The sequence below is a fragment of the Fictibacillus iocasae genome (genome assembly GCF_042665465.1).
GTDB classification, from domain to species: domain Bacteria; phylum Bacillota; class Bacilli; order Bacillales; family Fictibacillaceae; genus Fictibacillus; species Fictibacillus iocasae.
The window spans coordinates 1-57,671 of the sequence record NZ_JBHTCP010000012.1; the positions used below are offsets into that span (position 1 = coordinate 1).

A 57,671-nucleotide genomic window follows, 5' to 3' on the forward strand; every position below is an offset into this window, starting at 1 on the left:
TTAAAAAACCTTCAAAACCAAGCAGCCTAATTAAAAAAAGCCGAAATTTCCCTTGTGAGGATTCTTTCGGCATTTTTAAACAAAGCAATTATGAAATTGATTCATCTAAAAAATTTATTTGCACAGCGAAATTTTGTTTATTTTTCGACATGTTTTCTTGCAGAGCCATCTACTTAGTTGCACGCACGCAGGCACGAACAAACGAGCATACAAAAACCCCATCTTTAAAAGATGGGGTTGAATGATCAGTTGGGAAAGTCCCAACGATGCCGTTCTTTCCTAAGTTTTGAACCTGCTCTCGCAGGTGGGTGCTCCGTTCCGCAATTTGTAAGTCCTTATAAAAAGGCATGTACGCCAAGCAGAAACGCAAGCTCCCTCATAAAAAATGTTGGCTCAAAACATTCGGTCGTCACGAACATCTTAGGACTTTTCTGTAAGATGATAATAGCATAGAACTTCATGCGGTTCAAGCTGATAAATCGTTTTTAGCGAAATATTCTAACTTTTCGAACTATTTTCCTATTTTACACTTTCCTTGATGTTAACTTTAAGGTGGAGATCCTCCAGCTGCTGGCTGCTCACGCCAGAAGGCGCGTTCGTCAGCAGGCAGCTCGCAGACGCTGTTTTCGGGAACGCGATAGTGTCTCGAAGGTTCGTTCTACCCGCAAGAAGCATAACGATTCGGTCAAGGCCCAGGGCGATACCGCCATGCGGCGGCGTTCCATATTCAAACGCCTCCATGAGAAAGCCGAATTCTTCACGAGCCGCTTCTTCCGAAAATCCAAGTGTCTTAAACATGAGCTCTTGCACATCACGCTGGTAAATACGCTGAGATCCTCCTCCTAGTTCATATCCGTTGAGGACAAGATCATACGCTTTGGCTCTTACGCTTCCCGGGTCCGTTTTCAATAGGTGCAGATCTTCCTCTTTCGGCATCGTGAATGGATGGTGAAGCGCCACAAAGCGGTCAGCACCCTCATCGTACTCTACAAGAGGGAAATCAACGACCCATAGGAAGTTAAACTTGCTTTCGTCGATCAGCTTCAGCTCTTTTCCAAGGTGAAGACGAAGCGCACCAAGACTGTCAGACACGACAGAAGGCTTATCGGCTACGAACAGGAGAAGGTCGCCTGTTTCAGCAGCAAAAGCTTCCGTAAGTGCTGCTGCCTCCTCCTCAGAGAAGAATTTGGCGATCGGTCCTTTTAAGCCTTCTTCTTCTACTTTCAGCCAAGCAAGTCCTTTCGCACCATAACGTCCCGCGAACTCACCGAGTGTGTCGATGTCTTTTCTTGAATATGCGGCAGCCTGGCCTTTTACATTCAAGCCTTTTACGAATCCGCCATTTTGGACAGCGGAAGCAAACACCTTAAAACCGGAGTCTTTGACGAGTGCGGAAACATCCGTCAGCTCCATCGCAAACCGTGTATCCGGCTTATCAGATCCATAACGGTCCATCGCCTCTTTATACGTCATGCGCGGGAACGGCTTTGGAATCTCCATCCCTTTTACTTGCTGCACAAGTTTAGTCATCATATTTTCCATCATGTTTAAAAGCTCTTCCTGGCTCATAAACGATGTTTCAATATCGACCTGCGTGAATTCAGGCTGGCGGTCAGCACGCAAATCTTCGTCACGGAAGCATCGGACGATCTGGAAGTAGCGCTCGTAGCCGGACACCATTAAAAGCTGCTTGAAGATTTGCGGTGACTGCGGCAATGCATAAAACTCCCCAGGATGCACACGGCTTGGGACAAGGTAGTCACGTGCTCCCTCTGGCGTGCTCTTTGTGAGCATCGGTGTTTCCATTTCCATAAACGATTGCTGATCAAGGAAGTGTCTCATAAACTTTGTCACTTCATATCTCATTTTCATCGTCTCTTGCATGACAGGACGTCGAAGGTCTAAGTATCGATATTTTAACCGGATATCTTCCGTGATTTCCGATTCGTCAGCGATCAGGAATGGCGGTGTTTTAGACGCGTTAATAATTTCAAGATTGTCACCGTGAATCTCGATTTTTCCTGTCGCCAGGTTGTCGTTAACCGTGCCTTCGCTTCTTGCGACAACCGTTCCTGATACGGAAAGAACGAACTCGCTGCGCACCTTTTCAGCTGCTGCAAGCGATTCTGCTGATACATCGGGAGAGAAGACGACCTGCACAAGGCCTGAACGGTCACGAAGATCGATGAAGATCAAGCCACCCAGGTCACGGCGCTTCTGCACCCATCCGTTAATGGTCACTCTTTCGCCTATAAGTGATTCGGTTACGTTGCCGCAATGATGTGTTCTAAGCTCCATGTCCAGTTCCTCCTGAAAGTCGTGTTTTGATATAGTGTGCAGCTTCTTGAAGCGGCACCTGTTCTTGCTCGCCTGTTTGTAAATCCTTCATATTGATCACGCCGTTGCTCAGCTCATCATCACCTAGTACAGCCACAAATTTTGCGTTTTCACGGTCAGCTGCCTTAAACTGTGCTTTCATTTTACGGTCGCTGTAATCTTTTTCCGCCGTCAGTCCTGCTTTTCTTAAATCAAACAAAATGCCAGGGGCTTTTTGTTTCGCCTCGTCACCCATCGTCACAAGGTAGCAGTCCAGCGATTTCTCAACCGGCAGCTCGATGTTTTCTGCTTTTAATGCTAGAAGCAGACGCTCCAAGCTCATCGCAAAACCGATGCCCGGTGTCGATGGACCTCCCAGATCTTCAACCAAGCCATTGTATCTTCCGCCGCCACTTAACGTGGTGATTGCGCCAAAACCATCTGCATCGCTCATGATCTCAAACGCTGTGTGGTTATAATAGTCGAGTCCGCGCACGAGCGTCGGATCCACAACGTACGAAATGCCCATCGTATCAAGAGATTCCTTGACAGCTGTGAAGTACGCACTGGACTCTTCGTTTAGATAGTCGTGTATAGAAGGAGCGCTTGCCATCAATTCGTGGCCTCTGTCTTTCTTGCAGTCAAGAATTCTAAGCGGGTTCGACTCCAGCCTGTTCTGACAGTCGCCGCAGAACTCGCCGATACGCGGCTTGAAGTGGGCGATCAGCGCTTCTCTATGTGATTTTCGGCTCTCAAGATCACCGAGCGTGTTCAATACAAGTTTCAGCTTTTTCAGTCCAAGTTCCTGATACATCGTCATCGCGAGCGCCATAACCTCAGCGTCAATTGTAGGATCGTTTGAGCCCATCGCTTCAATCCCGAATTGGACGAACTGGCGGTACCTTCCCGCCTGCGGACGTTCATAGCGGAACATCGGTCCGATGTAATAGAGTTTTACCGGCTGAGACGGCTGCCCGAACATTTTGTTCTCCACATATGACCGCGCCACAGATGCCGTACCCTCTGGACGAAGTGTCAAGCTACGGTCGCCTCTATCCTGAAACGTATACATCTCTTTTTGCACGATATCCGTCGTATCCCCAACACCCCGCGCGAACAGATCCGTGTTCTCAAACACTGGCGTCCGGATCTCACTGTAACGGAACCTGGCACAGATGTCCTTCGCTTTCTGTTCAATGTATTGCCACTTTTCGGATTCACCAGGCAGGATATCCTGCGTTCCTCTTGGTATATTAATGTTCATGTGATGCCCCTCCAACTCAGTATAAAAATAAAAAAACTTCCGTCCCTTTTAAACAGACGTGCTGTTCAAAAGGGACGGAAGTTAAACCCCGCGGTGCCACCCTGGTTGAAGCAACAAGAAACATTGCTTCCTCTCGATGCAAGTAACGATTGCCCACGTTTCACTCTACAAGGTCATTATGTACCGTTCGAATTCAATCCTCGGGAGTGTCTTTCGCATAGTCATCAGGCAGGAACGCTTTCAGCCAAGGCATTCCCTCTCTAACCCTGTGGGGCTATAGTACTTTTCTCCGTCATCAGTTTTGTTGTGTAAGAATTGTTATTTATCATACTGCCGATCACAAGGAAATGTCAACCCAAATTTTTTCGGCTTATTTTTCTCCGCAATTGTCTGACATGCTGCAGTGAAAGCCCAAATTCTTCCGCGAGCTCTGCTGCAGTTGCACTTTGTTCTTTAGTTAAAAAGCGATGAAAATCAACGCTCATCATTTCTATTATTTTTTTTCGGTCCTTTTTCATATGTACCGTCCTCCGGATGCTCACTTTATCTTTCTAGTTAGTGTAGCCAGAGAACGTTTCATTATTTCATGTTTCTAAAATTAATGTGACAGGTCCTGAATTCGTAAGCGTGACGTCCATCATCGCACCAAACACACCTGTCTGAACCTCAACTCCGCACTTGCGCAGCGCTTCGTTAAAATAATGATACAAAGGCTCAGCCATATCTGGCCGTGCAGCTTCCATAAAATTGGGACGCCTTCCTTTTCTCGTATCCCCATACAAAGTAAATTGTGAGATGGAGAGAATGCTTCCATTTACATCCTTCAGAGATAAATTCATTTTCTGTGCCTCATCTTCAAAAATGCGCAAATGGACAATCTTCTCCGCTAGATAGTCGGCATCCTTTTCTGTATCACTATGCGTTACTCCGACAAGCAGCATTAGCCCATGGCCGATATGGCCGGCAACGCTGCCATCAATCGAAACAGAAGCGTCTTTAACACGCTGCAAAATCACTTTCATGAAAGACACCTCCGTCTATTATTGCATGACTCGTCTAACCGCATAAATGTCCGGAATACGTTTGATCCTCTCGACCACTTTCTGCAGATGATTAACGTTCTGGATGGAGACAGACATGTTGATCGTCGCCATCTTATTCTTATCTGAGCGGCCGGAAACCGCCGTAATGTTCGTTTTTGTTTCGGCTACGGCATGAAGGACTTCGTTCAATAAGCCTCTTCTGTCAAAGCCATTAATTTCAATGTCTACGTTGTAGCTCTTCGGCTGCTCTTCGCTTCCTTCCCACTCGACAGGGAGGAGTCTTACTTGAGCATCCTCGGTCACAACGTTCACACAGTCCTGTCTGTGCACCGAAACACCGCGACCTTTGGTAATGTAACCGACAATGTCATCACCCGGAACCGGATTGCAGCATTTTGACAAACGGATAAGCATGTTATCGATTCCTTTGACGACGATGCCTGAATCGGTTTTCTTTTTGTGGACTGGCGGCCGTGAATCCCGGATCGATTCTATAAGCGCAGACGGATCAGCTTCTTGCTCTTTTTTCTTGCGGATTTTATCCGTCAGGCGTGTTGCGACTTGCGCGGCGTTGATTCCGTTATAGCCAACGGCCGCGTACATGTCTTCTTCACCGGTAAAATTGTACTTTTGAGCGACATGCTGAAGGTTCTCCGACGTAAAGACTTCTTTTAGATCGAAGCCGCGTTCTTTTAGTTCACGTTCGATCATTTCTTTGCCTTTGGCAACATTTTCTTCGCGTCGCTCGCGCTTAAACCATTGGCGGATCTTGTTTTTCGCATGCGAGCTTTGCGTGATCTTAAGCCAGTCCTGGCTCGGACCATACGAATGCTTGCTCGTGAGAATCTCGATAATGTCTCCTGTTTTCAGCTTATAATCGAGCGTCACCATCTTGCCGTTGATCTTCGCCCCGATACATTTGTTGCCTATTTCCGTATGGATGCGGTAAGCAAAATCAAGAGGCACAGAGCCTGCCGGAAGCTCGATCACATCACCTTTTGGCGTGAACACGAACACCATATCCGAGAACAAATCGACCTTAAGAGATTCCATAAATTCCTCGGCGTTCGTCGCGTCATTCTGCCATTCGATAATTTCACGGAACCAGGAAAGCTTATCTTCAAATGTATTGACAGGCGCCTGTTTTGCGCCCTCTTTATACGCCCAGTGAGCCGCAATCCCGTACTCGGCGATATGATGCATCTCAGCTGTGCGGATTTGCACTTCAAGCGGATCGCCTTTCGGGCCGATCACGGTCGTATGAAGTGACTGATACATGTTCGCCTTAGGCATCGCGATATAATCCTTGAACCGTCCAGGCATCGGCTTGAAGCAAGTATGAATGATGCCAAGAGCCGCATAGCAGTCCTTAATGCTGCCAACGATAATCCGGACAGCGAGCAGATCATAAATTTCATTGAACTGCTTCCCTTGAATCGCCATTTTACGGTAGATGCTGTAAATGTGCTTCGGACGGCCGGAAATCTCGGCGTTAATGTGCACTTCTTCCAGCTTATCCTTGATTTCTTTCATCACTTCTTGGACGTAATCTTCTCGTTCTGCCCGCTTTTGCTGCATCAGATTGACGATTCGGTAATATTGCTGCGGATTTAAATAGCGGAGCGCGACATCTTCAAGCTCCCACTTGATCGTAGAGATCCCGAGCCTATGGGCGAGAGGAGAGAAGATCTCAAGCGTTTCGTTCGCTTTTTGGATCTGCTTTTCTTTCGGCATATGCTTCAATGTTCTCATATTATGAAGCCGGTCAGCGAGCTTGATCAGGATACAGCGAATATCCTGGGCCATCGCTACAAACATCTTGCGGTGATTTTCAGCCTGCTGTTCTTCTTTTGACTTAAATTTAATCTTCTTCAGCTTCGTCACACCGTCGACGAGCATGGCCACTTCTTCATTAAATTGATCACTAATATCTTTTAACGTTACGGCCGTATCTTCGACCACATCATGAAGAAACCCTGCCGCAACCGTTACAGGATCCATCTGCAGACCCACCAGAATGCCGGCAACTGCTACGGGGTGGTGGATGTAGGGCTCTCCAGATTTGCGGAACTGCCCTTCATGCGCGTCTCGCGCGTATTCATAAGCCTTTTTTATAAAAGCAAGGTCTTTTTCGGAAAGATAACTCTCTGCCTTTTGCAGCACTTGCTCGATCGTCAATAGAATCACCTAATGTTATCAATGTATATTGCTTCTATTATCTTTAAAAACTTCACTCCTGTAAAGCAATATAAAAAAAATGTCGAATTTCCTTTCAGATATTTCTTTTTTTAGCTTATTTCTTAGTTTTATTAAAATTCAAGATGTGGTTGTTCTCCGTTACAGGTGCACGCTTATCCAGAGGGGTGATGGCGAAAAGCAGAAAGCCTCGTCTAGCCCCGACAAGGAAGGCTTTGCAACAAGACATCAAACGCAAGAAAAAGTGAACTTCTTTTTCGAGGAGTCGGCACCTTTCACTCCGATCAACCTTCAATGAAGCATTCAAAGTTGATATATAGAAAAAAGAGATAGTAATAGCCATAATGTGACTCAGAGAGGGGTGGCTAATTTAAGCCATACTATAGCAGTAAATTCTTTAAAAGGAGTTCTATTATAAGTTGTTGTGTTTTAAAAAAAGCACTCGTGGTAGAGTGCTTCGTACAAGTGCTTCTTAGTATTGTGTTAATGTGAAGATATCATAACCGGAAAGCTTTTCGCGGCCGTCTAGGTATGTGAGTTCGATCATGAAGGCAATTCCTGCCACTACTCCGCCTAATTCTTCTACGAGTTTAATCGTGGCTTCAATCGTTCCGCCTGTTGCAAGCAAGTCGTCTGTTATAAGAACACGCTGTCCTGGCTTGATGGCGTCCTTATGCATTGTGAGAACGTCTTTGCCATATTCTAGACCGTAATCGACTTTAATGACCTCGCGCGGCAATTTCCCTGCTTTACGTACAGGAACGAAACCAAGTCCGAGCGTATAAGCGACCGGACAGCCCACGATAAAGCCGCGTGCTTCAGGACCGACAATAACGTCAATCGACTTGTCTTTCGCATATTCAGCGATATCATCCATCGCTTTTTTATACACTTCACCATCCATCATAAGAGACGTAATGTCTTTGAAACGAATGCCTTCGATCGGGAAGTCGGGCACAACTGAAATATACTTCTTATAATCCATTCTATAAATCCTCCTGAAATCTGTTAAATCAAACTTTTCTCATGTTGCTTTACGTCTGTGAACCATTCCTTCAGCTGCTGATAGGAGGAATAGACCAAGCCGCTTTCTATCTCTGCAAAATTGAGCTTTTTCCGGTAAAGCTCTGAGCTTTCCAGATCTTTTTTGACCGGTTGATGTTTAACAGTAATGACACCATTCTCTATTGTAACAAAATCAAGTTCAAAAAACACCTTTGACATAAATTCGACGGTTTCTTTTGACCAGCCTTTCCACCTAGCAAGCTCTTCTCCCTGCCTGTCCTTGTTGAACGAGCCTTTTTTCATAAGAAAACCATAGAACCATTTAAACTGGTCGCGCGATGGGATCGTCGAGAAAAAATGGTCCGCTTCGTGATGAAAGATAGCATAGATTCGCTCTGGTTTCCCAGCAGCTTCCAGCCATTCCCTGAAAAAAGAGAGCGATGGAGGCACATCAAGGAACACCGCATATTTCCCTTCAAGGACGCCTGTTTTGGGCAGCGCTTCTTCAAACACATCTATTAAATCGGCTTCTTGTGCGAGAACGGATGTATCTGGTGAAAATCTTACATATGTCGTTCTTTGCGGCGGAAGTGCCGCAAGTCTGGCGGAAACGTCTCTTAAGCCACGATAATCAAACAGCTGCCACTGGCCGACAGCGATATCATGCACCATAAGCTGCGGATTGCGGAAACCGTTCCACTCGTTGATGTTCAGCTCGCCGACGAACGATACAAGCGAGTATGGCGTCACTTCGTCCAGCAGATCGCCTTTAAAGAAGCCAATGCAATCCAGCTGTTTTGCCCCTGAATCGCCAACCTGCATTTTCAAATGGTTGCTCTGGCTGCCGATTTTCTTCATTTCACGAATGGGAACATTTCGGATGCATACTTTAGGTGCAGGATTGCCTGTCCCAAAAGGAGCAAGCTTTTCCATCGTTTCCACTGTCTCTATTGTAATTTCCTCGAGTTCAAGCTCAAGGTCGACTGCTGTGATCGGCTGAAAATCTTCAGGTGACAGCTGCTCTTTCGCTTGTGTGTTCAGTCTGTTGCGCAATTCATCCACATCATGCAGCGACAATGTCATTCCAGCTGCCATAGGGTGTCCGCCAAAGTGAGGAAGAATATCGCGCGACTGAGACAGGTTTTCAAACATATCAAAGCCGGCAATGCTTCGTGCAGACCCCTTTGCTGTACCTTTTTCCTGATCGATCGACAGCACGATCGTCGGCCTATAATATTTCTCTACGAGTCTTGAAGCCACAATCCCTATGACACCAGCATTCCAGCCTTCTTTTGCGATGACGAGCACCGATTGCTCACTTGGCGGAAACTGCTCTTCAACTAACTGGACCGCTTCTTCAGTAATCTCATTGACGATCGCCTGCCGCTCTTTGTTAATGCGGTCAATGTTTTTCGCCAGCCTTTCTCCTGTTTCACTGCTGTCTGTAATGAACAGCTCAACAGCTGGATCTGCTGAGTCCAGCCGGCCGGCAGCGTTCACCCTCGGCCCGACGGCAAAACCTATATGCTCCGCAGTCAATTCTTTATCTTGGATGTTGCAGACTTTCAGCAGTTCAATCAGACCTTTTTTTTCCGTACGGGCCAGTGCTTTAATGCCTTCTCTAGCGATGAGGCGATTTTCGTCTACAAGCGGGACGAGATCAGCTATCGTGCCGATGCACCCAATATCGAATAAGTGGGAAGGGATGCGTCCTAGCAAGGCCTCGCTCAATTTCAGTGCCACACCGACCCCGGCAAGACCTTTAAACGGATAAGGACAGCCTGGTTTTTTCGGATTAATAATGCTGTAAGCGTCCGGCAATACAGGAGGCGCCTCGTGATGGTCGGTCACGATAAAATCCAGATTCATTTCCCGTGCCGCAGCCGCCTGGCTGACGGCAGAAATCCCGGTATCCACCGTGATAACAAGAGAATAGCCATCCTCCTTTGCCCGCCTTAATGCCGGTTCGTTCGGACCATAGCCTTCCGTAAAGCGGTTGGGTATGTAATAGTCAAAGTCGGCCCCAAGCTCTTTGAGCGTATACCACATAACAGACGTGCTGCTCACACCGTCTGCATCATAATCCCCAAACACGAGAATTTTTTCCTTATTTGAAATGGCCGTTCGAATGCGATCAACACTTTCTTTCATTCCATCCATTAAAAAAGGATCATGAAAGTCATGGCTTCCGCCTTTCAAGAATTTATGAACCGATTCCTCTGTTTCCATTCCTCTGGATATAAGAAGCTGGGCAACGGATCGAGGAAGGTTCATCGCCGATGCGAGCGCAGAGACTTTCTCATCGGGCGCAGCGTTCATCAGCCAGCGAGTCTTTGGATGCAGCATATACAAAATCACCTCTTAACCCGTCTATTATACAAGAGGTGTTAAGAGGTGACAATTTGATTACGTATTAAATTTCTGTTTCGACTGTTTTCATACGCTTGTTTTTCAGCTGTTTCGCTTTTAATACGAACCAAATCTGAGAAGCGATGAAAATGGATGAATACGCACCGAACGTCAAACCGATCATGAGGGCAATCGAAAAGTTTCGGATTGTCTCGCTTCCAAACACTAAAATAGCTAAAGCAGCAAACACAACAGTCAACACGGTGTTAATAGAACGTGTCAATGTTTCGTGAATGCTGAGGTTGATGATTTCTGCAAGTTTTTCACGTGTGTTTGGCTTTTCGAGTTTCACATGTTCACGAATACGGTCAAACGTTACGATCGTATCATTGATCGAATACCCAATGATGGTGAGAACAGCCGCTATGAACGGTAGGTCTACTTCCAAGCGGAATATGCTGAAGATGGCATTGATCATGAACGCGTCATGCATGAGGGCCACAATCGCCGCAATGGCCATCAGCCATTCAAACCGTATCGTTACATAAAGGATAATCCCGATTGTCGCGATAAGAACCGCATAGATAGCGTTCTTCGCTAACTCTCTACCAACTGTCGGTGTAACCGTGCTCACACTCGGCTCTTCACCATATTTCTCTTTAAAAAGCGTCTTCACTTCTGCGATCTTTTCTTTAGAGAGCACGCCTTTAAGTGCGACGTTTGCCCCTTTATTATTATCACCAGTCAGAACGACACTACCAGGTTCGAGGTCAAGTGAGTTGAATTCCTTCTCCACAGCCTCTTCAGTAAAAGGCTTGTCTGAACTCGCCACACTGACTCGTGTTCCGCTTTCAAAATCAACCCCAAGCTTCAATCCAACCGTTAAAAGGAAAATCAGTCCGATCACGGTGATAGCTGCAGAAAAGATAAAATAAATGTTCCTGTTTTTGACGAAATCGTAATTAAAGTTCACGGATGTCACTCTCCTTCACGCCAAACAGTCCAGGTTTCTTATCAAGCATCCGGCTCTGAACGAGCAAGCCAAGGAAGATCCGCGATCCGAACACAGCTGTTACAAAGCTTGCAAGCACAGAAATGATCAGAACTAGCGCAAACCCTTTTACAGAGCTTGTACCAAAAATAAATAATACCGCTGCTGCAAGAATGGTTGTAATGTTCGCATCAAATATTGTGGTGAATGAACGTCTGTTCCCCGCTTTAAATGCACTCAATACAGACTTGCCTGACCGAAGCTCATCCTTTATTCTCTCATAGGTAATGATATTTGCATCTACTGCCATACCTACCCCAAGGATTAATGCTGCGATGCCCGGCAGAGTCAGTACTCCATTCATCAGATCGAAAATCAGAAGGATTAAATAAATATAGATGGTCAATGTAATGACTGCCACGATGCCTGGTACTCGGTAGAATAAGAGCATGAACAGAAAAATCGCTCCAACTGCAATATATCCGGCAAACACCGTTTCCTTCAATGCTTTCTCACCGAATTTCGCACCAACAGATGTTGAATACTTCTCATCCATTTTTACAGGCAGTGCTCCCGCATTTAAAATGTCCGCAAGTGCTTGTGCTTCTTCAATCGTAAACTGCCCCTGAATCATCACGTCTTTGCTGTCAATGACATTGTCAACAGACGGAGCAGAGATATACTTCTGTTTATTTGCAGCTTCTTTTGAAGCTTCCTTTTTAAAAGAATCCCCTTTTTCGAAGTCCAGCCAAATGACCAGCCTGTTATCTCCGTAAGGTTTTTTCGCGATATCTCCTGTCACTTTTCCGAATTTATCACCATCTTTAAGTGTCAGGGTCACAATCGGGTTGTTAGTTTCAGGATGGAAGGATTGCTTCGCTCCTCCTTCTTTTAGATCAGAACCATCGAGCAGAACGTTATCATCGACATCGCGGAACGTCAGCTGTGCTTCAGTTGACAGCAGTTCACGAGCTTTGTTCTGGTCCTTTACACCAGCAAGCTGCACGCGGATCCGGTCTTTACCTTCAATCTGAATCTCAGGCTCTGATACACCGAGGACATTAATGCGGTTGTTCAAAGCTTGAACGGTTGCTTTAAGTGTCTCGTTATTAATTTTCTGCCCTTCTTTCAGCGGCTTCACTTCATAAAGGACCTCAAATCCTCCCTGCAGATCCAGGCCAAGCCTCGTGTTCTTCACAATGTCTTTTGCCGTAAAAGCCATTACAAGCCCGGCGATGAGCAAAAGAACAAAAAAGAACGCGATCTTACTCTTCTTTACCATTGGTAATCCTCCTCATGCTGTGTCAAACGAAATCGGCAGCTATGTATAAGTCATCAATCTTATCTATTATAGCGATTACTGATTTTTACTGTCAATTTACCTTTAGAAATTAAGGGAAATTTTACATAATTATTGTATTAGTAAGGCTTTGAAATAAAAAACGATTAAAAAAAATCGATTCTCTTAATTAGCATTTCATAAACATCTGCTCATAAGTCACCCGCAATACGCATTATTTTATTTTTAGCTGCTTTGAGTGCTTCTGTGAAAAGGTTGAAAAGGTTGATTAGAGCGTTAGGCGCCGACTACTCTTGCTGCGTTGTCTTCCTTATCCAGCTACGGCGGCTAGCCCCTCGAGGCTTTTCGCTACTCCCCTCTGGATAAGCGTACGCCTGTAACGGAAAACAACCACTTACTAGAATTCTAAAACACCAACTTTTAAACAAAAAAATAAAGCGGCAGAGCCGCTTATAGGAGTGGGGTTGATTCTTCTGTATAGGCTTTGATGGTAAGCCAGTTCATGACGTCGTTTACTGTGAGTGAGAGAATGAGCCCGACTAGTTTGTGGAGCCTTGGCTCTTCTTTCTTTTTTTTCGCTTTTGCCATCACGCATTGCCAAATTTCTTCAATCGTCACACTTTCATAGCCCATGTAATGGAGCTCTTCCAATTTGCTTTGCAGCGCAGGCTCTGCGTCTTGCTTCCATTGTTCAAATTCGGCCTCGATCATTGGTTAACACTCCTTTTTTTAATACGAGCTGTCTCATGAAGAAGGACTTGCCAGCATATACATATTGAAAGCATGTCTACTTTAACGGCTGGTTCAGAGAAAGGACTATTTGCATGTCAAAACAAACGTTGATTCAAGGAACGATGATTCTCATTATAGCCGGACTCATTACGCGTGTCCTCGGTTTTGTGAACAAGATGGTCGTTGCCAGGATCATGGGCCAGGAAGGTGTAGGATTATACATGATGGCCGTTCCGACACTTTTACTCGCCCTCACTTTGACAAGGCTTGGGCTCCCAGTCGCCATCTCCAAACTTATCGCTGAAGCCGATTCCAGAGGAGATAAACGGAACATCCGCAAGATACTTGTTGTATCCTTGGCGATTACAGGCGTTCTGAGTATCTTGATCACCGTCGCGATGATGGCTCTTGCGCCACTCATGTCACGCTACTTTTTTACCGACCACCGTACGTTTTATCCACTGATCGCCATTGCACCCGTTATTCCCATCGTTGCCATCTCTTCTGTGCTCCGCGGTTATTTTCAAGGATTACAGAATATGAGACCGTCAGCCTATTCTCAAGTGATCGAGCAAGTAGTACGGATCACGCTTGTTGCCCTGCTGACCGGATGGCTCCTTCCGTACGGTGTGGAATATGCGGCAGCCGGTGCGATGATTTCAGTGATCATCGGCGAACTCGCATCTTTGCTGTACATGTTCTCGATGTTTAAAATGAAGAAAACGATGAAAATTCGAAACGGGTTCTTCAAACAGCTAAAAGGCGGACGCGGCACTTTAAAAGAGCTGCTGGGCATCGCATTGCCAACGACCGGAAGTCAGCTGATCGGATCGGTCTCCTACTTTTTTGAACCAATCGTTGTCGCCAGAAGCTTGGCGATTGCCGGCATCACGACGACGATGGCAACAAAACAGTACGGAGAACTGGCTGGTTATGTCATCCCGCTGCTGTTTCTTCCTACTTTTATTACCTATTCTCTTTCTGTTTCCCTCGTCCCTGCTATAAGTGAGGCGAATGCACAAAAAAAATACAATGTGATTGAACATAGGCTTAACCAAGCAATCCGTCTTTCTATGCTGTCAGGAGGATTGGCAGCGATCATCACCTTTGTTTACGCTGAGCCGATTATGGACCTTATGTATCATTCTCCAGCGTCTGCTGCCTATGTTAAGGTGATGACCCCCCTGTTCTTTTTTCTTTATTTCCAAGGTCCTCTACAAGCTGTGCTGCAGGCCTTGAACCTTGCAAAAGCAGCCATGACCAACAGTCTGATTGGTGCGGCTGTCAAGCTGGCGGCCATATTCGCCCTTGCCACACGGCCTGAATTCGGCATCATGGGCGCGGCCTTAGGCATCGTTTTAGGAATCGTGGTGGTGACGATCCTCCACTTTGCAACGGTAGCAAAAGCCATCAGCTACACCATTGTTGCAGGAGAATTTTTTCGCTGCTTTCTATGTATTCTTTTTACGGGTGCAGGGTCGGCTTACCTTTATCGTTACATCTTCCCTCAGTTTACACAAAGTACGGGCACAGCAGTATGTATCGTTTCCACAATCATTCTGTATATGTTCTTTCTTATCTTTTTCCGCCTTATTCTTAAAGAAGACATTAAGCATATTCCCTTTATCAAGAGATGGGTGAAATAAGAACAATCAATGATAAGGCGCTACCGCTCCTTATCATTGATTGTTCTCTTTTTCATCGACAAACAATGTGCCATCATCATTCAAGGAACAAAAGGCGATTTTCCTTATATCATGATAGCCGCTCTTTTTCAGCTGCTGTCTCAGCCAAAGAGACGTTTTTTCTAATTTTTCTAGATGGTCTTCTTGAACTTTGCCATCCAGTATGAGAGGCAGGATCATTTGAAGCGGACTTCCACCTGTGCATTCATCTTTTTTGATGACAGAAAGCTTTCCAGACGTTTCCAGAACACCAAACTCGACTTCAGAAACGCTTCGAATATTATTTTCTCTGAGCTGTGTGAGCAAATCATCAAAATTGTAGCGCTGCTTTTTCATTTCACGTTCATTGATCTTTCCTCTGTCTATGATTAAAGATGGCTTGCCATCGACCCAATCTCTCAGCTTTCGGCTTTTTAAAGAAACAAGGGCGAGGCCGAGCTGTATAGAAAGAAGAATGAAAATAGCCAGCAACGAATTTTTCATTGGAATTTTAGGGTCTTCAATCGAAATGACCGCAAGCTCCGCGATCATGATTGAAACGACAAAATCAATGACGGAAAGCTTCCCCATCTCCCGTTTCCCCATCACTCGAAACACAACGAGGATAAGAAAGTAAATAAACACCGTTCGCAAAAGCACGGTATACAGCTCCATCCTATCCCTCCTTTCCCGCATACTATCTCTTAGTATGAGACGAATTTGCTGATTCATGAAGGTAAGGTTTTGCCAAACAGGAAAAATATTGTCATTCTCCCGCATGTACTTCTATTTCTTTTTTTCTGGAATAAGGTGTAAGTAAAGGCTTGTTTTATCAAAGGGGGAGTAGGAATGGAAGCTAAACATATGGCTGCATCCATGTTAAAGGGATTATTTGTCATCCTCATCTTCATCATTGTCAGCAGCGTTATCCTGTCTTTAATCCTGCGTTTCACATCGGCCACGGAACAATCGTTAAAATGGGTTACATTGGCGTTATCCTTTGTTTCGATGTTTGCTGGAGGCTTTCTGACTGGTAAAAAGGCGCAGGCGAAAGGATGGGTCCTTGGCGCAGGTACGAGCATGCTGTTTTCTCTTCTTGTCTTTCTTATACAATATTTAGGTTATCAGACCACATTTAGCTCTATGCAATATTTGTACCATGGCTTATTCATGATCCTCTGCATGATCGGCGGCATCATGGGCGTGAACTTCAGCAGCCACAGCACATATAAGAATTAGAAAAACCGCCGGATTCCGGCGGTTTTCTTTACGTTATACGGATTTGATTTCACGCACTGCCTGACGGTCAAAAGTCAGAACAGAACCGTCTTTGGAACGGACAGAAACCGTGTTCTCGTCAATCGTGTCAATCGTGCCATGAAGGCCGCCGATTGTTACCACTTGATCACCCTTCTTCAAGTTCGTCTGCATCTCACGAACCGCCTTTTGTCTCTTTTGCTGAGGACGAATCAATAAGAAATAAAAAATAACGAACATCAGCAACAGAGGAAGCAATCCACCTAAATTCATTTGTTTTCACCCCTTTCTATATGGTTGACTTCGTTTACAAGAATAGAAACCACCATATCATTCAATAATAAATTCTCAAAATGAACTACCTTGTTCTTCATTGATAGTTGATTGGAGTGAAAGGTGCCGACTCCAGCAGGAAGAGCGGGACAGGTGAGACCCTCAAAGGCGAGTAGCAGCGAGGGGGCTCACTTGTCTAGCAGTATGGACTAGCCCCTCGAGGTCAAATGAGCAAGTGCCCAATAAGTCACAAACCGATTCTTTAGGTCCCTTTCTCATTTGCTTGTCGGGGCTGGACGAGTCCTTCCTGCTTTTCGCCACACCCTGCGGAAAGCGTGCACCTGTAACAGAAATCAACAGCTATTTTGATTTCTCACAAAAAGTATAAATTTTAGAAATTCCTTGCGTTCTCCTTATTAAACCCATACTGCTCGAAAAATTCTTCTTTAAAATCCAATAGCCTGTCATCCATGATGGCCTGCCTTACCTGCTTCATAAGGTTGGCTAGGAAATGAAGGTTATGGTAGCTCGTCAAACGGAAGCCGAATGTCTCGTTGGCTTTTACCAGGTGACGGATATACGCTCTCGAATAGGTCTGGCATACATGGCAGCTGCAGTTCTCATCAAGAGGTCGGAAATCACGAGCGTATTTCGCGTTTCGGACAACCAATCTTCCTTCACTCGTCATGCACGTTCCATTACGGGCAATTCGTGTCGGCAGAACGCAGTCAAACATATCAATTCCTCTTATCGCACCGTCAATCAAAGAATCCGGCGATCCTACACCCATTAAGTAACGTGGCTTATCAGCAGGCAGCCATGGTGTTGTAAAATCAAGTACACGGTTCATGACATCTTTCGGCTCGCCTACGGAAAGACCGCCTATTGCATAGCCTGGGAAATCGAGCGAAACGAGATCCTGTGCGCTCTGTTTTCTAAGGTCTTCATATTCACCGCCTTGAACTATGCCGAACAGCGCCTGATCTTCCGGGCGTTTATGAGCTGCAAGACAGCGCTCGGCCCACCGGCTCGTGCGCTCAACGGATGACTTCATATATTCAAACGATGCAGGATATGGCGGACATTCATCAAAAGCCATCATAATATCAGAACCAAGAGCGTTCTGTATCTCCATTGCTCCCTCAGGACTCAAGAACAGCTTCTCTCCGCTCATATGGTTGCGGAAATGCACCCCTTCTTCTGTGATCTTGCGCAGATCACTAAGAGAAAACACTTGGAAACCGCCAGAATCGGTAAGGATGGCACGATCCCAGTTCATGAACTTATGAAGGCCGCCCGCTTCTTTAATGATATCGTGGCCAGGTCTTAGCCAAAGGTGATAGGTGTTGCTCAGTATAATTCCAGCATCCATCTCTTTTAGCTCTTCAGGGCTTAAAGTTTTAACGGTTGCCAGCGTTCCAACAGGCATGAAAACCGGTGTTTCAAACGTGCCATGAGGTGTATGCACTTTTCCAAGTCTCGCGCCTGACTGCTTGCACGTCTTAATGTGTTCGTACGTTACGGCTGGTTTCATTTTGATGTTTGTCCTCCCTCGTGGATGAGCATGGCATCTCCAAAACTGAAGAACCTGTACTTTTCTTCCACGGCTATTCTGTATGCGTTTAGAACGTTCTCTCTTCCCGCCATTGCACTTATGAGCATGATGAGAGTCGATTTGGGCAGATGGAAATTGGTGATTAATCCATTGATGGCTTTAAATTCATAACCAGGATAGATGAAAATATCCGTCCAGCCCGACTCTTCCTGAAAACGGCCGTTATGTTTAGAAGCGACTGTCTCGAGTGTTCGTGTGCTTGTCGTGCCTACTGTATAGATTCGGCCGCCCTCTTCCTTTACCTTGTTCAATAGCGCTGCCGTCCCGGCCGTCATCTGATAGAATTCTGCGTGCATATCGTGCTCGAGAATGTTATCTACAGCAACTGGCCGGAATGTTCCGAGTCCAACATGAAGGGTGATGAACGCTATATGCACCCCTTTATCTTTAAGTTCCTGAAGCAGTTCCTCTGTAAAATGAAGGCCAGCTGTCGGTGCCGCTGCTGAGCCTTGATGACGCGCAAAAACCGTCTGATAACGGTCCTTCTCTTCTAGCTGTTCTTTAATATAGGGCGGCAGCGGCATCTCACCAAGTGCGTCGAGGTGCTCATATAAGATTCCTTCATATATTAATTTAAGCGTGCGTCCGCCGTTCTCGAGCTCACCTGTGCAGAGTGCTGAAAGACGGCCGTCGCCAAATATCACCTTCGTGCCAATTTTTACTCGTTTTGCTGGTTTTATAAGCGTTTCCCACTCATCCTCGCCATGCTCTTTTAAAAGCAGTACCTCAATCTTTGCCCCTGTTTCCTCTTTCTGGCCGTAAAGCCTAGCAGGCAAGACACGCGTGTCGTTGAGGACGAGGCAGTCACCGGCGCGCAAATAGGCTGCCATATTTGAAAATACATCGTGGCTTACCTCGCCTGAATGTTTATCAAGAACCATCAGGCGTGAGCTTGTCCTGTTTAAGAGCGGTGTTTGCGCAATCAGTTCTTCTGGCAGATCAAAATCAAATAAACTTAAATCCATGAATAAAATCTCCTGTCTATTTAAAACGGCCGATCAGCATGAAGATCAGAGACAGCACAATGCTGGCAATGATCGATGTCACGATCGGGAAGTAAATGGTTGTGTTTCCTTTTTTCCAAACGATATCACCGGGTATTTTCCCTACATATGACCATAAAAGGCCTACTACAATCAATACAATTCCTGCAATGATCAGCAGTTTGTTCATGCTCGGTTAACGTCCTCCAGACCAAAATAATCATACGCTAAAGGTGTGACCATCCGGCCGCGCGGAGTGCGCTGCAAAAGACCAACCTGAAGCAGATAAGGTTCATACACATCCTCGATCGTTTCGGCTTCTTCTCCAATGCTTGCAGCAATGGCTTCAAGGCCCACAGGACCGCCTTTATAGATGTGAATGATCCCTTGTAATAATTTATGGTCAATATGGTCTAGTCCTAAACGGTCGATCTGAAGAAGCTCCAGAGCCCTATGCGCCGTTTCAACAGAGATCGAGCTCGTTCCGTCCACTTGCGCAAAATCCCGCACACGCTTTAACAGCCTGTTGGCAATGCGCGGCGTCCCTCTTGAACGGCGGGAAATCTCCTCGGCCGATTCGTCACTGACGTGTACGCCGAAAACTTCACCTGTACGCTTGACGATTTCTTTAAGGTCACTCTCCGTATAATATTCGAGTCTCGACATGACACCGAACCTGTCACGCAGCGGAGATGAGAGCGACCCGGCGCGTGTAGTGGCACCGACGAGAGTGAAAGGAGGAAGCTCCAAACGAACAGATCTCGCCGTATCACCTTTACCGATGACAATGTCCAGACAGAAATCTTCCATAGCGGAGTATAAGATTTCTTCAATCGCTCTTGAAAGGCGATGAATTTCATCAATAAATAGCACATCTCCGGCATCAAGCGATGTTAATATTGCCGCAAGATCTCCTGGACGTTCAATCGCGGGGCCGCTCGTCGTTTTAAATCCGACGCCCATCTCTCTTGCGATAATCGCCGCAAGTGTCGTTTTCCCAAGACCAGGCGGCCCGTATAGAAGGACATGATCGAGCGGCTCATTCCTTAGCTTGGCTGCCTGAATAAATACGCTCAGGTTTTCCTTGACAGACGTCTGGCCGATGTATTCTTTTAAATGCTCCGGTCTTAGACTAAGCTCGATCCCGGCATCTTCACGGTTTTCTTCTGAAGATAACATCCGGTCCTCCATCTATGAATCCCTCCTAAACGGTCATCAGTTTGCGGAGCGCTCGTTTAACGTACTCATCTGCTGTACCGCTTTCTTTCTTTAACTCAGGGAGAATCTTCTGTATCTCCTTTTTAGCATAACCGAGAACCATTAAGGCTTCGACCGCTTCATCAAGCTGCGATGCTGCCTCTTCTTTAAAGGCATCATCAGAAAAGAGTCCGCCTGCAACCGGCATGCTGTTCGTGAAATCTGCCAGCTTCCCTTTCAGGTCAAGAATAATCTGTCTTGCCGTCTTTTTTCCGACGCCTGGAAACTTGGTTAAGAAAACTTCATCTTCCTCTTCAATGGCACACGCCACTTGATCTGGCTGTCCGAAAGCCATGATCGCCATCGCTCCCTTTGGACCGATGCCGGACACGTTCAGCAGCTTCATAAACATGTCTCTTTCTTGTCTGGAGGCAAATCCATAAAGCGCCAATATATCTTCTCTTACGTATTGATATGTATACACTGTCATTTCTGAACCTGCGCGGTACACGAAGGGGTTCGGGCAGAAAACTTTATAGCCAATTCCGTTAATCTGCACAGAGATATACCCTGCCGCTACATGGTCCACCTTGCCAGTCAAACTTTCGATCAAATCTAAACCTCTCCTTAAGCGGACATACGTTTCTATTTTTTTATTGTACCATAGAAGAAGGTAAATTTAATATGCAAAGCAATGCACAATAGAAAAAGAGAGCGAAAATCGCTCTCTTTAACGGTTGTTCTCGAAAGGACGCTTGATTGCATTACCAAGATCGCTTCCTGCTCTTCCGATATCGGACATGATGCCTTTAACGTCTCCTTCAACTTCCGTGTAATCCATCCCATCACGAAGGTCGTTGTCTACGTTTTCGATTCGCCCGAAAATAGAATCATCTGTTGTCACCTGAACATCGCGGCCAGGAACCATAGCCTGGATCTTTTCTTCGACTTTTCGATCCATCGCTTTTTTGTCACGTTCACTGGTATCTATACCGACAATGACGTTGTTATCATCTAAAATAACGTGAGCATCGTCTACGTTGTTCATGTCGTTGACTTTCTTCTGAATTCGCTCTGCAAGGCGGCCGTCATAATCAGCATCATAAGCAGCATCCTGGTCAATCATGTCACGGTTCATGTCCAACCCGTTATCACCTTCATTGGTGTTATAGCCGATCGGCCTGGCGTCATTTCCATAGTTGCGGTCCATGGCACCTTTATCACCGTTACAGCCTGTTAAACCTCCCGCGATAATAAGAGCGGCAATTCCTGCAATTTTTTTGTTCAATGCAAAAACCTCCTTTCACCGTTAGAATGGCAATCGGAGGCAATAATTATATCTGTAAAATATAGGATAGCACGTTGTTCAACCAATCCTCTTTTGCTCAAGATGATTGATAATCCTTTTAATGAACGGTTTGCGATATTGAAAATCCGTCTGCGTAAATCTTGAAACTTGCTCGATGCTGCTATGTGATTCACTTGAAAAGGCACGGTTCCACTCTCGATAGAGATCTGTAGGAAATACGAGCAGCTGAAGAAACCATCTTTTTCTAAATAACTGCAGACAGGCTTCCGGCAACGCTGGTGCAATTTTGTCATACCGCCATTTCCAAAACGGAAGGATCCGGTTCGTAAATTGAAGCCAGTCAATCATTCCCGGAGCTGCTGTGATCAGGTCATAATCGATAAGCATGGCCTCACCGTTCCGAGGGAGCAAAAAATTATGAGGTGCTACATCTCCATGACATAGCTGCTCGTTCTGTTTTTCTTTTTCAAAAAGCGCATCAATCTGCTTATGATTGTACTCATCCAAAGCCCATTCTCCCCAGAAAATCATTTCAGGCAATAGCGGCACGATTTCTTTTGGCCACGTTTCACTCTGGGCTAAACTTTTAAATTTGGAGAGCCTTCTTTTCCATTTATCATATAATTTGTATTCTGAAATTTTATGATACAGCTCTTGTGGAACAGACGCCTGATCATGAAACCTTGTAATTGCTTCTGCTGCATACCGAACATCATCCAAGTTACCGTAATGCAGATCTCTTCCTTCATAAAAAGGCATGATTACCCAATAATATTCATTCCATTTAAGGTAACGCTTTTTAGAAGGAAACGCCCCGATTGGTCCAATTGCTGGTTTTTCAAATTGTTTGAACCATTTAGACAGTTCCAGCTGCACCTTGCATTCAAACTTGCTGTCAAAGGCCTTGAGAATAAACGTGTCATTTTTTTCGCTTAACACTTTCACCACGTTTTCCCGGTAAAACCAATAGTTTTTCACGTTCACTCCATTTTTCGGAAGTTCTTTAAAAAAAAGACGATCCCAGCTGTTATCGTCTGTGTACTGTTTATTCATTATCAGTGTTCTCTTGTTCTTCGGAACGGCTTTGTGCACCTTGGTATGGGTTTGGCATCATGTTCATTCCCGGCTGCCCGCCCATCTGTGGCATTCCGCCCATTCCCGGCTGTCCGCCCATCCCTGGCATTCCGCTCATTCCCGGCTGTCCGCCCATTCCTGGCATTCCGCCCATCTGCGGCATTCCGCCCATTCCCGGCATTCCGCCCATTCCTGGCATTCCGCTCATTCCCGGCATTCCGCCCATCCCTGGCATTCCGCCCATTCCCGGCATTCCGCCCATTCCCGGCATTCCGCCCATTCCCGGCATTCCGCCCATTCCCGGCATTCCGCCCATTCCCGGCATTCCGCCCATCTGCGGCATTCCGCCCATTCCCGGCATTCCGCCCATCTGCGGCATTCCGCCCATTCCCGGCATTCCGCCCATCTGCGGCATTCCTTGCTGTTGTCCGCCCTGCTGCGGCATGCCCGATTGCTGAGGCTGCTGGCCTCCTCCAGAGCTTAACTGATCCATCATAGACTGCGGAAATTCACCATACATTTGATCTTGCTGTGCACCTGCAACAGGCTGAAGCTGGTCTGGCATATACTGCGGGCTCTGCTGCTGACCTTGCTGCTGCGTTCCTTGCTGCGACATGCCTTGGCCATAGCTTTGTCCGCCCTGCTGCGGCATATAGCCCATTTGCGGGTATTGCTGCTGTCCGCCATAGCCTTGATAAGGCATCATGCCATACCCTTGAGGCATCGCGCCATAGGGCTGAGGCTTCGGGAACATGGATGGGTAACCGCCGTACATCTGGTTCATCATTCCAGAAGATTCATCCTTTAAATAAGGATGCTTCATGCCATAATTGTCTTTACCGTAATTTGGCATATTCGGTGCATTTGGAATGTTAGCAGCGTTGTTTGGGTTCCACGGCATATAAGCTGATGATTCCATCATTGATGCGTGATCTTTATTTGAAACAGGAGCCATTGGTGCTTTCATCGCGTTATCTTTTGCAGGGTATGAAGGCATATCCATTTTAGGCGGCGATGGCTTGTAATCTGGTTTTGGCGGTGCAGGTTTCAGCTCAGGCTTCTGCGGTGCCGGCTTCATTTCAGGCTTTGCTTCTGGTTTGATCTCTGGTTTTGGCTGAGGCTTCGTTTCTTGTATTGGTGCCACGGGCGCTTCTTTCTTTTTGGGCATTTCTTTTTTCTTTCCCGGTGACATGAATGGCATCTTCATCTTTTCTGCTCTCACAGCCGTTTCTTGTGCCGGGATTTTCACTTTATCCCCGCGCTCAAGTTCTCCTGAAGAATGAGCGAGTGCAGTGTTCGCTTTTTTTAAATCGTTAAGAGGTACCTTATACTTTTCTGCGATCCGTTCTAGTGTATCCCCTTTTTGAACAATATGGATTCTCACGGTCAAAACTCCCCCTCCGCCTATTTTCCTTACAGTATATGAGCAATTGGGCATAGTGCTACTTTTGTTGGTGCATATAAGCAGCCATAGCTTCATCCTTAATACGATATGCCTAACTGTAAGAGGGTATGACAGGGAAGCTGGTTATGCGCGCTCGAGCATCCTGTTCAGTGCCAGTAATGCTGAAGCACTCACTTTTTCATCTACCTTTATTACGTTTTGCGGTGTTCCGCCTTCTACATTCTCGAGACTCCATAACAAATGGGGAAGGTCAATCCGATTCATTGTCAAACAAGGACACATGTTTGGGTTCAGTGAAACAACCTCAATTTCAGGAAATAAAGCAGATAGACGGTTCACAAGGTTCATTTCCGTTCCTACCGCCCACTTCGTACCTTTCTGTGCTTTCTTTAATGTATCAATAATGAATGTAGTCGAACCGCTGTAATCACTCGCTTCTACAACGTCATGCGTGCATTCAGGATGAACGATAATGTTCCATTTATCTTCCTTTTCACGAAATTCTTGGATCTGTTCTGTCGTGAATTTTTCATGAACGGAACAATGGCCTTTCCATAAAATAACTTTAATGTGTTCTATCGGCTCATTTGTTTCAAGCTTTTCAGTATGCGGATTCCATACCGCCATCTGTTCTAAGGGAATGCCCATCTTAAAGGCTGTGTTTCGCCCCAGATGCTGATCAGGTAAGAAAAGAATCCTTTCTTTTTCACCAAAAGCCCACTTGAGCATCTTTTCCGCGTTGGACGACGTTACAGTAGCCCCGCCATGTCTGCCGCAGAACGCTTTAATTTCAGCGGTTGAGTTGACATATGTTAGCGGCAGGATACTGTCACCAAACAGAACGCCAAGCTTTGACCAAGCTCTTTCTGTCTGATGGATATCTGCCATATCAGCCATTGAGCAGCCTGCTTTTAAATCAGGAAGGATGACAGTCTGTTCATTGCTAGACAGCATATCTGCCGTCTCAGCCATAAAATGTACGCCGCAAAACACAATATATTCCGCTTTGGTGCTTGCCGAAAGTTGTGCGAGCTGCAGAGAATCCCCTGTATCATCTGCAAAATCAATCACTTCATCCCGCTGATAATGATGGCCTGGTAAGTACAGCCGTTCGCCAAGCCGTTCTTTGATCGACTGGATGCGTGCTCTTAATTCACTGTCAGTCAGCTTATAATACTCTTCAGGTAGCACGTTCTTATTTTGATACGTTAGCAACAGTGTCATGTTTGACAGCTCCTTTCACGGTCAGGCTGATATCGAGGCTTTTCACCGAGTGCGTTAAATAACCAAGTGAGATGTAACCGACCCCCGTACTGCCAAACTGCTTCAGTCTTTCCGGTGTGATTCCTCCCGATGCCTCTGTGATAATATGATTAGGAACAACTTGCAGCCACTCGTTAATCACTTCCGGCTGGAGATTATCGAACATGATAATATCCGCGTCTGCTTGGATGGCTTCTTGCAGCTGTTCATATGTTTCAATTTCCACTTCTACTTTTGTCATATGTCCAGAAGCGGCTCTTGCCGCTTTAATAGCGTTTGCAATGCTGCCAAATGCTGCGATATGATTATCCTTGAGCATTATGCCGTCATACAGTCCGTACCTATGGCTATAGCCTCCACCGCAAGTTACCGCGTATTTGTCAAACATTCTTAGCCCTGGCGCCGTTTTGCGTGTATCCGTAATCCGGACGTTGCTTCCTGCCAGCTGGCATGCTTTTTTTGTTGCGCTCGCTATTCCTGACATGCGCTGTACAAGATTTAATAGAACACGTTCACCTGCCAAAATCGCTTGCGCCGGCCCCTTCACCTCCATCAGCACGTCTCCTGCTTTTACCGCCTCACCGTCCCGTACAAAGAATAGGAATGTTATGGATTTGTCCAACAGCAGATAGCCTTCCTTTAGTACCTCTGTTCCACAGAATACGCCATCCTCTTTCGCTTGTAGAACGGCAAGAGTCCTCTCATTTCCTATTAGCTGGGCAGATACGTCTCCCGTTCCGATATCTTCAAGAAAAAATTCTTGCAGCTTATGTAAAAGCAGCAGTTTGTTCATGTGATTCCATCCTTCTTTCTATCGTTTTTCGTTTCCATTGCTCTCTCGCTTCTGGATAATCCCTTCTGTAATGACCGCCTCTGCTTTCCCGCCTCGATAATGCTGAAGTGGTCACTAGCCAAGCCATCAAGTGAGTGTTTATACACCTCAGTTCATCGAGGGTATGGTGATAAGAAGGCGTGATGAAAGGAAACTGTTCTAGATACTCTATATAGGCTCTCATGTCGTTTCCGTCACGGACGATACCGGCACTTCGCGAAAGACCCTCCCTCATCACCACTACTGATGGCATCGCCAGACTGGTTCGCTCTATATCGGGAAGAAACGGCCTAGGACGAAGCTTTTTCAAACGATGACTCGCTATTTTCCTTGCAATCCGCAAAGCCATCCCGGTGCCTTCCAGCAAAGAATTGCTCGCTAGCCTGTTCGCTCCATGCAAGCCAGTTCTTGCACATTCTCCAGCTGCAAACAACCCAGCAACTGAGGTCTTTCCCCATTCGTCAGTCTTAATGCCACCCATCGTAAAATGAGCGCCTGGAGCGACCGGGAGGAGACCAGACAGAAGATGGATGTTTGCTTTTTGGCACATTTCAAAAATTGTGGGAAACCGTTCCCGAAAACGAGTGATGGCTGAAATATCTAAAAACACGTCTTTCCCATTATCGCGTGAGCGCTGGATCTCTCGTGCCACGATATCTCTTGGAGCGAGGTCTTTTAAAGGATGGACTCCTTCCATAATGGGATGACCTTCACAGTCTATGAGTCTCCCTCCCTCACCTCTGACAGCTTCAGACACGAGTCCATGTGTGGTCTCATTATGGATGAGCAGTGTCGGGTGGAACTGCACAAACTCTAGATCACACAACTGAGCACCGGCTCTGTATGCCATGGCCATTCCGCTGCCGTCAGCTTGACGGACATTGCTGCTTCTTTCATAAAGCCCAGCAAATCCTCCTGTACACAAAATGGTATAGGATGCAAACACCGCTTCATTTTCTCCTGTCTCATTGCGGCACCATGCTCCTGCACATCGACCGTCTTGAATAATGAGATCGGCGGCAGTTCCATAGTAAAACACGTTTCGATTGATGAGCTTTTCACGCAAAGCCTTTACGATGTACTTACCCGTCTGGTCACCGCCGGCGTGCAGTATCCGCTTCTTTCGATGTCCGCCTTCCAGGCCAAATACTAGTGTTCCTTTGTCGTCTGTATCAAACGTGACACCAGCATCCGATAAATAGGTGAAGACCTCTTTACTCTGTTTAATAATGCTTTCGGCTGCCCTTGCCTCACAGTGGCCAGCTCCCGCTAACAAGGTATCAGTCAAATGATCATTCCAACTGTCCTCTTTACCGACAGAGGCAGCAATACCCCCTTGTGCATGATAGCTGTTGCATGATGTAACAGAAGAGTTTGTGATGATTCTCACATTCATGCTCATGCTAAGTTTTTCGGCACAAACCAGCCCTGCCACACCGGACCCGATAATCAGAACATCTGTATAAACAGCTTTCATTATCGCACCTCATGTCTATATATGTGTCTTGACACCTATATTTACACAATATTAAACTGATGACAAGAATTTTTCTTCGGAAAGGAATTAAATATGAATTATTTCGATTACGCCGCCTCTGCACCAATGAGGCCTGAAGCGACTGAAGCATATGTTTATTGCGCAAAGGACTTTTATGCAAATTCTGAAAGCCTGCATGACCCCGGTGCTCTTGCAGGAGACTTTTTGCAGCATGCAAGAAATAAACTGGCCGATGTTTTATCTGTTCGTTCAGATAGCATTTATTTTACAGGAGGAGGATCTGATGGGAATTTTCTAGCTATCACGGCACTCGCCAATGGAAATAAAGAGAGAGGCCGGCATATTCTCGTTTCTCCGCTCGAGCATCCTTCCGTAATGAACACGGTACATTTTTTGCAATCATCTGGTTTTGAAGTTGACACTTTGCCTGTGAGAGCAGACGGACGTGTCCATGCCGAAGATTTAAACAAATGTGTACGCCATGATACGATATTAGCTATCATACAGCACGCAAACAGCGAGATTGGTACCATTCAGCCTATGTCAAAAATCGGGGCTCTTTTGAGAGAAAGAGACATCCTTCTTCACAGCGACTGCTGCCAAAGTTTTGGAAAGCTTTCAATGAGCTCTGTTATTCCGTATGTAAGTTCCATTACGGTTTCCTCTCATAAAATAGGCGGGCCTAAAGGAACAGGAGCCGTGTATATATCACCTGGTACGAGAGCCATCCCTCTCATGCAGGGCGGCGTTCATGAACAGGGCTTCAAACATGGAACGGTTGACGTGCCCGCTATCGCTTCCTTCGTCACGGCGGCTCTTCTTGCTCATGCTGAGCTTGACGATTGGACGCTGCATATGAACAACATGCGTCACAAGCTTTTATCGATTATAATGAGAAGTGAAAACATTGTGGTTGAAAGAAGCCATAGTCCAGTCCTGCCTCACTTTGTCCCGATCAGGTTGAAAGGGATGGAAGGGCAGTATGCGATGCTTGAGCTTAATAGGCAGCGCCATGCCGTATCACCAGGAAGTGCCTGTAAATCAGGGCAGCAGGAGCCATCTCGTGCTCTTCTTTCTCTTGGAAGGAATGAGAATGAAGCGAGAGAGCTTGTGCGCATCACACTTGGAAAAGAAACGAATGAAAGTGAGATCGAACAGCTCGGAAAAAGCCTTTTAACCATGGCGGCAAATCATGGGTTAACTAAAGTGAGGGAACACGCATGAAAATTGAAGGGAAATTAAAAGGAAACGAACGCCGTGAGCTTATATTAAGCTGGCTTAAGGATGCAGCAGAACCACTGAAAGGGTCGTGGCTCGCCAAAAAAACAGGCGTGAGCCGGCAGGTTATCGTTCAGGATATCTCCCTGCTAAAGGCTGCAAACGAGCCCATTATGGCCACTGCTCAAGGCTATGTATACATGCAGTCAGAGGGGGCAGAAATGCATGAAGTGGTAGTGGCATCACACCACCTTTCCAATCAGACGGAGGATGAGTTGAACACGGCCGTCGATCACGGTGTTCTTGTGAAAAATGTCATCGTCGAGCACCCTGTCTATGGCCATATTACAGCACCGCTCATGCTTTCCAACCGCAGTGAGGTCAAACATTTTATCCAAAAGCTTCACGATACGAAAGCAAGCCTGCTCAGCGACCTGACAGATGGTGTGCACCTTCACACGCTTTCTGCCGATTCGAAGGAAAAGCTCCATACTGCCATCCTTGCTCTTAATGAAAAAGGATATTTACTGAAAGGGAGCGGCGAATAGCTTTTATACGGTTTGAAATCAAATAAAGGCCGGGGCATTCTATCGTATGAATGCTCCGGCCTTTATTTATGCACCTGTACCGATTACTTCAACATGCTCCACCACTTCCATTCGGTTGATGGTTGCGAGAAATTCTTTAATGCTTCCTTGTATAGCATTCGTTTCAATCGTAAGGGTAACATGTGCCCGCCCTTGAAGCGGAATGGTCTGGTGGATCGTCAGGACGTTGCAGCCCATCGATGCGGCGACCGTGAGAAGACCTGATAAAGCACCTGAACGGTCTTCTAAATGGATGGAAAGGGTGATGATTTTCTCTTTAACCATCGTATGAAACGGGAAAATGCCATCCTTGTATTTATAAAATGCGCTTCTGCTTAACCCAACATGTTCCGCTGCCTCGGCAACCGTTTTCAGCTTTCCGCGTTCAAGCATTGACTTCGCCTCAAGCGCCTTCTGCATAGACTCCGACAGCAAGTCTTCACGGACCATGTAAAATTGCTTCTCGTCCTTCATCCTCATAATCTCCTCAATGCATATTCATGCTTTTAGTATAGACAGTCCTTGATGGGTTGTCTATACACTGCTTTTAGCTTAGAAAGAAGTCTGAGGAGCAGTTGATTTTCGTTTCAAGCGCACGCTTATCCAGAGGGGTGAGACGAAAAGCGCGGGTGGGCTCGTTCAGCCCCGACAAGCAAATGAGGAAGGGACCGGTAAGTCGGTTTGTGACTTATTGGGCACTTACTCATTTGACCTCGAGGGGCTAGCCCTTTTTGCTGGACAAACCGAAAAGCGCGGGTGGGCTCGTTCAGCCCCGACAAGCAAATGAGGAAGGGACCGGTAAGTCGGTTTGTGACCTTTTGCTAGCCAAGTGCCTTTGGAAGGTCTCACCTGCGTCACTCCCACACGCAGGATAAGGAAAGCTGTGTAAGACCTCAAGCGCAAGAAAAAGTGCTGTTCTTTTTCGAGGAGTCGGCGCCTTACACTCCAAACAACATTACAAGAGAAGCAATCAAAGAAGTTCTTAAAAATTCACTAGATCTATTTAAGTAATCATGTACGTCTAAACATTTTTACATAGTAAATCTCTTTTAAGTACATAACAACTAGAATTTAAAAGCATGATTTTTATAAAAAGAAAAAATAGACTATCGGGTGATAGTCTATTCTACAAATTCGAATTCGTACTTTAGGATTCTTACGGTGTCGCCGTGTTCTGCGCCTTTTGCACGCAGTGCTTCGTCGACGCCGAGTGAACGGAGCTGACGCGCAAAGCGTTTGACCGTTTCATCACGTGTAAAGTCTGTCATCTTGAACAGCTTTTCAATTCTTGGTCCGTTGATCACGAACGTGCCGTCCGAATCACGTGTAATGTAGAAGCCTGTGTCTTCTTTTTCATGCTTGAAGACAACGCGGTGGCTTCCTTCTTCCTTCTCCTCGTGAATCATCGGGAATTCTGGTGTGACGTTCAGCAGATCAGCCGTCGCATACAGTACTTCTTTAAGTCCTTGGCGTGTTACGGCCGAGATCGGGAAGACAAGTGCTTCTTCTCCTACTTTTTCTTTGAACGCCTTAAGATTTTCTTCTGCTTCTGGAAGATCCATCTTGTTCGCGACGATGATCTGTGGGCGTTCTGTCAGTCTCATATTGTATTGACGGAGTTCGTCGTTTATTTTGACATAATCCTCATAAGGGTCGCGCCCTTCCATCCCGCTCATATCGATAACATGAAGGATAACTCTCGTACGCTCGATATGACGCAGGAACTGATGCCCAAGACCGACGCCTTCGTGAGCTCCCTCGATCAGACCTGGCAGATCCGCCATGACAAAGCTTCTGCCTTCGTCAACCGCTACAACTCCGAGATTCGGTGTAATGGTTGTGAAATGATAAGCGGCAATTTTCGGCTTAGCAGAAGATACAACCGAAAGAAGCGTAGACTTCCCTACACTTGGAAAACCAACAAGCCCCACATCAGCGAGCACTTTCAATTCCATGACGATATCGCGCTCTACTCCGGGTTCTCCGTTTTCTGCAATTTCAGGCGCTGGATTTGCTGGTGTAGCAAAACGAGTGTTTCCGCGTCCACCGCGGCCGCCCTTTGCAATAACCGCACGCTGTTTATGATGAACAAGGTCGGCGATAACCTGCCCAGTCTCAGCATCTGTGACAACCGTGCCAGGCGGAACCTTTACGACCATGTCCTCCGCTTTTCTTCCGTGCATCCCTTTGGACATTCCGTGCTCACCGCGCTGCGCTTTAAAATGCCGTGTGAAACGGAAATCCATGAGTGTTCGAAGGCCTTCTTCGACCTCAAAAATGACATCCGCGCCCTTACCGCCGTCACCACCAGCAGGACCGCCGTCTGGAACGTATTTCTCGCGTCTGAACGCTACCATACCGTTTCCGCCGTCTCCGCCTTTAACATATACTTTTACCTGATCGACAAACATTGTTTCAGCCCTCCTTCCGTGCATCTTTGTTTATAATCAAAACGAAATACACGAATAAATTTCATTTTCCTTCGTATAGGTTTCGATAACCTCTACGCTTTTATGTGCAAGAATACAGCCCTTTACTTTGTCCGCTACTACATCCGGTGAGGAAAGTCCGCCTTGAAAATGGTATATTACCTGAGAAACCGATGGCTTGATCGCAACTTGAAGGAGCGGCTCGTCATATCCTGAAAGATGAGGCACGATGACTTCTGTCAGGCTGGATATAAGCTGAAAGAGGTCTTCGTCCTGCTGTGAGAGGTCCGCAGACTCTCCTTCCACAGAAAACCTCACACGCAGGGAGCTTTCATTCCAGTTGAACAGAAGAAGGTATTGAGCCAGCTTTGGCGCCTTTAAGTTGGAAAGCTTTGCTTCTTCCCTTGAAGCATCAATCATTTCTTCTATGATTTCTTTCACCCGCTCAGGCCGGTTCATTGACAGGTTTGCTTTAATTAACTGTATCTGATTCAGCCAGTCATGCCTTGCATGACGCAGCAATTCGACCGGTGTCCATTTATCTGCCATAATCGCACTCCCCGTACAAGTATTGGCCTTCCCGCTAAATAGCCAGGGTCCGGTACCATCCGCCGCATAGTGCAGCAGATGGGTATTGGCATCCGGATGGTACCGGACCCCCACTCTGTTTGAGCACATATCATATAAAAAAGCTCTAACCAGTGGTTAGAGCTTTTCATCCCTCTTACGCTTCTTGTGCGACTGGGTATACACTTACTTTTTTACGGTCACGTCCGTAACGCTCGAACTTTACAACACCGTCCACTTTCGCGAACAATGTGTCGTCTCCGCCTTTACCAACGTTTAGACCTGGATAAATCTTTGTACCGCGCTGACGGTAAAGGATTGATCCACCTGATACGAACTGTCCGTCCGCACGCTTAGCGCCAAGACGCTTAGACTGTGAGTCACGGCCGTTCTTTGTGCTACCTACACCCTTTTTGGATGCAAAGTATTGAAGGTTTAATTTAATCATTCGTTGCACCTCCTTCTTTTTTAAGAATGGTGATGTATTCTCCGTATCCCTCTTGAATGGATTCAAGCGAGACGATCATGCCTTCCAAAAGCAATTGAATGCTGCTGTAAGTATCCGGTTCCAAGCCATCTCGTGAAACGTTCAGCGCAAGATACCCGCCTTCATCACGCATCGAAACATCGGGCGTAATGTGGCAAAGCTTCTCAATCGCGTTAATCGTCCCGATCGAGACTGCCGATGCTGCTGCACAGACAAGATCTTGTCCATGAGGTGCATAATCAGCGTGGCCGGTCATCTCAAACGAGGTAATCTCTTTTGATTTGTTCCGGTAAATTCGCACTGTAATCATACGGAATTAACCGTTGATTTTTCCAATTACAACTTTTGTGTATGGCTGACGATGACCTTGCTTACGACGGTAGTTTTTCTTCGCTTTGAACTTGTAAACGACGATTTTCTCTCCGCGGCCATGCTTTTCAACTGTTCCTGTTACAGAAGCACCTTCTACTAGTGGAGCGCCAACCTTCAGGCTGTCACCGCCTACCATTAGAACATCTTCAAAAGTTACAGTTTCACCAGCTTCAACATCAAGCTTTTCAATGTAGATCACTTGTCCTTCTTCAACACGGACTTGCTTTCCACCTGTTTGAATGATTGCGTACATACTTGCACCTCCTCTTATACTCAGACTCGCCATCGCAGGTGTTCTCTATAAAAGAGAATCTTCCAGAACCTGTGTCATGTGCGGTTGGAGCGGGTGCCCCAAAACACTAACGGAAAAATCATACCATGCGGAGTATGAAGTGTCAACCTAATTCCTTTGAAATGCGGGCTTCCATTTCATCAATCGTCCCTTTTTGGCGCAACGAATAATATGGTTCGTCTTCATTTACTGTAAGATACAATTTCCATGGATGTTTCTTGTTCCATTCTGGTTCATATAATCCATACATATCGCTGATCACATGATAGAGCTTAGGCGACAATTGTATCCAGATTGCTTCCGCTTCATCATATTGCAGCGACAATAAAAATCGGTCAAACGAAAAAAACTGAGCTTTAAGATGCTCCTGTTCCTTCTCCTCTGATTTCAAATTCCTAGAATGCGGAAGAAAATCACGGATAGGCGGGCGTTCTTTTTTTCTCGTCATCTCAAACACACCCATCGCAGAGAAGCCATGCAGGACAGTCGTGACCGGATCCTCTTTCATAAGCACACTCATTCTTTCCTCGACCGCTCTTTGATGATCTTTTGATTTCATGGTTATGAAGTCGATTGCGATCATGCCTCCTATGCTTCGCAGACGGAGCTGGCGGGCGATTTCATTAGCGGCGGCTACATTGACCTGAAGGACGGTTTGATCACGGTCTGCTTTCCCGGTATACATCCCTGAGTTCACATCAATCACCGTCATCGCTTCTGTATGCTCGATGACCATCGAGGCGCCGTTTTGAAGGACTACGTTTGGAGAAGAGGCTTCCTTCAGTTCGTTATCAATGTTCCATGCTTCAAATAAAGGCATCGTTCCGTGGTGCAGCTGAACATCGCCCGCGTGAAGCTTTTGGACAGATCGCAGCACCTCTGCATCATCGACGGTTACCCGGCTTGATATGGAGCTCCATTTTTTCAAAAAAGACACGTAAAAAGGCTCTTCTTTTAAAAGGCAAGGAGGCTTTTTCTCTTTTGCAGCAGTAATCAGGCGCTTATGCTCGAGCCTAAGCCGGTCCAGTTCTTCTGCTACAGCCTTTTCGCCGGCTTTTTCACAGGAAGTGCGGAGCACCATTCCTTCTGATCCTATCCTGATCTCTTCTCCCCATTCTCTCCAGCGATCACGTGAGTCACCAGCCATTTTTTTGGATACACCTATATATGACCCCGATGGAAAATAGACAAGATTATCACCTGTATAGGATAAGATCCCTGTCAGGCGCGCCCCTTTATCTCCTGCCTCTTCCTTAATCACTTGTACGAGCAATTCTTGTCCTTGGGTAAGGAGCTGTGATATCGAGGCATGCTTTTGCTGTTCTTTTGGCATTTCCTGAAAACCCGGAAGTTCATCGCGATGAATGAATCCATTTCTTTCTTTGCCTATATCTATAAACGCTGCTTGCATTCCTGGCTGGACTTTTTGGACCTTGCCTTTGTATATCTGTCCTGCCTTAGGGGATTTTTCCGGCCGGAACATATGGCATTCCAGCAGCTTTTCACCGTGGAGCAGCGCCATTCTTTTTTCTAATCCTTTTGTCTCAATTAAAATATGATGCATGTATATCCTCCGCCCAACTGAGTTACTGCTATTTTAGCGGAAAATCTCTCGTATTGCACACCGCATCTGTCCTTTATGAAAAAACGCATGCAAAAGGTCATATTCTTTCAAAGATTTTGCAGGATTTTCCTTGACCATAATTTCATGTTCTCTTGATTTATAAAACAAGTTCAGCACACTGCCCACTTCTAAGCTCCCAGGCACGATGAACCTCTTTTTTTTCTTATAACCATAAGGAAAGTGGTATCGGTTTAAAAGGAAACGAATGAACACATATTTCCTGCGCTTCCATTCAATATAATGAGCAGAAAGCAAGAACAGAGCGATCATCCACAGGTTCAAGTGGAAGGTATGATAGGTCAAATAAAAGAGAAGAAGAAAGAGAAAGAAGATGAAAGAGAATAGGAGAAAGATTTTCTGCGCTTTATAAAAAGGCATCGTTCTTGCAAAAAAGAGAAATAACAGCCTGCCGCCATCAAGCGGCCAAACCGGAAGCAGATTGAACGCGAAAATAGCGATGTTTACATATACAAGCCATTGATGTGTAGCAGAATCAATTATTTCAAAGGAGACGAGCAGAAAAGAAAGGCCAATCATCCAAACATGCTGGATAGGGCCAAGAATGGTTACGAAAGCTTCTTGTTTAAACGGCTTATCGGATATTTCATCGACTGACAGCGCTCCACCGAACGGCATGAGCTCGATTTTGTTAATGCGCCATTTAAAAAGATGGGCCCCGGCAAAATGACCCATCTCATGAACGAGAACAACGACATACCAAATGATGATTTCTCTAAAGTGTCCTGTAAGGATAGCACCAGCTGCCATTAACCAAAGCAGCGGGCTGATCTTTAATTTTCGAAAAAAATGAACACCTGCATTAATCAAAACGAATCACCTTGCTTGGATCAATAAATTGCTCTCCCTTTTTAAGTGCGAAATAAAATTTCCCTGTGCTTTCCTCTCTGTTCTGGGAAACACGACCCAATACTGCCCCTTGTTCAATATAATCATATAACTTTATGGACGAATCAATCTTCTCTAACATGCCATACCACGATTCTTCTTCATTTTCGTGCTGAATGACAACCGTATACCCTGTTTTATCTTTCTTCCCAGCAAAAATAACATACCCTTCGCTTACCGTCTCTACTTCCTGACCCTCACCCGTTGAAATAATTAAGCCTTCACCATTGCTTTTAAAAGATTGAAACACTTTGCCGCCCGCCGCTGGTATGGCATATGGCTTTTGAGAAGCCGCTTCTTTATTGAGCGGCTTCTCATCAAGTCCGCCAGGCAGAAGCGCGAGAGGCTTTCCAAACTGATCTTCGTACCAGTTCTTAACCGCTGCAAACTGAAACTCCTGCCGAAAGGCCTCTTTAATATACTGTTGTCCTTTCACAGCAGCTGCACCTTCATATTTGAACAAGATTCCTGCGAGCAAAAAGAGACACACAGCCCCCATGACTTGCATTAAAAACAAATGCCCTTTAAAAAGCGGATGACCCCCATCCGCTAACACCGCCTGTCTGTCCGCTTTTTTTACTGATGCTGTCCCCTTTAAACGGGCTTCATGCCGTTTTCTGATCTCATCCGCACGGTTTCTCATTTCATATCCCCCGCTCACTAAACGTTATACCTCATTGTATGACTTGTCCCCGGAGGTTATGACCAGCTGCAGCAGCCGTAGAGGGAAAAGAGCACTTCTTTCCATAGAAATAAAAAAAAGGCGGCACTTCCTCGCCGTAGCGAGTCGGTGCTGCCTGTCATGCAAAGATTTTTTTTACTTCATGCCGAGCAAGGTTTTAATCTTCGTAAAGAAGCCTTTTTCTTCATCCAGTGAAAGAAGAGGAACAGATTCTCCCAATATTCGGCGGGCGATGTTGCGATAAGCGATTGATGCTTTGGAATCAGGAGTAAGGGCGACCGGTTCTCCCTTATTCGCTGCTTTAATGACACTTTCGTCATCAATGACAACGCCTAGCAGCTCAATGGATAGAACGGCAACGATTTCATCGATATCCAGCATATCTCCGCTTTTGGCTAAATGATTGCGGAGGCGGTTAACGATCAGCTTAGGCGGTTCCATATCCTCCTGTTCTAATAATCCTATAATACGGTCTGCATCACGTACGGACGATTTCTCAGGATTTGTGACGACGATCGATTTGTCAGCACCTGCAACAGCATTTTTAAAGCCTTGTTCAATGCCGGCTGGGCAGTCGATAATCACATAATCATAATCCTGCTTTAATTCTTGTATGATTTTTTTCATTTGATGCGGCTGAACAGAGCTCTTGTCCTTCGTTTGAGCTGCGGGCAGCAAGAACAGACACTCAAAGCGCTTATCCTTGATTAATGCCTGGTTTAGTTTGCAGCGCTCTTCTACTACATCTACTAAGTCATAGATGATACGGTTTTCAAGTCCCATTAGGACATCTAGATTTCGAAGTCCGATATCGGTGTCCACAAGACAAACCTTTTTTCCTGAAAGGGCCAGGGCCGTTCCAATGTTGGCAGATGTCGTCGTCTTACCGACTCCGCCTTTTCCTGAAGTAATAACGATAGCTTCTCCCACGCTTTATTCCCCTTTCTGCAGCAAACTGTTCAAGCCCGGCCTGATTCTGTATACGTTGCTGATGCGGTCAATTCTAATTTGGTTCTCTTCATGAGATATGTAAGCGAATTCCATTTCATGTCCCGTGGCCGGGTAGTGATCAGGGGATCGATTGATCATTTCGGAGATACGAAGCTGCGATGGCTTCATAACAGAAGCTGCGATTACCGCTTCGCTGTTTCCTCTGCATCCGGCGTGTGCGATGCCTTTAAGCGCCCCCATAACAAATATATTACCTGAAGCCAAGACCGTTCCGCCAGGATTCACGTCTCCGACGAGCAGCAAGTCGCCGTGCACTTCAAGCACCTGGCCGGAACGGATGATCTTGGAAACAGTCGTCACTTCTTTTTCTTTTTGCATCTCTTCTGCTTCTGCCCGGGAAATGACATTGGATTCAATCCGTTCTAGAAGAAGGTTTTTCTTGTTTTTTAGTACTTTGATGATTTTTTTTTCATGATCTTCTGTTAAAAAACGGTTTCCTGTCTGCACCTTTACGGACACAGGCGGACCGTCCAAGAACTGTCCGCTGTCCGCTGTCAGTTTATCATATAGCTCATCTAGCATCTGCTGAAACGAACATGTATCATCGAGAAGCAAAACGAGGCCGTTTTTTGTACCTTTTATCGTAACATAATGATGCATTTTCTGTGCCATTCCCATAATTCACCTCAAGATACAATCATTCGACAGAGAAAAGGAAAATCCTTTTAAATTAGTTCATTCTGTCTTTCATTTTTTGCAGATGCCTCACGATATGATAGTAGATTACGATCGTAAATACACTGTTTAACAGAAGTGTAGGAAGAAGCCTGTCATACAAGAACACATCCCACGGCATGTCAGCCACTCCCACGAGGGAATTCAACCCGAATACGAGGACTTCTAAACAGGTCACTCCAATGATCGCCAAAAAAACCGCAACAAAAATATTGCCAAACACAAAACGGGACAATACAGAGATGATATAAGCGGTTAATGCTGCAGAGAACATGTAAACGCCAATAATATCCGTGTAGAGAAGGTCCGTCAGCAGCCCAATGACCAGCGCATAAACAATCCCGATTTGAGGCTTCAAGTACATGGAGATAAATAGAATAATAACAAGTGCAAAGCGCGGCACTAGCAGCCAGCCAGAACCATCATACTCCGGCAGCACGAGCTGCATGACCGTGCTCTCAGCTACAAACGCAGCATAGGCAAGAAAAGGAAGAAGAATACGGTTCATTATTCTTCCTCCTTTTCTAATTCATCTTCATCCAGCGTTTGCATCGTTCGTTCAAGAACCATCAAATGATCAAGATCGTACAGGTTAGCGGCTGGTTTTAAATAAGCCGTTTGTGTCAGACCGACTTCATCTGGCTCTACTTCAGTGATTTCCCCGATCAGCAAGCCCTCTGGGAAGACTTCACCAAGACCGGAGGTGATCACTTTCTGCCCTTTTTTAATCTTGGCTTCCATCGGGATTTTTTTGAACATCAGCTTTTGTTTCTTAGAATCATAGCCTTCAATCGTTCCAAAAATCCGGCTGTTGCCTTGAACGATAGCAGAAAAGCGGTTCGTCCTGTCATTATCACTGATGAGCTGCACAGTAGAATGAAAGGGTGAAACTTTCGTGATCTTGCCAACAAATCCTTGTGGGGAAATGACTGCCATTTTCGGTTCAATGCCATCCTTCGCGCCTTTGTTAATGAACACGAATTGGTTCCAGCTGTCAGGTGAACGTCCGATAACCGTTGCTTGCCTGATCTTATAATCAGTCAAGTCTTCCTCTTTATCGAGCTGTGCTCTTAACGTGTCGTTCGTGCTCTTTAATTCTTGATAATCAGCAGACAGCTGGGCGTATTCATCAAGTCTCGCTTTTAACAGCTTGTTCTCATGATAAATCTGCTTCATCTCACTGACATTCTCAAAGAAACCCGCTATATAATTAGCGGGTTTATAAAATACGGACTGAGTCCAGCCAACGGTATCTTTCAAAAACTGTTCAGGCCAAGATAATTCCTCACGCTGCTTCATTGAAAAGCCAATCATAGCAACGAGAACGATAATACTCGCAAGCAGGATGATCAGCCGTTTGTTGGAGAAAAATTGCGGCATCCGTTACACCTTCTTACTTGGATTTAGAACGTGAAGTAATTCCTGCCTTAGAACGGAAAAGATGCAGGTTTTCCAATGCTCGGCCAGTTCCTACCGCAACACAGTCAAGGGCATTTTCAGCCACGATGACAGGCATTTTTGTTTCTTCACTGATCACTTTATCCAAGTTGCGAAGCAATGCGCCTCCGCCCGTCAACACGATTCCGCGGTCCATGATATCTGCAGCCAGTTCCGGAGGAGTTTTTTCAAGTGTCACTTTTACAGCGTCCATAATGCTGTTCACCGTATCACGAAGAGCACCAGCCACTTCTTCGGCTGTAATCGTGATGGTTTTTGGAAGACCTGTCAACAGATCGCGTCCACGGATGTCCATGTTTTCAATGCCTTCAGGAGACCCAGCAGATCCGATCTCAAGCTTCAGCGTTTCAGATGTACGCTCACCGATCATAAGGTTATAGGTCTTTTTAATGTATTGGATGATCGCATCATCCATCTCGTCTCCGGCAATTCGAATGGATTGGCTCGTAACGATGCCCCCAAGGGAAATGATCGCAACTTCTGTTGTTCCTCCGCCAATATCAACGACCATACTTCCTGTCGGCTCCCAAACCGGAAGATCCGCACCGATCGCTGCTGCAAACGGCTCTTCAATCGTGTACGCTTCACGGGCACCCGCCTGTTTGGTCGCATCTTCAACAGCACGCTTTTCAACTGCTGTAATTCCAGATGGAACACAAACCATCACATTTGGTTTTCGTGCAAAAACAGAACGGTTCTTCTGTGCCTGCTGAATGAAGTATTTCATCATCGTTGCTGTTGTTTCAAAATCAGCGATAACACCGTCCTTCATCGGGCGCACAGCCACAATGTTCCCCGGTGTACGGCCGATCATGTTCTTCGCCGCGTTACCTACAGCTTCAATTGACCCTGTATCAGTCCGAAGTGCTACTACGGAAGGTTCACGCACAACAACACCCTTGCCCTTCACGTAAACAAGCGTGTTCGCAGTTCCTAAATCAATTCCTAAATCTCTTGAAAATCCACCAAACATGTATGTAAACTCCTTTCATCGAGCAAAACTCATAGATTAGATTATACGCTAACAAAAGAGAAAAAGACAATGTTAAACATATCCTTTTTCCTTGAGCGAAACGTATTTTTGATCTCCGATAATGATATGGTCCAACACATCAATTCCAAGCAGCTTTCCGCAATCCACAAGCCGCTTTGTCACTTCAATATCTTCCTTGCTGGGAGTGGGATCTCCGCTCGGATGGTTGTGAAAGCATATGATCGAAGCAGCCGACCGCCTGAAGCCTTCTTTAAATACTTCTCGGGGATGCACGATCGAGGTGTTCAAGCTTCCGATAAAAACCGTTTGTTTGTAAAGAATCTGATTTTTCGTGTTCAAATAAAGGCAAACAAAGTGCTCCTGCTGCAAAAATCTTAAATCATCCATCATGTACTTCGCGCCGTCTTCCGGTGACCTTATCGCGTACCGTTCATCGAACTGAAGCCTGCTCACTCTTTTTCCAATCTCAACAGCAGCTAGCAATTCCACCGCTTTTGCGGTGCCGATGCCGTTTACCTTCGTCAATTCACCGATTGATGCATCTTTTAAGTAGCGAAGACCGTCAAACTGCTGAATAATATGATGAGACAGCTGGATTGCAGACATTTTCTTCGTTCCTGTCCTGAGAAGGATAGCAATCAGTTCATGGTTGGCGAGGCTTTCCGGTCCTTCCGCTACGAGCCGTTCTCGCGGTCTTTCATGCACGGGATAATCTTTAATGAAAGCGGGAGCATCTACCATTTCATCTTCCTCCTGTATCTACGGTTTTATGACTGACCGTGATGGCGAAAGATGCCGAAGCCCTCTAATTCTCTTACTACCCTCGAAACCGGCAGTCCCATTACATTGTAATAATCACCGATGATGGAATGGATGAATACAGCTCCCCTGCCTTGTATGCCGTATCCGCCGGCTTTATCAAACGGCTCTTTAGAGGCGATGTATCCGGCCATTTCATCCTCTGAAAGCGGCCAGAATCGCACTTCCGTTTTTTCCGCGAACCGCACTGACTTCTGCTTGTCCATTAAACACACTCCGGTATAAACATCATGTGTCCGGCCCGAAAGGCTGCTGAGCATATGATAAGCTTCCTCTTCATTCTTTGGCTTGCCAAGCGGGATTCCATCTAATACAACGATGGTATCGGATCCGATAATGACATATTCAGAATGACGAATAAAAATTTCTTGCGCTTTTTGTTCAGCTAGCGAGCATACAAGTTCTTCGGCGGAGAGTCCCGGATCCATCACTTCCTCGATCTGGCTGGGGATACAATCGAATGGGAGAAGTGCATAAGACAGAAGTTCTTTTCTTCGAGGTGAAGAAGAGGCTAATATGAGGCGTTTCAAAAGCATCACCCTTCAAAGCAGGATTATGGCCCTGGCTGAAGGCTGACTTCAGCATAGCAGAACCTGTTTCAATAGACAAACCTATACATAATGAACGGTTGTTTCTTTTAGTTTTTCGGCAAACTTTGCCCTTTTATGACGATTTCACCTAAAAAAATCTTGAAAAACCACATAAAAGCGAGATGTTTTCCAAGAAAATGAAAAAAAGAAGCTGCTTATGCTTCTTTTTTTAAAGACTTCATTAGTTTATCATAGTTTACTAAAGCGTTTAAGGCTTCTTGCTGAAAGCCGGACTGAATTTTTTTCTGATCTTTTTCCTGTTTAACAAGCTCAAGCATCTCAGCCATATTTTTTTCAAAGACTTTAGATTGTTTGGCAGTTGCGGAACTCCACTCTTTTCGCTGCTTTACTCCGAATGTTCTCCATTTCTCATACTCCCTGAGTGTAGATGCTACGGCTTTCGCCCTGTTCTCCCCTGCCGGCAAAAAGGACAGTGTAACAACGTTTTGCAGAAGTGTTTTGCCATTGACAAAATACGATTCATCGAGCTTATTGGCTGAATGGAGACTGCTGTAGGAGAATTCGTGATTCTTTTCCCAAACATCAATCCCTTTTTCTTCATAGAACGTGACAAGGGAAGCTGCCTGATGTTTTTCGTTGCCGATTCCGCTTAAGATAGCGTATTTATTGCCTTCGAGTTTCATGACTGATGCGGCCACTCCGCTGTTCTTGATCTCCCCTGCCCTTTTTTCCGCACGATCTTCTGAGGAGAACACACCCGCTTGAACGACCGCAAAGGACAAGGATATATCCGAAAGAGCCGCTGCACTTTTCTTATTGGTTTCAACAGAGGCTGATACAGGCGCTCCAGCCGCAGACTCGGTAACAGGAGATGAAAAGACCATGAGAACGGCCGCTCCGAACAGCATGCCGGTTAAAACGGCTCCTGCGACCGACATGACGAGCTTTTTCTTCCAAAATGGACGTGCTTGCCATATTGGATCATGCTTTTTTCTAAGCAGGTCTTGCAGAGGGTTTCTCCTCTTGCTGAGAATTTTCACTTTAGATGTGAGAGACATTGAACTTTTCCTATATTCTATCAAGGCAGCAGCCGTTTCAGCTTGTCCGGCCTTTTCTTCAAGGCGAGCAGGCTCGCTCGATTGTGCACTTCTTGGCTTGCCGTTAATGAAAATGGTAATATTGTGTTTTTCTTCCACAGTCACCGCTCCTTTTCTAGTATCTAGTAAAAGATATGCTTTCATCACTTTTACTAGAACCAAAAGAGCCAGCGTTGTTAAGAAATCTTTTTTGACTGTGTGGAATTTCTTCACTGGTATAAAGTTATACTCTCTTGAAGAGAAAAAAGGCCAGTCAGGCATCAAGCATGCCGATCTGGCCTTGAAAAAATTTCTTAGCCAATATAGCAGGCAACCTTGTTTCTGCCCTGCTGTTTGGCTCCTGTGTACATGGCTCTGTCTGCATTCCGAATCAGTGTCAGCGCATCCTCCCCTTGATCGGGAGCCGTAGCGATTCCGATGCTCGCTGTGATGAACAGTGACGTCTCTTTATTATCTGTAAGATCGTTGTTAATGCGGAAAGGCTGATTAGAAATCGCATAACGAAGCTTTTCAGCAATATCGAAGCACTCGCTGCTTCCCGTTTCTGGAAGAAGAATGACAAATTCCTCTCCTCCGTATCGAGCGACCGTGCCTTTTGAGCCGATCGTCCTTTCAAGCTTTTCGGAAAGCTGACACAATACTTCGTTTCCGCTTTGATGGCCATATGTATCGTTTACTCTCTTGAAATAATCAATATCCAGCAGAATGATAGAGAATTGTCTTTTCAAATAGTCATACTGCTGAAACATGTCGCTAAGAACATTTTCGAAATATCGGTAATTATACAATCCAGTCAGCGGGCATTGCTCGCTCTTCAGCTTTGTTGATTCATAGTTTCGAGCATTATCAATCGCTACAGCCAGATAGTTAGCCAAGATTTCAATTATCATCAAGTGATGTTTCTGATACGCCCATTTTTCTTTGGACGCAAACGTAATAATGCCGACAATCTGCTGGTTTCGTATCATCGGAACAGACATGATTGATTGGGCCCTGCCTTGGAAATAACGTGCAGAAATTTCAGCCCACTGCTTTTTCGTGTTGAATCGAACACTTCTGCCTGTGGACCAAACCCTGCCGCTTACGCCTTCATTACGCTTCAGTCTTATAAATGGAATAAGCCCTTCTTCTTTTTCATATTTGCGGATGGTTTTGAAATACTCACCGCTCTCTGTATCAAATATGAAAACATAATCCGCCTTCATAATCGTGATCATCTTTTCAATGAACACATCGAGAATATCGTTTACTTTTAAATGCTCAGTGAGCTGCTGTCCGATCTCCGATGATTTTTGAAGAAGAACGTTCACCTGCTGTGAAGAATGATACAAATTTATGATGATGGAGAGCGAGATAAACGGAAAGCCGACATAGAATATGGCTGGTCTGTTCCATTCTGAATATAGAATATAAAGCAGAATGCCTACAGGGAGCACGACGATTTCTGAAGCGATGTCCCACCACATATCACGGTCAATAAAGGCCATTTTTGCCTTATAAAGATAAATGGAAATAAGATACAATAAAATATGGTTCAAAACAAAATAGGTAAGGATATAACCAATAGTAGGAACTAAAGGAAATGGATCTTTTAAATCGTAGTCGACGGATGTACCTCCCAAAAACTGATACACAAATCCCGAACCAACTGTAATCCAAGCAAACATAAGGGTCATCGCTAAGTAACGGTAGTATTCTTTGATCAATGATTTCTTCAATATCAGAAAAAGCGCGATGACTGAAAGTTGTGTGATAAAAAAGGAAACATACATGCCAAAATACAAAAAAGCGGCGAGTGAGATCCCATGGCTGAGTGATATATTCGAGTCCAGTACTTTGATCGGGAACATAGAAACAATAACCGCCAAAGTGCCGAGAATGAAAATATCAATAAGCCGGGAGCCATTTAATGGCCCACTGGATTGATAAGCAATATAGATCGCAAGCGGGTACAGAACGAGCCATCCTGCTATCAAATACACTTGCATCTTCTTTTCCATTTGGCTTGTCTCCTTCCTGATTCTAAAGCAGGATTTCCTTACTGCAAATTTTGTTGAAATATAGGCAAATGGTAATATCTATCCATTTTACCAAAAGTTCGGAAAATTACAATTAAATATGTGGAAAATCTTTCATGTATTTTCTGACCTCGGCGATAAAGTATAACGAACCCGTTATGACGATAACTTCTTCTTCTAACGCTGCTTCAATGATTTCATCGATCGCCTTCATCCAATTATGCTCATACCGCTTGTCCGGAAAATCAGATTTTCTATACAATTCCATAATGTTACCTGATCGTGGATGATCGAATTCAGTAAAGGTAAAAGAAGCAGCAGCCCTGTATAGGGGCTTCAGCATCTCCTCTTTCTGTTTATCGGCTAATGCAGAGAAAATAACATGGATTTTTTTAGATAAAAAAGTTTTTTTCAATAATTCAGATAGCGCGGCTGTTCCTTGAGGATTATGGGCTCCATCAATAAAAACGAGCGGCTGTTCACGTACTCTCTCAAACCGTCCCGGCATGGCAGCACGCTTGAGTCCCGCAGCCCTTTCTTCTTCACTGATAGATAAAATAGACTGGTTCTGCAAGCTATCTACCGCCATAAGTGCGGCCGCTGCATTATCTACCTGATGAGCACCGAGCATGGTAATCGTGTAGGAGGATGAGTCTGAATAAAGAGAATGATAGAGAAACGATTCTTCGTAAGGTCCGCCATGAATTTTCTCTATTCTATACTCCTTCCCGAACATAAGATGCGGGCTAAGTTTTTCTTCAGCCTTCTCCTTAATGACCATCAATGGCTCAGGATCCATTCTCCCCGTAACAACAGGAACACGATGTTTGATGATACCTGCTTTGTGTTCGGCGACTTCCACAAGCGTGTTGCCGAGATAATCGGTATGGTCACTTCCAACATTTGTGATGATGGATAAAACAGGCTCCACAACATTAGTTGAATCCCACGTCCCCCCCATGCCTGCTTCAATGATGCAAAAGTCCGGTATCGCTATCGTTCCAAAATAGAAAAAGGCAGCTGCTGTAATGGCTTCAAACTCTGTAATGGTCAAATCTTCCTCTCTCATCACTGATTTCAATTTATCTAATACTCTTATCAGCTCTTCATCCCCAATCGCCGAACCATTTACCTGTATATGCTCGTTGACAGTATGCATAAAAGGGGACGAAAAAACACCGGCTGTGTAGCCTGCTTCGGTCAGCATCCCTTGCAAATACGCTCCTGTGGATCCTTTCCCGTTTGTACCGGCAATGTGTATGGTCTTTACTGCACGATGCGGATCTCCCAGCTTTTTCAGTATCCTGTTCATGGACGCTAGTCCTGGACTAATCCTTCCGCCTTTCTTTAAACCTAGATAGTTATTCATTTCCTCGTAATTCTGCATGATCTGTAGCTCCATTCATATTGTGCTTTTCATGTCTCTTCCGCTTGTTTATAGTAGCAATAGGTACTTGTATCTTCTTCATTCAGTATATCTTTACCGTATTCTATACCGCAAACAGAGAACAGGAGCACCGTGTATGAGTGAAAATTGCTGGATTGTATATAATGGCAGCTTGAGTCAAAAAAAGTTTATCAGCTATGCCGAATGGATGGCCGCTGCAGCAAGCCAGGCGGGCATTCGGGCTGAACTCGTTCCGAACAATGAAATTCTTACTGTGTTTCAATCTGGAAGATGCACGCTGACTGGCCAAAAGTCAGGCTCGCTTCCCGATTTTGTACTGTTTGGTGATAAGGATGTCCTGCTCGCGCGTCAGCTTGAAAGGATGAACGTGCCTGTCTTTAATTCTTCTTCGTCCATTGAAGTATGTGACAGCAAAACACTCATGTACGAACAATTAGCATTGCAGGGGATACCTTTTCCAAAAACGATGTCTTCTCCTAAACTGTTCACACCGGATCATAATGAACGGCATATCGAGATGTACATGCATGAATTCACCTTTCCGATGATTGTTAAAGAAGCATATGGATCATTCGGACAACAGGTTTACCTTGTACACTCTAAAAACGAACTGCAAGAGAAAATCCGTGAACTAGATGGAGTCGAGTATGTGGTGCAAGAATTTATATCTGAAAGCAATGGCCGTGATATTCGAATCAATGTCATTGGAGGAGAGCCGGTCGCTTCCATGATCCGCCGGTCAGTCTCTGATTTCAGAGCAAATATCACTTCTGGAGGAACAGCAGAGAACTACAGCCCTACAGCAGAGGAAAAGGCATTAGCGGTAGCGGCTGCACGGGCTGTTGGAACAGATTTTGCCGGAGTCGATTTATTGTTTACAAAAGAAGGTCCGACCGTGTGTGAGGTAAACTCCAACGCACATATAGAGAGCATCTTCCACTGCACTGGCATTAATGTGGCAGATTATATGCTTTCGTACATAAAGGAGATCGTATATGGATGAAACGAAAATGGTGAAACGAGAAGGCTGGATCGTGTATACGGCAGACGATGCCGCAAAAAACCAAGCCTATATTGACTGGTTTATTGAAGAAGCGCATCAGCTTCAGCTCTCACTTCACTTCATGGAAAGAGAACGTTTCATGTATGGTGTTAGAGGCGGCCAGCTCTTCATTGAATATGGCGGGAAAGAAACAAAGCTGCCTGATTTTGCTGTTGTCCGCTGTATAGATTCATTATTTACCTTGCAGCTCGAGAACATGAACATCAAGGTGTTTAATCCATCGAGCCTCTCTCATATGGCCAATGATAAAGCGCGCACCCATCAGTTTCTGGCCTCTCAAGGCATTCCGATGGTAGATACACTTTTCATCGATTTGAAACATTGGAACCAAGATACCCATTCTTTTCTCTTTCCAGTCGTTGTAAAAGAAAATGGAGGTAGAGGCGGTAATGAAGTCCACCTCGTCTCCAATGCCGAAGAACTGACATCATGCATGAATGAAAGCGGTGCACGCAACTGGATCGTGCAGCAGCTGGCAGGCACACCTGGAAAAGATGTAAGAGTTTTTGTCGTTGGAAATAAAATAGCTGGCGCCGTACTGCGAAGCTCAGATTCCGATTTCAGAGCAAATTTCTCACTTGGAGGAAGAGCGGAATACTATCATTTAAACCACAAAGAGACGGCACTGGTAGAAAAAATTATCAGCCTCCTGCCAATCGGAATGGCTGGCATCGATTTTTTGTTCGATGAGAGTGGAAATTTTCTATTTAATGAGATCGAAGACGTTGCCGGCAGCCGGACATTGTCTTCTTGCTCTACCGTTAACATCGTTCGAATGTATCTGCAGCACATTATCAGCACGATAAAAAACCCGGCAGAGTAACCTGCCGGGTTTTCATTATGCTCGAAGCTCAGCGATCCGCTGCTTGACGAGCTGCTGTTTTTCTATATAATCCTTTTCTTTCGCGCGTTCCTCTTCTATCACTTTCTCAGGTGCTTTCGCGACAAAACCTTGATTGCTAAGTTTCTTTTGAACACGTTCCACTTCTTTATTGTACTTTTCCAGTTCTTTTTCAAGACGCTGGATCTCCTCATCAATGTTAATCAGCCCTTCAAGCGGCAGGTACATTTCCAGACCTGTCAATACTGAACTCATTGATTTATCTGGTGCAGAAATGCCTGCGTCGATTACGAGTTCACTCGGGTTACAAAAACGCATCAGGTAGGTTCGGTTCGCTTCAAGTGCTTTTTGAACCTCTCCGTCTTTCGGTTTGATCTGAAGCTCGATCGGTTTGCTCGGCGCCACGTTCATCTCCGAGCGGATGTTACGCACAGTACGAATCACTTCTGTAACGAGTGCCATGTCTTTCGCCGCCTCTGGGAAATGCAGTTCTTCCCTTTTCACCGGCCAAGATGCGACCGTGATCGATTTTCCTTCATGCGGAAGATGCTGCCAGATTTCTTCTGTTATGAACGGCATGAACGGGTGCAGCATTCTCATCGTCTGATCTAGGACATACGCGAGAACAGATCGAGTCATTTTCTTTGCGCTTTCATCTTCTCCGTATAGCGGAAGCTTTGCCATCTCGATATACCAGTCACACAAGTCATCCCAGATAAAGTTGTAAAGCAAGCGTCCTACCTCACCGAACTCGTACGCATCGATCAGTCGTGTTACCTCTTCTGCCGTTGTGTTCAAACGTGTAAGTATCCACTTATCAGCAAGAGATTTCTCTCCAGATAAATCGATTTCATCATATTTCATGCCGTCCATGTTCATGAGAGCGAAACGTGACGCGTTCCAGATCTTGTTCGCAAAGTTCCACGTGGACTCGACTTTTTCCCAATAGAAGCGGAGGTCGTTGCCAGGTGAGCTTCCTGTTGAAAGGAAGAAACGAAGCGCATCTGCACCGTACTTTTCGATCACATCCATCGGATCGACCCCGTTGCCAAGCGATTTACTCATTTTGCGGCCTTCTGAATCGCGGACAAGACCGTGAATGAGAACATCATTAAACGGCTGCTTGCCGGTAAATTCAAGCGATTGGAAGATCATGCGCGCAACCCAGAAATAAATAATATCGTAGCCTGTTACAAGGACATTCGACGGGAAATAACGTTTGTAGTCTGCACTTTCCTTGTCCGGCCAGCCCATCGTTGAGAAGGGCCACAGAGCAGAAGAGAACCACGTGTCAAGCACGTCTGTATCTTGTTCCCAGTTTTCGATGTCAGCTGGTGCCTCATGTCCAACGAAGATCTCACCTGTTTCTTTATGGTACCAAGCCGGAATGCGGTGTCCCCACCAAAGCTGACGGGAGATACACCAGTCACGGATGTTCTCGATCCAGCGCATGTACGTATTCTCGAAACGTCCAGGTACAAAGTTGACCTTATCGTCCGATGATTGCAGCTTGATCGCTTCTTCGGCGAGAGGCTTCATCTTAACGAACCATTGTGTCGACAAGTACGGCTCAACAACCGCACCGCTTCTTTCAGAGTGGCCAACGGAATGCATGTGCTCTTCAATTTTGAAAAGAACACCTTGGTCTTGAAGATCTTTTACGATCTGCTTGCGGCATTCAAAACGGTCTAGCCCTTTATACGCACCCGCATTATCGTTCATTTTTCCGCCTTCGTCCATAACGAGTACACGCTCTAGGTTATGACGGTTGCCAATTTCAAAGTCGTTCGGATCATGTGCCGGTGTAATTTTTACGGCACCCGACCCAAACTCCATGTCAACATAATCATCGCCTACAATCTCGATCTCGCGTCCGACAATCGGCAGAATGGCTTTCTTGCCGATTAAATGCTGATAGCGCTCGTCTTTCGGATGCACAGCGATCGCCGTATCGCCAAGCATTGTTTCCGGGCGTGTTGTCGCTACTTCAATGTATCCGCTGCCGTCCGCTAATGGGTATTTCATGTGATAAAACGCACCTTGAACATCCTGATGGATGACTTCAATATCTGAAAGCGCCGTTTTCGTCTGCGGATCCCAGTTAATGATGTATTCACCGCGGTAGATCAAGCCTTTGTTATACAGCTTAACAAACACCTCTTTTACTGCGTCAGAAAGGCCTTCATCCAGCGTAAAGCGCTCTCTTGAATAATCCAGCCCGAGTCCGAGCTTTGACCATTGGTTGCGGATAAATTCAGCGTACTCTTCTTTCCATTCCCACGACTTTTCAAGGAACTTCTCACGTCCAAGGTCATAGCGCGAGATGCCTTCTTCTCTCAGCTTCCCTTCTACCTTAGCTTGTGTAGCGATGCCGGCATGGTCCATACCTGGAAGCCATAGCACATCATAGCCTTGCATCCTTTTCGTGCGTGTTAGGATATCCTGAAGTGTCGTGTCCCAAGCGTGCCCGAGATGAAGTTTCCCGGTTACGTTTGGCGGCGGGATTACCACCGTATAAGGCTTTTTGTTCTCATCACCTGTTGCTTCAAAAAACTTTCCCTTCAGCCAGAATTCATACCAGCTGCTCTCCGTTGCTTTCGGATCATATTTCGTCGGCATCGAGATTTGATGCTGTTCCGTTGACATAAGAATTCCTCCTTTTACTTTCTGAAAAATAAAAAAGCCTCTATCATCCAAAGGACGAAAGAAGCTGTTTCCGCGGTACCACCTTAATTTACGCATCATAAAGCATGCGTACACTTAACAGATAACGGCTGAACCCGTCTTCTTCTAGCAGAAATCCTGTTCAAAGAAAATGCTCCAGGGCGACCTTCCATCACACGTTCCTTAGGAAACTTTCACCAAGCGTTTCCCTCTCTTTAAAGGCGTGAAATGTACTCTTCCCCTTCTTAGCGTTCATATAAAAGATGTTTTTATTTTATACTGCTCCCTTTTCCTCGTCAATAGAAAAAGGATTGTCATGATCAGTGTATGCTGTATGAACGAATATGTATAGTCATTTTCACCAGAAACTGCTGCTGGCATACACTAAATTACTTACTCGGAAAAATTAAAATAAGGGTGATGACAATGAGACGCCGCTTCATCGGCCGGTACAGATCGCCTTCTTGGTTTCGCACACTAAAAAGCGCGATAGGTCAGCTGACCGTCCCGCTGTTCATTTTTCAGCTCATAAGAACCATACTATTCCCAGCGTATATTGATTTTTTTATCCTGTTCATCCTGCTGATACTGCACGTATTGTTTTCATATGAAGTCCTTTAAAACAGTTTAATCCATCCTTTTACCGATGATTTGCTAAAGGAAATTGATAACAAAACTGTACATGTTTAATTGATTTGATTTTGCAAACAGAGATTTACTGAACTTCACCTTTGTAGTAAAGTCGCAGACTCCAGCGGATGAGCGAGACAGGTTAGACCTTCCAATGGCGCATGGCGGCGGATATCTCACCTTGTCTAGCTACGGCGCTAGCCCCTCGAGGTCAAATGAGCCAGTGCCCAATAAGTCAAAAACCGATTCTTTAGGTCCCTTTCTCATTTGCTTGCCCTAGGCTAAACGAGCCCACTCGCGCTTTTCGCTACACCCCTCTGGATAAGCGTGCGCCTGTAACGGAATCAACGACTTCTTAGAATTCTAAATGTAACAACGTTTGTGAAATTAGTAGCTTAAAAAAAGGCCACATATAGCGAATCTATATGTGACCTTCGTTATGAGGAGGTGCTGAATCGCCCGGCTGCTGTTCGCCAGCGAGGGGAAAGCGGGATAAGTGCTCGCAAAAATCACGGATTCTTTTCATTGCGGATAAGCGGCTCTCCAAAACGTGAACCACCTCAATCTGAGAGAGCTTGGAATTGCTCTGATAGGCGTCTACTGCGTTAAAGATAGGCTCCGGGAACGAAAGATAGCTGATCAGCAGTTCTCTCTCCTCATAAAGCAAAGGAAATTGTTTTTCATACCGTTTTAACAAAGCGAACCCATCATCCATCTTCCAAGAGCTTTTATGAGCCGCTTTCCGGAAATACATTGCCAGATCTCTGACCGGTGTATCAAGTACCGCTTTCTCAAAATTAAACAGATGGCCTTCTCCACTCTGGCTGTACAGCAGGTGGCTGCGTGACACCTTGCCGTGGCACAAGACACTGCGGTACCTCTTTTCCCTTTTGCATCCTTCATGCCAGCTGTTCAGCGAGCGTTTCGCATCTTCTGCCATGCGCATGGTCTGGTGAAAATGGCTTAAATAGGTCAGTTCGAATGGTGCCATATACGTTCGTTGTTCCGCAAGCTCCGTGAACCGTTCCATTTCAAACTGCCGGCTTTCCCACCGACCCATCAAATATTGAAATGACTGATCAGCCACTTCTGTCAGAAAATCCTGTTCCTTCACTGTTAAAGAATGAATTTTGGCAAGGTAATCGATCAGCACCTCATCCTGAAATGGTGCGGCTCTTTCTGAAGAAGGAAACCATGGCATGAGATAGTAGACTTTAGATCCTTGCTTTACCGTATAGTCACCGTATTTGGTCGGGTAGAGTGGCACCACCTGATGAAAACCGATTTCTGATAGACGCTGAATTACATGAGTAAACCATTCTCTTTCACCGTCTTCCATCGCTGCTTCCTTTAAGGCGAACGTCCCTCTTTTGGTGATCACTTTTTTTACTTTGCCGTAAGATTCAATTCTTTCTGGATACAGATCATAATAAAACAGAACAGGCCCATAATTTTGGAAATCTCCACCTGTTGTCACAGGGCCACCTTCTTTCTGTTGTCATCCATCCATTCCGTTACTGCCATGAGCAGCCTCCGGTTAAGCTCCCATTCTCTTGCAAACCGATCCATACATAACACGGTCTCTTCCAGCCCGCCCGTTTGCAGCTGTCTTATACATTTATCCAATTCCTTTGGCATCATAATTTCGGCAGTAAGGAGCAACCCTTGTTCCTCATGCAAAGGAAAGCCTTTATTCACTTCGGTTAACAGCTTTTTTAAAGATGAAGACCCGCATGATGCTATCCATTCTTGCAAAAACTGCTTGAGAGGTTCAAAGCTTCTGACAGGTACTCCTGCTCCTGCTTCAAAAAACAAAAAGTTCAATACCTTCCAGCCATTCTTTGTACTGATTTCTTGATTCAGCACAGGTGGTTCACAACCATCTGCCAAACGAATCAATGAAAGTGCCTGCTGAGTCCGCTTTCTTGCTTCAGCCAAGCTGAGCCTGATCATGCTTAAGCTGCTAGAAGTCTTCGTTAACGGCAGCGCAAAATCCAGCAAGGATTGAAAATCAAACTCACTCGCATCCGGCTGCAGAACCATGTGTGCATAGTTCTTTTGTCCAGCGGTTAAGAGCTTTGAGAGAAGCGCGCCCCAATCTTTTTCAAACCCTATCATGTCATACGGTTCTTCACTGCAGTCATGCAGGGTAAGCCATTTTTCTTGAAAAGGAACGGAGCTTTCTCCTTTTATTGTACGGATCATTCTGTCAAGGAAAGGGCTGTCTTTCTTTCCCGCTTCATCACGATAAGCGGTATGCCACAGCAGCAGATTTTTGTCTGTCCAAAACCGTATTTTTTTGCACCCGCTGCTGCTGTTGATAATAGAAGGATGATCTTTCCAAGTTACATCAGCCAGTCCGTATCTGTCTTTTAATAGATTAAGCATCTCCATATAATCACCCGCTACCGGGAAGAGGACACAGGGATATAAATGATCTGCCCGGCACTCACTTGATCTTGCTGGATCGACCGGTTGACTCTCAGCAAGGTGTTGATCGACACGTCGTAACGATCACAGATCCTGTCAAGAGAATCTCCGCGCTGAAGAATGTACATCTTCATCTTGGAGAACTTCTCCTCATCACGGTCAAGCATCTTCGTTAAATAAAGAGCATTTTCATCTTGTGTATATTCTTTTCTCTTTTTTACAGGCTCTTCTTTCTTTTCCGTGACCTGCTCAGCATATGGCGCTTCATAAGCTGGCTGTTGACTATAGCTTGCATTCGCTTCGTATGCAGGCTCTTGTTCTTCGTAATATTCAGGCTGCTGCCATTGCTGTTCTTCCTGCTGGTACGCCTCGTATGCAGGAGTGTATGATTCTTCATGCTGCTCTGCTTCCGCCTCATATGCTGCTTCAAAGCTTTCATACTGAACTGGCGCTGCTTCTTCATTTCTGACTTGTGAGAAATGCTCAGCTTCTTGGTCAGCGATCGATTTTAGTGAATGCAAAGAATTCTCATAATACCCTGCTGCATCCGAATCATTCTGCGCCTTGAATTCAAATGATGTTTCGTATGGCTGATGCCTGGCTTCTGCCTGCTCAAAGAACACTGGCTCAGGAGCCACGTTGTTTTCCTCTGAATAAGGAGCACGCGCCTCAAATTGAAACGGTGCAAAGATAGAAGAAGACTCTCTATCTTCCTCCATTTTCACTTGATGGCTGAAGGAAGCAGGCTCAGGTTTCGATGCTTCTGCAGCGGCAGGCTTCTCTTCCGCTTCTTGCTGTCTTTCATCTTTTATGCCCGTTATGCAGACAGACGCGGAAAGCTCAAGGCAAGCTGGATTTGGAAGTTCGTAATCAAATGATTCGACCGCTACCATAATTTGATCGGCACGTTCTACGCGATAGGTAGGGATCGTGATGTCTACAGGAAAACGATGCTGAATCTCCACCAGACCATCTTCTTTAACTGATAACTGTGTTAACGAGCGATACGAGACTTGTTCACTAAATTGACTGCTGCCTAAATCAGACTGGTCACCATCCTTTGCGCTGGCTGGCTCGTATTCACCGCTCAGCACAAGTGCACCCGTAATAGAAACTTGCCCGTTTTCTTCCTTGATTGAAATCTCCGGATCCAGAGATAATGCATATACCTCAGCTACTTCCTGTCCCTTCTTCAACCAGACAGACTCCTCAATGGAGAAACGCAGTTTGGATTGACCCATGCCCTTCTCCTCCTTTCAATGCATATAGTTATACACTTAAGGTATATGCCCCTTGTCTGTGGCTTATGAAAGAAAACTTAATGGTTTTGATTTATACATTCTAGTATTCTAAGAAGTGTTGATCTCCGGTACAGGTGCACGCTTTCCGCGTGGCGGGCAGAAAAGCAGGAACGGCTCGTTCAGCCCCGACAAGCAAATGAGGAAGGGGCCTAAAGAATCGGTTTGTGACTTATTGGGCACTTACTCATTTGACCTCGAGGGGCTAGCCGTTCCTGCTGGACATGGTGAGCCCTTCCGCTAGCCAAGCGCCTTTGGAAGGTCTCACCTTCTCACTCATCCCGCTGGAGTCGGCACCTTTCACTGCGATCAACTTATTCAGAGAAGAATTCTAGATGTTTATCAAAAGCAATGAATATACTATCTACAGTCAATGAACGTAAAGCATTTTTTCAGATAGCAATGCTATTCAGTATGTAAGTTTTGTATTTTACAGATCAAATTCCAAAACAAAAAACCGGCTATGGATGCCGGTTTTTTGTGTGTTTATTATAGTTGTGAGAAGACGGTGTGGAAGGCTTTGATAGTTTTTTCGATGTCTTCGTCTGTGTGTGCGGTTGATAGGAAGAGTCCTTCAAACTGCGATGGCGGAAGGGAGATTCCGTTTTCGAGCATGAGTTTGAAGTATTTTTTGAAATGGTTCAAGTTGGATGATTTTGCGCTTTCATAGTCTGTTACGTTTTCACCGGTGAAGAAGAAGCCGATCATGCTCCCTGCACGGTTAATATGGTGAGGGATGCCGTATTTCTCCGCTGCTTCGCGAATACCTTGAGCGAGTCGGTCACCTTTTCTTGTGAATTCTTCGTAGGTTTCCGGCGTCAGCTGGCTTAACGTATGATACCCGGCTGCCATCGCCAACGGGTTTCCGGATAAAGTGCCCGCCTGATAGATCGGTCCGCTCGGAGCGATCCTCTCCATGATCTCCCGCTTGCCGCCGTATGCTCCGACTGGAAGTCCGCCGCCGATCACTTTGCCAAGGCATGTCAGGTCAGGAGTCACGTTAAAATATCCTTGCGCGCATTCATAGCCAACACGGAAGCCTGTCATGACTTCATCAAATATTAGTAGTGAGCCATATGTTTCAGTGATTTCCCGAAGACCTTCCAGGAAACCCGGCTCTGGAGGTACGACTCCCATGTTTCCGGCAACCGGCTCCACAATAATGCAGGCGATGTCGTCTCCGAATTGTTCAAAAGCGTATTTTACGCTGGACAGGTCATTGTACGGCACCGTGATCGTATTGCTAGCGACCGATTCAGGTACACCTGGTGAATCCGGCAATCCGAGTGTCGCGACACCTGAGCCTGCTTTGATTAATAACGAATCACCATGTCCATGGTAGCAGCCTTCAAACTTTAAGATTTTGCTGCGGCTTGTGTAGCCTCTTGCAAGGCGCAGAGCGCTCATGGTCGCCTCTGTGCCAGAGTTCACCATTCGGATCACTTCAACAGACGGCACACGATCAATGACAAGCTTGGCAAGCTTTGTCTCCCATTCGCTCGGTGCTCCAAAGCTGGTTCCCATCTCCGCTGCTTTTTTTAGCGCTTCGACCACTTGATCATCAGCATGTCCTAAAATGAGGGGACCCCATGACAGGACATAATCGATATATTCGTTGCCGTCGATGTCATAAATTTTCGATCCTTTGCCTCTTTCCATGAAAACAGGATCCATTTCAACTGATTTGAACGCCCTTACCGGACTGTTCACGCCGCCTGGCATATATTTTTTCGCCTCAGCGAAAGCCGCGCTTGACTTTTTAAACTCCCTCATGCCATCCACTCCGTTTCTTTAGTTTAGCTCAAGCCATCTTGCCATATCTTTTGCATGATACGTAATGATCAGATCGGCTCCCGCCCGCTTCATGCTTGTCAAAGTTTCTGTGACAACACGCTGTTCGTCAATCCATCCGTTTTGTGCGGCCGCTTTGATCATGGAATATTCACCGCTCACGTTATATGCGACGATCGGTACCGGATAGCGG

Annotated in this window: 53 protein-coding genes, 1 other RNA gene, 1 pseudogene and 3 other annotated features (1 of these 58 running past the window's edge); of the genes and pseudogenes, 7 read left to right on the plus strand and 48 right to left on the minus strand. The window is 45.6% G+C overall.

Annotation, left to right across the window (positions count from 1 at the left end; genetic code table 11):
- Nucleotides 1-245: hypothetical protein (locus tag ACFQPF_RS05945; RefSeq protein WP_379747566.1), on the plus strand; the 245-nt coding region annotated here is incomplete at its 5' end.
- A gap of 8 nt (nt 246-253) precedes the next feature.
- On the opposite strand, the gene ssrS is transcribed toward ACFQPF_RS05945, so the two are convergent.
- The 10 genes and pseudogenes from ssrS to ACFQPF_RS05995 all read right to left on the minus strand — a co-directional run bounded on the left by ssrS (nt 254) and on the right by ACFQPF_RS05995 (nt 13,175).
- Nucleotides 254-430, minus strand: a non-coding RNA gene (gene ssrS / locus ACFQPF_RS05950) — 6S RNA.
- Nucleotides 431-519: 89 nt separating this feature from the next.
- On the minus strand, nt 520-2,298 hold the full coding sequence (gene aspS, locus ACFQPF_RS05955; RefSeq protein WP_379747568.1) for an aspartate--tRNA ligase: 1,779 nt from the start codon (nt 2,296-2,298) through the stop codon (nt 520-522).
- The gene (gene hisS / locus ACFQPF_RS05960; protein ID WP_379747570.1) at nt 2,288-3,580 is read right to left on the minus strand and encodes a histidine--tRNA ligase; all 1,293 of its coding nucleotides are present in this window, start codon (nt 3,578-3,580) and stop codon (nt 2,288-2,290) included. The genes aspS and hisS overlap by 11 nt, the downstream gene beginning before the upstream one ends.
- Before the next feature lie 67 nt (nt 3,581-3,647).
- Nucleotides 3,648-3,885: a binding site (T-box leader), on the minus strand.
- A 45-nt stretch (nt 3,886-3,930) separates the two neighbouring features.
- A complete protein-coding gene (locus tag ACFQPF_RS05965) occupies nt 3,931-4,098 on the minus strand; it encodes a sigma factor-like helix-turn-helix DNA-binding protein (protein WP_379747572.1) in 168 nt (55 codons plus the stop codon).
- A 66-nt stretch (nt 4,099-4,164) separates the two neighbouring features.
- A complete protein-coding gene (dtd, locus tag ACFQPF_RS05970; protein WP_379747574.1) occupies nt 4,165-4,602 on the minus strand; it encodes a D-aminoacyl-tRNA deacylase in 438 nt (145 codons plus the stop codon).
- An 18-nt stretch (nt 4,603-4,620) separates the two neighbouring features.
- A complete protein-coding gene (locus ACFQPF_RS05975) occupies nt 4,621-6,810 on the minus strand; it encodes a RelA/SpoT family protein (RefSeq protein WP_379747576.1) in 2,190 nt (729 codons plus the stop codon).
- Nucleotides 6,811-7,291: 481 nt separating this feature from the next.
- Nucleotides 7,292-7,804, minus strand: coding sequence for an adenine phosphoribosyltransferase (locus tag ACFQPF_RS05980; protein WP_379747578.1), 513 nt, complete (start codon nt 7,802-7,804; stop codon nt 7,292-7,294).
- Nucleotides 7,805-7,827: 23 nt separating this feature from the next.
- Nucleotides 7,828-10,170, minus strand: a complete 2,343-nt coding sequence (recJ, locus tag ACFQPF_RS05985; RefSeq protein WP_379747580.1) for a single-stranded-DNA-specific exonuclease RecJ — start codon at nt 10,168-10,170, stop codon at nt 7,828-7,830.
- Between the two features lie 67 nt (nt 10,171-10,237).
- Nucleotides 10,238-12,446: pseudogene (gene secDF, locus ACFQPF_RS05990) on the minus strand (protein translocase subunit SecDF).
- A gap of 468 nt (nt 12,447-12,914) precedes the next feature.
- The gene (locus ACFQPF_RS05995; protein WP_379747583.1) at nt 12,915-13,175 is read right to left on the minus strand and encodes a post-transcriptional regulator; all 261 of its coding nucleotides are present in this window, start codon (nt 13,173-13,175) and stop codon (nt 12,915-12,917) included.
- A 113-nt stretch (nt 13,176-13,288) separates the two neighbouring features.
- Between ACFQPF_RS05995 and spoVB the strand changes: the two genes are divergently transcribed.
- Nucleotides 13,289-14,842 (plus strand): stage V sporulation protein B, encoded by a 1,554-nt coding sequence (spoVB, locus tag ACFQPF_RS06000; RefSeq protein WP_379747585.1) that lies wholly within the window; start codon nt 13,289-13,291, stop codon nt 14,840-14,842.
- A gap of 33 nt (nt 14,843-14,875) precedes the next feature.
- Here spoVB and ACFQPF_RS06005 read toward each other — a convergent pair whose 3' ends face one another.
- Nucleotides 14,876-15,535: a DUF421 domain-containing protein gene (locus ACFQPF_RS06005; RefSeq protein WP_379747587.1), complete on the minus strand. Its 660-nt coding sequence runs from the start codon at nt 15,533-15,535 to the stop codon at nt 14,876-14,878.
- A 174-nt stretch (nt 15,536-15,709) separates the two neighbouring features.
- Between ACFQPF_RS06005 and ACFQPF_RS06010 the strand changes: the two genes are divergently transcribed.
- On the plus strand, nt 15,710-16,099 hold the full coding sequence (locus ACFQPF_RS06010; RefSeq protein WP_379747589.1) for a TIGR04086 family membrane protein: 390 nt from the start codon (nt 15,710-15,712) through the stop codon (nt 16,097-16,099).
- A 33-nt stretch (nt 16,100-16,132) separates the two neighbouring features.
- Here the strand turns inward: ACFQPF_RS06010 and yajC are convergent, their stop codons facing one another.
- The 12 genes from yajC to nadB all read right to left on the minus strand — a co-directional run bounded on the left by yajC (nt 16,133) and on the right by nadB (nt 27,545).
- Entirely contained in the window at nt 16,133-16,390 is a 258-nt protein-coding gene (gene yajC / locus ACFQPF_RS06015; protein WP_379747591.1) for a preprotein translocase subunit YajC, read from the minus strand.
- Between the two features lie 391 nt (nt 16,391-16,781).
- Nucleotides 16,782-17,924 carry a tRNA guanosine(34) transglycosylase Tgt gene (gene tgt / locus ACFQPF_RS06020; RefSeq protein ID WP_379747593.1) on the minus strand — a complete coding sequence of 381 codons (1,143 nt, stop codon included), beginning with the start codon at nt 17,922-17,924 and terminating at the stop codon, nt 16,782-16,784.
- Nucleotides 17,921-18,970 (minus strand): tRNA preQ1(34) S-adenosylmethionine ribosyltransferase-isomerase QueA, encoded by a 1,050-nt coding sequence (queA, locus tag ACFQPF_RS06025; RefSeq protein WP_379747595.1) that lies wholly within the window; start codon nt 18,968-18,970, stop codon nt 17,921-17,923. Before queA ends, tgt begins: the two co-directional genes overlap by 4 nt.
- 16 nt (nt 18,971-18,986) lie before the next feature.
- Entirely contained in the window at nt 18,987-19,178 is a 192-nt protein-coding gene (locus ACFQPF_RS06030) for a DUF2905 domain-containing protein (RefSeq protein ID WP_379747597.1), read from the minus strand.
- The gene (gene ruvB, locus ACFQPF_RS06035) at nt 19,175-20,179 is read right to left on the minus strand and encodes a Holliday junction branch migration DNA helicase RuvB (protein WP_379747599.1); all 1,005 of its coding nucleotides are present in this window, start codon (nt 20,177-20,179) and stop codon (nt 19,175-19,177) included. Before ruvB ends, ACFQPF_RS06030 begins: the two co-directional genes overlap by 4 nt.
- Before the next feature lie 13 nt (nt 20,180-20,192).
- Nucleotides 20,193-20,798 carry a Holliday junction branch migration protein RuvA gene (gene ruvA / locus ACFQPF_RS06040; RefSeq protein ID WP_379747601.1) on the minus strand — a complete coding sequence of 202 codons (606 nt, stop codon included), beginning with the start codon at nt 20,796-20,798 and terminating at the stop codon, nt 20,193-20,195.
- A 117-nt stretch (nt 20,799-20,915) separates the two neighbouring features.
- Complete coding sequence (locus ACFQPF_RS06045; protein WP_379747603.1) at nt 20,916-21,473, minus strand: YhcN/YlaJ family sporulation lipoprotein; 558 nt, start codon at nt 21,471-21,473, stop codon at nt 20,916-20,918.
- 78 nt (nt 21,474-21,551) lie between these two features.
- The gene (locus ACFQPF_RS06050; RefSeq protein ID WP_379747605.1) at nt 21,552-22,547 is read right to left on the minus strand and encodes a phosphotransferase; all 996 of its coding nucleotides are present in this window, start codon (nt 22,545-22,547) and stop codon (nt 21,552-21,554) included.
- Complete coding sequence (locus ACFQPF_RS06055) at nt 22,540-23,952, minus strand: LysM peptidoglycan-binding domain-containing protein (RefSeq protein ID WP_379747607.1); 1,413 nt, start codon at nt 23,950-23,952, stop codon at nt 22,540-22,542. The genes ACFQPF_RS06050 and ACFQPF_RS06055 overlap by 8 nt, the downstream gene beginning before the upstream one ends.
- Before the next feature lie 144 nt (nt 23,953-24,096).
- Nucleotides 24,097-25,197 carry a quinolinate synthase NadA gene (gene nadA / locus ACFQPF_RS06060; RefSeq protein WP_379747609.1) on the minus strand — a complete coding sequence of 367 codons (1,101 nt, stop codon included), beginning with the start codon at nt 25,195-25,197 and terminating at the stop codon, nt 24,097-24,099.
- Nucleotides 25,169-26,029: a carboxylating nicotinate-nucleotide diphosphorylase gene (gene nadC / locus ACFQPF_RS06065; protein WP_379747611.1), complete on the minus strand. Its 861-nt coding sequence runs from the start codon at nt 26,027-26,029 to the stop codon at nt 25,169-25,171. Before nadC ends, nadA begins: the two co-directional genes overlap by 29 nt.
- The gene (nadB, locus tag ACFQPF_RS06070; RefSeq protein ID WP_379747613.1) at nt 26,004-27,545 is read right to left on the minus strand and encodes an L-aspartate oxidase; all 1,542 of its coding nucleotides are present in this window, start codon (nt 27,543-27,545) and stop codon (nt 26,004-26,006) included. The genes nadC and nadB overlap by 26 nt, the downstream gene beginning before the upstream one ends.
- Nucleotides 27,546-27,638: 93 nt before the next feature.
- Between nadB and ACFQPF_RS06075 the strand changes: the two genes are divergently transcribed.
- Nucleotides 27,639-28,790, plus strand: coding sequence for an IscS subfamily cysteine desulfurase (locus ACFQPF_RS06075; protein WP_379747615.1), 1,152 nt, complete (start codon nt 27,639-27,641; stop codon nt 28,788-28,790).
- Nucleotides 28,787-29,332, plus strand: coding sequence for a transcription repressor NadR (locus tag ACFQPF_RS06080; protein ID WP_379747617.1), 546 nt, complete (start codon nt 28,787-28,789; stop codon nt 29,330-29,332). Before ACFQPF_RS06075 ends, ACFQPF_RS06080 begins: the two co-directional genes overlap by 4 nt.
- A gap of 66 nt (nt 29,333-29,398) precedes the next feature.
- Here the strand turns inward: ACFQPF_RS06080 and ACFQPF_RS06085 are convergent, their stop codons facing one another.
- The 19 genes from ACFQPF_RS06085 to ACFQPF_RS06175 all read right to left on the minus strand — a co-directional run bounded on the left by ACFQPF_RS06085 (nt 29,399) and on the right by ACFQPF_RS06175 (nt 46,740).
- A complete protein-coding gene (locus tag ACFQPF_RS06085; protein ID WP_379747619.1) occupies nt 29,399-29,845 on the minus strand; it encodes an ACT domain-containing protein in 447 nt (148 codons plus the stop codon).
- A gap of 647 nt (nt 29,846-30,492) precedes the next feature.
- Complete coding sequence (obgE, locus tag ACFQPF_RS06090) at nt 30,493-31,782, minus strand: GTPase ObgE (RefSeq protein ID WP_379747621.1); 1,290 nt, start codon at nt 31,780-31,782, stop codon at nt 30,493-30,495.
- A gap of 36 nt (nt 31,783-31,818) precedes the next feature.
- On the minus strand, nt 31,819-32,349 hold the full coding sequence (locus tag ACFQPF_RS06095; protein ID WP_379747623.1) for a Spo0B domain-containing protein: 531 nt from the start codon (nt 32,347-32,349) through the stop codon (nt 31,819-31,821).
- A 175-nt stretch (nt 32,350-32,524) separates the two neighbouring features.
- Entirely contained in the window at nt 32,525-32,815 is a 291-nt protein-coding gene (rpmA, locus tag ACFQPF_RS06100) for a 50S ribosomal protein L27 (RefSeq protein ID WP_094252107.1), read from the minus strand.
- Nucleotides 32,808-33,164 (minus strand): ribosomal-processing cysteine protease Prp, encoded by a 357-nt coding sequence (locus ACFQPF_RS06105; RefSeq protein ID WP_379747625.1) that lies wholly within the window; start codon nt 33,162-33,164, stop codon nt 32,808-32,810. Before ACFQPF_RS06105 ends, rpmA begins: the two co-directional genes overlap by 8 nt.
- Nucleotides 33,165-33,170: 6 nt before the next feature.
- Entirely contained in the window at nt 33,171-33,479 is a 309-nt protein-coding gene (rplU, locus tag ACFQPF_RS06110) for a 50S ribosomal protein L21 (protein WP_094252110.1), read from the minus strand.
- Nucleotides 33,480-33,491: 12 nt separating this feature from the next.
- Nucleotides 33,492-33,575 (minus strand) — a sequence feature (ribosomal protein L21 leader region).
- Nucleotides 33,576-33,621: 46 nt separating this feature from the next.
- Nucleotides 33,622-35,082, minus strand: coding sequence for an Rne/Rng family ribonuclease (locus ACFQPF_RS06115; protein WP_379747627.1), 1,461 nt, complete (start codon nt 35,080-35,082; stop codon nt 33,622-33,624).
- 33 nt (nt 35,083-35,115) lie between these two features.
- The gene (locus ACFQPF_RS06120; protein ID WP_379747629.1) at nt 35,116-35,970 is read right to left on the minus strand and encodes a site-2 protease family protein; all 855 of its coding nucleotides are present in this window, start codon (nt 35,968-35,970) and stop codon (nt 35,116-35,118) included.
- Nucleotides 35,963-36,691: a peptidoglycan DD-metalloendopeptidase family protein gene (locus ACFQPF_RS06125; protein WP_379747631.1), complete on the minus strand. Its 729-nt coding sequence runs from the start codon at nt 36,689-36,691 to the stop codon at nt 35,963-35,965. The genes ACFQPF_RS06120 and ACFQPF_RS06125 overlap by 8 nt, the downstream gene beginning before the upstream one ends.
- A 174-nt stretch (nt 36,692-36,865) precedes the next feature.
- On the minus strand, nt 36,866-37,660 hold the full coding sequence (gene minD, locus ACFQPF_RS06130) for a septum site-determining protein MinD (protein WP_379747633.1): 795 nt from the start codon (nt 37,658-37,660) through the stop codon (nt 36,866-36,868).
- Between the two features lie 3 nt (nt 37,661-37,663).
- Nucleotides 37,664-38,353, minus strand: a complete 690-nt coding sequence (minC, locus tag ACFQPF_RS06135; protein WP_379747635.1) for a septum site-determining protein MinC — start codon at nt 38,351-38,353, stop codon at nt 37,664-37,666.
- A 58-nt stretch (nt 38,354-38,411) separates the two neighbouring features.
- Nucleotides 38,412-38,924, minus strand: coding sequence for a rod shape-determining protein MreD (mreD, locus tag ACFQPF_RS06140; protein ID WP_379747637.1), 513 nt, complete (start codon nt 38,922-38,924; stop codon nt 38,412-38,414).
- Nucleotides 38,924-39,796, minus strand: coding sequence for a rod shape-determining protein MreC (gene mreC / locus ACFQPF_RS06145; RefSeq protein WP_379747639.1), 873 nt, complete (start codon nt 39,794-39,796; stop codon nt 38,924-38,926). Before mreC ends, mreD begins: the two co-directional genes overlap by 1 nt.
- Before the next feature lie 13 nt (nt 39,797-39,809).
- Nucleotides 39,810-40,847, minus strand: a complete 1,038-nt coding sequence (locus ACFQPF_RS06150) for a rod shape-determining protein (RefSeq protein ID WP_379747641.1) — start codon at nt 40,845-40,847, stop codon at nt 39,810-39,812.
- A gap of 72 nt (nt 40,848-40,919) precedes the next feature.
- Nucleotides 40,920-41,609: a RadC family protein gene (gene radC, locus ACFQPF_RS06155; RefSeq protein ID WP_379747643.1), complete on the minus strand. Its 690-nt coding sequence runs from the start codon at nt 41,607-41,609 to the stop codon at nt 40,920-40,922.
- Nucleotides 41,610-41,635: 26 nt separating this feature from the next.
- Nucleotides 41,636-42,217, minus strand: a complete 582-nt coding sequence (locus ACFQPF_RS06160; RefSeq protein WP_379747645.1) for a Maf family protein — start codon at nt 42,215-42,217, stop codon at nt 41,636-41,638.
- Between the two features lie 215 nt (nt 42,218-42,432).
- On the minus strand, nt 42,433-43,434 hold the full coding sequence (locus tag ACFQPF_RS06165; protein ID WP_379747647.1) for a hypothetical protein: 1,002 nt from the start codon (nt 43,432-43,434) through the stop codon (nt 42,433-42,435).
- 194 nt (nt 43,435-43,628) lie between these two features.
- Nucleotides 43,629-45,335: a GGDEF domain-containing protein gene (locus ACFQPF_RS06170; RefSeq protein WP_379747649.1), complete on the minus strand. Its 1,707-nt coding sequence runs from the start codon at nt 45,333-45,335 to the stop codon at nt 43,629-43,631.
- Between the two features lie 112 nt (nt 45,336-45,447).
- Nucleotides 45,448-46,740: a bifunctional folylpolyglutamate synthase/dihydrofolate synthase gene (locus ACFQPF_RS06175; RefSeq protein ID WP_379747651.1), complete on the minus strand. Its 1,293-nt coding sequence runs from the start codon at nt 46,738-46,740 to the stop codon at nt 45,448-45,450.
- A 136-nt stretch (nt 46,741-46,876) separates the two neighbouring features.
- Between ACFQPF_RS06175 and ACFQPF_RS06180 the strand changes: the two genes are divergently transcribed.
- Together ACFQPF_RS06180 and ACFQPF_RS06185 are read left to right on the plus strand one after the other, a co-directional pair.
- Nucleotides 46,877-47,764: an ATP-grasp domain-containing protein gene (locus ACFQPF_RS06180; protein ID WP_379747654.1), complete on the plus strand. Its 888-nt coding sequence runs from the start codon at nt 46,877-46,879 to the stop codon at nt 47,762-47,764.
- Nucleotides 47,757-48,647 (plus strand): ATP-grasp domain-containing protein, encoded by an 891-nt coding sequence (locus ACFQPF_RS06185; RefSeq protein ID WP_379747656.1) that lies wholly within the window; start codon nt 47,757-47,759, stop codon nt 48,645-48,647. The genes ACFQPF_RS06180 and ACFQPF_RS06185 overlap by 8 nt, the downstream gene beginning before the upstream one ends.
- Nucleotides 48,648-48,662: 15 nt before the next feature.
- On the opposite strand, the gene ACFQPF_RS06190 is transcribed toward ACFQPF_RS06185, so the two are convergent.
- The 6 genes from ACFQPF_RS06190 to hemB form a co-directional block, all read right to left on the minus strand.
- The gene (locus tag ACFQPF_RS06190) at nt 48,663-51,311 is read right to left on the minus strand and encodes a valine--tRNA ligase (RefSeq protein WP_379747658.1); all 2,649 of its coding nucleotides are present in this window, start codon (nt 51,309-51,311) and stop codon (nt 48,663-48,665) included.
- 47 nt (nt 51,312-51,358) lie between these two features.
- Nucleotides 51,359-51,585: a binding site (T-box leader), on the minus strand.
- A 795-nt stretch (nt 51,586-52,380) separates the two neighbouring features.
- The gene (ysxE, locus tag ACFQPF_RS06195) at nt 52,381-53,436 is read right to left on the minus strand and encodes a spore coat protein YsxE (protein ID WP_379747660.1); all 1,056 of its coding nucleotides are present in this window, start codon (nt 53,434-53,436) and stop codon (nt 52,381-52,383) included.
- Nucleotides 53,433-54,353 carry a hypothetical protein gene (locus ACFQPF_RS06200; protein WP_379747662.1) on the minus strand — a complete coding sequence of 307 codons (921 nt, stop codon included), beginning with the start codon at nt 54,351-54,353 and terminating at the stop codon, nt 53,433-53,435. Before ACFQPF_RS06200 ends, ysxE begins: the two co-directional genes overlap by 4 nt.
- A gap of 11 nt (nt 54,354-54,364) precedes the next feature.
- Nucleotides 54,365-55,630, minus strand: a complete 1,266-nt coding sequence (spoVID, locus tag ACFQPF_RS06205) for a stage VI sporulation protein D (RefSeq protein WP_379747663.1) — start codon at nt 55,628-55,630, stop codon at nt 54,365-54,367.
- Between the two features lie 546 nt (nt 55,631-56,176).
- Nucleotides 56,177-57,460, minus strand: a complete 1,284-nt coding sequence (hemL, locus tag ACFQPF_RS06210) for a glutamate-1-semialdehyde 2,1-aminomutase (RefSeq protein WP_379747665.1) — start codon at nt 57,458-57,460, stop codon at nt 56,177-56,179.
- Between the two features lie 18 nt (nt 57,461-57,478).
- Nucleotides 57,479-57,671 carry the end of a porphobilinogen synthase gene (gene hemB, locus ACFQPF_RS06215; RefSeq protein ID WP_379747667.1) on the minus strand. 779 nt of this gene lie beyond the right edge of the window, so 193 of the gene's 972 nt are visible here — the last part of the coding sequence; the start codon falls outside the window, past its right edge; its stop codon occupies nt 57,479-57,481.

What these genes read in the sequence shown, in the direction of transcription:
- ACFQPF_RS06010 (WP_379747589.1), top strand. Translation starts at nt 15,710, where the DNA reads ATGGAAGCTAAACATATGGCTGCATCCATGTTAAAGGGATTATTTGTC.
- queA (WP_379747595.1), bottom strand. Translation starts at nt 18,970, where the DNA reads ATGGATTTAAGTTTATTTGATTTTGATCTGCCAGAAGAACTGATTGCG.
- aspS (WP_379747568.1), bottom strand. Translation starts at nt 2,298, where the DNA reads ATGGAGCTTAGAACACATCATTGCGGCAACGTAACCGAATCACTTATA.
- hisS (WP_379747570.1), bottom strand. Translation starts at nt 3,580, where the DNA reads ATGAACATTAATATACCAAGAGGAACGCAGGATATCCTGCCTGGTGAA.
- nadA (WP_379747609.1), bottom strand. Translation starts at nt 25,197, where the DNA reads ATGACACTGTTGCTAACGTATCAAAATAAGAACGTGCTACCTGAAGAG.
- dtd (WP_379747574.1), bottom strand. Translation starts at nt 4,602, where the DNA reads ATGAAAGTGATTTTGCAGCGTGTTAAAGACGCTTCTGTTTCGATTGAT.
- ACFQPF_RS05995 (WP_379747583.1), bottom strand. Translation starts at nt 13,175, where the DNA reads ATGATCGAGGCCGAATTTGAACAATGGAAGCAAGACGCAGAGCCTGCG.
- ACFQPF_RS06080 (WP_379747617.1), top strand. Translation starts at nt 28,787, where the DNA reads ATGAAAATTGAAGGGAAATTAAAAGGAAACGAACGCCGTGAGCTTATA.
- recJ (WP_379747580.1), bottom strand. Translation starts at nt 10,170, where the DNA reads ATGCTGCATCCAAAGACTCGCTGGCTGATGAACGCTGCGCCCGATGAG.
- ACFQPF_RS06095 (WP_379747623.1), bottom strand. Translation starts at nt 32,349, where the DNA reads ATGGCAGATAAATGGACACCGGTCGAATTGCTGCGTCATGCAAGGCAT.
- radC (WP_379747643.1), bottom strand. Translation starts at nt 41,609, where the DNA reads ATGGTAGATGCTCCCGCTTTCATTAAAGATTATCCCGTGCATGAAAGA.
- ACFQPF_RS06115 (WP_379747627.1), bottom strand. Translation starts at nt 35,082, where the DNA reads ATGCATCATATTTTAATTGAGACAAAAGGATTAGAAAAAAGAATGGCG.
- mreC (WP_379747639.1), bottom strand. Translation starts at nt 39,796, where the DNA reads ATGCCGCAATTTTTCTCCAACAAACGGCTGATCATCCTGCTTGCGAGT.
- yajC (WP_379747591.1), bottom strand. Translation starts at nt 16,390, where the DNA reads ATGAATTTAGGTGGATTGCTTCCTCTGTTGCTGATGTTCGTTATTTTT.
- tgt (WP_379747593.1), bottom strand. Translation starts at nt 17,924, where the DNA reads ATGAAACCAGCCGTAACGTACGAACACATTAAGACGTGCAAGCAGTCA.
- ACFQPF_RS06175 (WP_379747651.1), bottom strand. Translation starts at nt 46,740, where the DNA reads ATGCAGAATTACGAGGAAATGAATAACTATCTAGGTTTAAAGAAAGGC.
- obgE (WP_379747621.1), bottom strand. Translation starts at nt 31,782, where the DNA reads ATGTTTGTCGATCAGGTAAAAGTATATGTTAAAGGCGGAGACGGCGGA.
- ACFQPF_RS06125 (WP_379747631.1), bottom strand. Translation starts at nt 36,691, where the DNA reads ATGAGAAACCGTGCGGATGAGATCAGAAAACGGCATGAAGCCCGTTTA.
- ACFQPF_RS06085 (WP_379747619.1), bottom strand. Translation starts at nt 29,845, where the DNA reads ATGAAGGACGAGAAGCAATTTTACATGGTCCGTGAAGACTTGCTGTCG.
- spoVID (WP_379747663.1), bottom strand. Translation starts at nt 55,630, where the DNA reads ATGGGTCAATCCAAACTGCGTTTCTCCATTGAGGAGTCTGTCTGGTTG.
- mreD (WP_379747637.1), bottom strand. Translation starts at nt 38,924, where the DNA reads ATGAACCGTATTCTTCTTCCTTTTCTTGCCTATGCTGCGTTTGTAGCT.
- minC (WP_379747635.1), bottom strand. Translation starts at nt 38,353, where the DNA reads ATGGCACAGAAAATGCATCATTATGTTACGATAAAAGGTACAAAAAAC.
- ACFQPF_RS06190 (WP_379747658.1), bottom strand. Translation starts at nt 51,311, where the DNA reads ATGTCAACGGAACAGCATCAAATCTCGATGCCGACGAAATATGATCCG.
- nadC (WP_379747611.1), bottom strand. Translation starts at nt 26,029, where the DNA reads ATGAACAAACTGCTGCTTTTACATAAGCTGCAAGAATTTTTTCTTGAA.
- ruvB (WP_379747599.1), bottom strand. Translation starts at nt 20,179, where the DNA reads ATGGAGGACCGGATGTTATCTTCAGAAGAAAACCGTGAAGATGCCGGG.
- ACFQPF_RS05980 (WP_379747578.1), bottom strand. Translation starts at nt 7,804, where the DNA reads ATGGATTATAAGAAGTATATTTCAGTTGTGCCCGACTTCCCGATCGAA.
- nadB (WP_379747613.1), bottom strand. Translation starts at nt 27,545, where the DNA reads ATGAAAGCTGTTTATACAGATGTTCTGATTATCGGGTCCGGTGTGGCA.
- rplU (WP_094252110.1), bottom strand. Translation starts at nt 33,479, where the DNA reads ATGTACGCAATCATTCAAACAGGTGGAAAGCAAGTCCGTGTTGAAGAA.
- ACFQPF_RS05965 (WP_379747572.1), bottom strand. Translation starts at nt 4,098, where the DNA reads ATGAAAAAGGACCGAAAAAAAATAATAGAAATGATGAGCGTTGATTTT.
- ACFQPF_RS06050 (WP_379747605.1), bottom strand. Translation starts at nt 22,547, where the DNA reads ATGAATAAACAGTACACAGACGATAACAGCTGGGATCGTCTTTTTTTT.
- ACFQPF_RS06075 (WP_379747615.1), top strand. Translation starts at nt 27,639, where the DNA reads ATGAATTATTTCGATTACGCCGCCTCTGCACCAATGAGGCCTGAAGCG.
- ACFQPF_RS06180 (WP_379747654.1), top strand. Translation starts at nt 46,877, where the DNA reads ATGAGTGAAAATTGCTGGATTGTATATAATGGCAGCTTGAGTCAAAAA.
- ACFQPF_RS06105 (WP_379747625.1), bottom strand. Translation starts at nt 33,164, where the DNA reads ATGATTACAGTGCGAATTTACCGGAACAAATCAAAAGAGATTACCTCG.
- spoVB (WP_379747585.1), top strand. Translation starts at nt 13,289, where the DNA reads ATGTCAAAACAAACGTTGATTCAAGGAACGATGATTCTCATTATAGCC.
- ACFQPF_RS06170 (WP_379747649.1), bottom strand. Translation starts at nt 45,335, where the DNA reads ATGGAAAAGAAGATGCAAGTGTATTTGATAGCAGGATGGCTCGTTCTG.
- rpmA (WP_094252107.1), bottom strand. Translation starts at nt 32,815, where the DNA reads ATGATTAAATTAAACCTTCAATACTTTGCATCCAAAAAGGGTGTAGGT.
- ACFQPF_RS06185 (WP_379747656.1), top strand. Translation starts at nt 47,757, where the DNA reads ATGGATGAAACGAAAATGGTGAAACGAGAAGGCTGGATCGTGTATACG.
- ACFQPF_RS06200 (WP_379747662.1), bottom strand. Translation starts at nt 54,353, where the DNA reads ATGGAGATGCTTAATCTATTAAAAGACAGATACGGACTGGCTGATGTA.
- ACFQPF_RS06005 (WP_379747587.1), bottom strand. Translation starts at nt 15,535, where the DNA reads ATGGAGCTGTATACCGTGCTTTTGCGAACGGTGTTTATTTACTTTCTT.
- ACFQPF_RS06030 (WP_379747597.1), bottom strand. Translation starts at nt 19,178, where the DNA reads ATGAACAAACTGCTGATCATTGCAGGAATTGTATTGATTGTAGTAGGC.
- hemL (WP_379747665.1), bottom strand. Translation starts at nt 57,460, where the DNA reads ATGAGGGAGTTTAAAAAGTCAAGCGCGGCTTTCGCTGAGGCGAAAAAA.
- ACFQPF_RS06150 (WP_379747641.1), bottom strand. Translation starts at nt 40,847, where the DNA reads ATGTTTGGTGGATTTTCAAGAGATTTAGGAATTGATTTAGGAACTGCG.